Annotated in this window: 53 protein-coding genes (1 of these 53 cut by a window edge); 51 read left to right on the top strand and 2 right to left on the bottom strand. The window is 73.8% G+C overall.

The window, feature by feature from the left end:
* Positions 1–88 precede the first annotated feature (88 nt).
* From QWY29_RS09565 to QWY29_RS09440, 26 genes are all read left to right on the top strand, one after another.
* Positions 89–817: an MBL fold metallo-hydrolase gene (locus QWY29_RS09565; RefSeq protein ID WP_300960501.1), complete on the top strand. Its 729-nt coding sequence runs from the start codon at positions 89–91 to the stop codon at positions 815–817.
* Between the two features lie 2 nt (positions 818–819).
* Positions 820–2175 (top strand): histidine--tRNA ligase, encoded by a 1356-nt coding sequence (gene hisS, locus QWY29_RS09560; RefSeq protein WP_300960500.1) that lies wholly within the window; start codon positions 820–822, stop codon positions 2173–2175.
* Positions 2172–3968 (top strand): aspartate--tRNA ligase, encoded by a 1797-nt coding sequence (gene aspS, locus QWY29_RS09555; RefSeq protein ID WP_300960499.1) that lies wholly within the window; start codon positions 2172–2174, stop codon positions 3966–3968. Before hisS ends, aspS begins: the two co-directional genes overlap by 4 nt.
* A 206-nt stretch (positions 3969–4174) precedes the next feature.
* Complete coding sequence (locus tag QWY29_RS09550; RefSeq protein ID WP_300960498.1) at positions 4175–5188, top strand: ABC transporter permease; 1014 nt, start codon at positions 4175–4177, stop codon at positions 5186–5188.
* Positions 5189–5311: 123 nt separating this feature from the next.
* The gene (locus QWY29_RS09545; RefSeq protein ID WP_300960497.1) at positions 5312–7048 is read left to right on the top strand and encodes an ABC transporter substrate-binding protein; all 1737 of its coding nucleotides are present in this window, start codon (positions 5312–5314) and stop codon (positions 7046–7048) included.
* A gap of 183 nt (positions 7049–7231) precedes the next feature.
* Positions 7232–8248, top strand: a complete 1017-nt coding sequence (locus QWY29_RS09540; protein WP_300960496.1) for an ABC transporter permease — start codon at positions 7232–7234, stop codon at positions 8246–8248.
* A gap of 33 nt (positions 8249–8281) precedes the next feature.
* Positions 8282–9283, top strand: a complete 1002-nt coding sequence (locus QWY29_RS09535; protein ID WP_336621837.1) for an ABC transporter ATP-binding protein — start codon at positions 8282–8284, stop codon at positions 9281–9283.
* A gap of 2 nt (positions 9284–9285) precedes the next feature.
* Complete coding sequence (locus QWY29_RS09530) at positions 9286–10479, top strand: ABC transporter ATP-binding protein (RefSeq protein WP_439117417.1); 1194 nt, start codon at positions 9286–9288, stop codon at positions 10477–10479.
* Positions 10480–10489: 10 nt separating this feature from the next.
* A complete protein-coding gene (locus tag QWY29_RS09525) occupies positions 10490–11878 on the top strand; it encodes a replication-associated recombination protein A (RefSeq protein ID WP_300960493.1) in 1389 nt (462 codons plus the stop codon).
* Positions 11879–11889: 11 nt separating this feature from the next.
* The gene (locus QWY29_RS09520) at positions 11890–12441 is read left to right on the top strand and encodes a hypothetical protein (protein WP_300960492.1); all 552 of its coding nucleotides are present in this window, start codon (positions 11890–11892) and stop codon (positions 12439–12441) included.
* Positions 12438–12812: a DUF6167 family protein gene (locus QWY29_RS09515; RefSeq protein WP_300960491.1), complete on the top strand. Its 375-nt coding sequence runs from the start codon at positions 12438–12440 to the stop codon at positions 12810–12812. The genes QWY29_RS09520 and QWY29_RS09515 overlap by 4 nt, the downstream gene beginning before the upstream one ends.
* The gene (gene alaS, locus QWY29_RS09510; RefSeq protein ID WP_300960490.1) at positions 12812–15490 is read left to right on the top strand and encodes an alanine--tRNA ligase; all 2679 of its coding nucleotides are present in this window, start codon (positions 12812–12814) and stop codon (positions 15488–15490) included. Before QWY29_RS09515 ends, alaS begins: the two co-directional genes overlap by 1 nt.
* Positions 15487–15978 (top strand): Holliday junction resolvase RuvX, encoded by a 492-nt coding sequence (gene ruvX / locus QWY29_RS09505; RefSeq protein WP_300960489.1) that lies wholly within the window; start codon positions 15487–15489, stop codon positions 15976–15978. The genes alaS and ruvX overlap by 4 nt, the downstream gene beginning before the upstream one ends.
* Positions 15975–17141, top strand: a complete 1167-nt coding sequence (gene mltG, locus QWY29_RS09500) for an endolytic transglycosylase MltG (RefSeq protein ID WP_300960488.1) — start codon at positions 15975–15977, stop codon at positions 17139–17141. Before ruvX ends, mltG begins: the two co-directional genes overlap by 4 nt.
* Positions 17141–18004, top strand: coding sequence for a shikimate dehydrogenase (locus QWY29_RS09495; protein ID WP_300960487.1), 864 nt, complete (start codon positions 17141–17143; stop codon positions 18002–18004). The genes mltG and QWY29_RS09495 overlap by 1 nt, the downstream gene beginning before the upstream one ends.
* Positions 18001–18807: a prepilin peptidase gene (locus QWY29_RS09490; RefSeq protein ID WP_300960486.1), complete on the top strand. Its 807-nt coding sequence runs from the start codon at positions 18001–18003 to the stop codon at positions 18805–18807. The genes QWY29_RS09495 and QWY29_RS09490 overlap by 4 nt, the downstream gene beginning before the upstream one ends.
* A 40-nt stretch (positions 18808–18847) precedes the next feature.
* Positions 18848–20026, top strand: coding sequence for a chorismate synthase (aroC, locus tag QWY29_RS09485; protein WP_300960485.1), 1179 nt, complete (start codon positions 18848–18850; stop codon positions 20024–20026).
* A gap of 41 nt (positions 20027–20067) precedes the next feature.
* Entirely contained in the window at positions 20068–20541 is a 474-nt protein-coding gene (locus tag QWY29_RS09480; RefSeq protein WP_300960777.1) for a shikimate kinase, read from the top strand.
* 14 nt (positions 20542–20555) lie between these two features.
* Positions 20556–21674, top strand: coding sequence for a 3-dehydroquinate synthase (aroB, locus tag QWY29_RS09475; RefSeq protein ID WP_300960484.1), 1119 nt, complete (start codon positions 20556–20558; stop codon positions 21672–21674).
* Complete coding sequence (locus QWY29_RS09470; RefSeq protein WP_300960483.1) at positions 21671–22099, top strand: type II 3-dehydroquinate dehydratase; 429 nt, start codon at positions 21671–21673, stop codon at positions 22097–22099. The genes aroB and QWY29_RS09470 overlap by 4 nt, the downstream gene beginning before the upstream one ends.
* A 178-nt stretch (positions 22100–22277) precedes the next feature.
* Positions 22278–22841 carry an elongation factor P gene (gene efp / locus QWY29_RS09465; protein WP_166188930.1) on the top strand — a complete coding sequence of 188 codons (564 nt, stop codon included), beginning with the start codon at positions 22278–22280 and terminating at the stop codon, positions 22839–22841.
* Positions 22841–23260, top strand: coding sequence for a transcription antitermination factor NusB (gene nusB, locus QWY29_RS09460; protein WP_300960482.1), 420 nt, complete (start codon positions 22841–22843; stop codon positions 23258–23260). The genes efp and nusB overlap by 1 nt, the downstream gene beginning before the upstream one ends.
* 69 nt (positions 23261–23329) lie before the next feature.
* Entirely contained in the window at positions 23330–24718 is a 1389-nt protein-coding gene (locus tag QWY29_RS09455) for a dihydrolipoyl dehydrogenase family protein (RefSeq protein ID WP_300960481.1), read from the top strand.
* Between the two features lie 5 nt (positions 24719–24723).
* Complete coding sequence (locus tag QWY29_RS09450) at positions 24724–25578, top strand: DUF1206 domain-containing protein (RefSeq protein ID WP_300960480.1); 855 nt, start codon at positions 24724–24726, stop codon at positions 25576–25578.
* Positions 25575–26948 (top strand): dihydrolipoyl dehydrogenase family protein, encoded by a 1374-nt coding sequence (locus QWY29_RS09445; RefSeq protein ID WP_300960479.1) that lies wholly within the window; start codon positions 25575–25577, stop codon positions 26946–26948. The genes QWY29_RS09450 and QWY29_RS09445 overlap by 4 nt, the downstream gene beginning before the upstream one ends.
* A gap of 186 nt (positions 26949–27134) precedes the next feature.
* Complete coding sequence (locus QWY29_RS09440) at positions 27135–28556, top strand: MinD/ParA family ATP-binding protein (protein ID WP_300960478.1); 1422 nt, start codon at positions 27135–27137, stop codon at positions 28554–28556.
* A 138-nt stretch (positions 28557–28694) separates the two neighbouring features.
* On the opposite strand, the gene QWY29_RS09435 is transcribed toward QWY29_RS09440, so the two are convergent.
* Positions 28695–29102: a PPOX class F420-dependent oxidoreductase gene (locus QWY29_RS09435; RefSeq protein ID WP_300960477.1), complete on the bottom strand. Its 408-nt coding sequence runs from the start codon at positions 29100–29102 to the stop codon at positions 28695–28697.
* Between the two features lie 75 nt (positions 29103–29177).
* Here QWY29_RS09435 and QWY29_RS09430 point away from each other — a divergent pair, with 75 nt between their 5' ends.
* The 24 genes from QWY29_RS09430 (at position 29178) to QWY29_RS09315 (ending at position 56786) form a co-directional block, all read left to right on the top strand.
* Positions 29178–30191 carry an NADPH:quinone reductase gene (locus tag QWY29_RS09430; RefSeq protein ID WP_300960476.1) on the top strand — a complete coding sequence of 338 codons (1014 nt, stop codon included), beginning with the start codon at positions 29178–29180 and terminating at the stop codon, positions 30189–30191.
* A 96-nt stretch (positions 30192–30287) separates the two neighbouring features.
* Entirely contained in the window at positions 30288–30875 is a 588-nt protein-coding gene (gene pyrR / locus QWY29_RS09425) for a bifunctional pyr operon transcriptional regulator/uracil phosphoribosyltransferase PyrR (RefSeq protein WP_300960475.1), read from the top strand.
* A complete protein-coding gene (locus tag QWY29_RS09420; RefSeq protein ID WP_300960474.1) occupies positions 30872–31822 on the top strand; it encodes an aspartate carbamoyltransferase catalytic subunit in 951 nt (316 codons plus the stop codon). Before pyrR ends, QWY29_RS09420 begins: the two co-directional genes overlap by 4 nt.
* Positions 31819–33114 carry a dihydroorotase gene (locus QWY29_RS09415; RefSeq protein ID WP_300960473.1) on the top strand — a complete coding sequence of 432 codons (1296 nt, stop codon included), beginning with the start codon at positions 31819–31821 and terminating at the stop codon, positions 33112–33114. Before QWY29_RS09420 ends, QWY29_RS09415 begins: the two co-directional genes overlap by 4 nt.
* Complete coding sequence (hrpB, locus tag QWY29_RS09410) at positions 33101–35641, top strand: ATP-dependent helicase HrpB (RefSeq protein ID WP_300960472.1); 2541 nt, start codon at positions 33101–33103, stop codon at positions 35639–35641. Before QWY29_RS09415 ends, hrpB begins: the two co-directional genes overlap by 14 nt.
* Positions 35642–35655: 14 nt before the next feature.
* Positions 35656–36645, top strand: coding sequence for an LLM class flavin-dependent oxidoreductase (locus tag QWY29_RS09405; RefSeq protein WP_300960471.1), 990 nt, complete (start codon positions 35656–35658; stop codon positions 36643–36645).
* A gap of 177 nt (positions 36646–36822) precedes the next feature.
* On the top strand, positions 36823–37968 hold the full coding sequence (gene carA / locus QWY29_RS09400; protein WP_300960470.1) for a glutamine-hydrolyzing carbamoyl-phosphate synthase small subunit: 1146 nt from the start codon (positions 36823–36825) through the stop codon (positions 37966–37968).
* Position 37969: 1 nt separating this feature from the next.
* A complete protein-coding gene (gene carB / locus QWY29_RS09395) occupies positions 37970–41293 on the top strand; it encodes a carbamoyl-phosphate synthase large subunit (protein ID WP_300960469.1) in 3324 nt (1107 codons plus the stop codon).
* The gene (locus tag QWY29_RS09390) at positions 41278–42351 is read left to right on the top strand and encodes a quinone-dependent dihydroorotate dehydrogenase (RefSeq protein ID WP_300960468.1); all 1074 of its coding nucleotides are present in this window, start codon (positions 41278–41280) and stop codon (positions 42349–42351) included. Before carB ends, QWY29_RS09390 begins: the two co-directional genes overlap by 16 nt.
* Positions 42348–43184: an iron-sulfur cluster-binding protein gene (locus QWY29_RS09385; protein ID WP_300960467.1), complete on the top strand. Its 837-nt coding sequence runs from the start codon at positions 42348–42350 to the stop codon at positions 43182–43184. Before QWY29_RS09390 ends, QWY29_RS09385 begins: the two co-directional genes overlap by 4 nt.
* Entirely contained in the window at positions 43181–43996 is an 816-nt protein-coding gene (locus QWY29_RS09380) for a tRNA-dihydrouridine synthase (protein ID WP_300960466.1), read from the top strand. Before QWY29_RS09385 ends, QWY29_RS09380 begins: the two co-directional genes overlap by 4 nt.
* Positions 43993–44835, top strand: coding sequence for an orotidine-5'-phosphate decarboxylase (gene pyrF, locus QWY29_RS09375; RefSeq protein ID WP_300960465.1), 843 nt, complete (start codon positions 43993–43995; stop codon positions 44833–44835). Before QWY29_RS09380 ends, pyrF begins: the two co-directional genes overlap by 4 nt.
* Positions 44832–45278: a hypothetical protein gene (locus QWY29_RS09370; protein WP_300960464.1), complete on the top strand. Its 447-nt coding sequence runs from the start codon at positions 44832–44834 to the stop codon at positions 45276–45278. The genes pyrF and QWY29_RS09370 overlap by 4 nt, the downstream gene beginning before the upstream one ends.
* A gap of 110 nt (positions 45279–45388) precedes the next feature.
* A complete protein-coding gene (gene mihF, locus QWY29_RS09365; RefSeq protein ID WP_300960463.1) occupies positions 45389–45715 on the top strand; it encodes an integration host factor, actinobacterial type in 327 nt (108 codons plus the stop codon).
* On the top strand, positions 45712–46281 hold the full coding sequence (gene gmk, locus QWY29_RS09360) for a guanylate kinase (protein ID WP_300960462.1): 570 nt from the start codon (positions 45712–45714) through the stop codon (positions 46279–46281). The genes mihF and gmk overlap by 4 nt, the downstream gene beginning before the upstream one ends.
* 66 nt (positions 46282–46347) lie before the next feature.
* Positions 46348–46680: a DNA-directed RNA polymerase subunit omega gene (gene rpoZ, locus QWY29_RS09355; RefSeq protein ID WP_300960461.1), complete on the top strand. Its 333-nt coding sequence runs from the start codon at positions 46348–46350 to the stop codon at positions 46678–46680.
* Positions 46681–46750: 70 nt separating this feature from the next.
* Positions 46751–47944: a bifunctional phosphopantothenoylcysteine decarboxylase/phosphopantothenate--cysteine ligase CoaBC gene (gene coaBC / locus QWY29_RS09350; protein ID WP_300960460.1), complete on the top strand. Its 1194-nt coding sequence runs from the start codon at positions 46751–46753 to the stop codon at positions 47942–47944.
* 103 nt (positions 47945–48047) lie between these two features.
* Positions 48048–49250, top strand: coding sequence for a methionine adenosyltransferase (gene metK, locus QWY29_RS09345; protein ID WP_300960459.1), 1203 nt, complete (start codon positions 48048–48050; stop codon positions 49248–49250).
* Positions 49251–49796: 546 nt separating this feature from the next.
* Positions 49797–51851: a primosomal protein N' gene (locus QWY29_RS09340; RefSeq protein ID WP_300960458.1), complete on the top strand. Its 2055-nt coding sequence runs from the start codon at positions 49797–49799 to the stop codon at positions 51849–51851.
* A 176-nt stretch (positions 51852–52027) separates the two neighbouring features.
* Positions 52028–52573 (top strand): peptide deformylase, encoded by a 546-nt coding sequence (gene def / locus QWY29_RS09335; protein ID WP_300960457.1) that lies wholly within the window; start codon positions 52028–52030, stop codon positions 52571–52573.
* Positions 52574–52576: 3 nt separating this feature from the next.
* Entirely contained in the window at positions 52577–53503 is a 927-nt protein-coding gene (gene fmt / locus QWY29_RS09330) for a methionyl-tRNA formyltransferase (protein WP_300960456.1), read from the top strand.
* Between the two features lie 4 nt (positions 53504–53507).
* Positions 53508–53918 (top strand): MmcQ/YjbR family DNA-binding protein, encoded by a 411-nt coding sequence (locus QWY29_RS09325; protein WP_300960455.1) that lies wholly within the window; start codon positions 53508–53510, stop codon positions 53916–53918.
* Between the two features lie 13 nt (positions 53919–53931).
* Entirely contained in the window at positions 53932–55320 is a 1389-nt protein-coding gene (locus QWY29_RS09320; protein ID WP_300960454.1) for an RsmB/NOP family class I SAM-dependent RNA methyltransferase, read from the top strand.
* A gap of 80 nt (positions 55321–55400) precedes the next feature.
* Entirely contained in the window at positions 55401–56786 is a 1386-nt protein-coding gene (locus QWY29_RS09315; RefSeq protein WP_300960453.1) for a DUF2254 domain-containing protein, read from the top strand.
* Positions 56787–56801: 15 nt separating this feature from the next.
* Here QWY29_RS09315 and QWY29_RS09310 read toward each other — a convergent pair whose 3' ends face one another.
* Positions 56802–57524: an AAA family ATPase gene (locus QWY29_RS09310; RefSeq protein WP_300960452.1), complete on the bottom strand. Its 723-nt coding sequence runs from the start codon at positions 57522–57524 to the stop codon at positions 56802–56804.
* Positions 57525–57557: 33 nt separating this feature from the next.
* On the opposite strand from QWY29_RS09310, the gene ligD reads away from it, so the two are divergent.
* A protein-coding gene (gene ligD / locus QWY29_RS09305; protein ID WP_300960451.1) for a non-homologous end-joining DNA ligase crosses the window boundary here: on the top strand, positions 57558–57671 show its beginning. The gene runs 864 nt beyond the window's last position; 114 of the gene's 978 nt are visible here — the first part of the coding sequence; its start codon is at positions 57558–57560; its stop codon lies beyond the right edge, outside the window.

Here is a 57671-nt window from a genome sequence, read left to right as displayed (position 1 = left end):
CAGGTACGACGCGTCCCGGGGGCCGCGCGCGGCCGGCGGGCCGAATCCCGGTGGGGCCGCCCGGGCGACCCACGGGTAGCCTGACCCGGTGCTGATCGCCGGATTCCCCGCTGGGCCCTGGGGGACGAACTGCTACGTCGCCGCCACCGGGCCCGGCGCCGAGTGCGTCGTCATCGACCCCGGCAAGGACGCCGCCGACGGCGTGGCGCAGGTCGTCCGCGAGCACCACCTCAAGCCGGTCGCGGTGCTGGTGACCCACGGGCACGTCGACCACATGTGGTGCGTCGCCCCGGTCGCCGGGACCTACGACGCCACCGCGTGGATCCACCCCGACGACCGCCACCTGCTGACCGACCCGATGGCCGGCATGTCGCGAGAGACCACCCAGATGATGCTGGGCGGCTCCTACGAGTGGGCCGAGCCCGACGACGTCCGCGAGCTGTCGGACCGCCAGGAGCTCGAGCTCGCCGGCCTGCGGTTCGTCGTCGACCACACCCCGGGCCACACCGAGGGGTCGGTGACCTTCCGGACGCCGTACGAGCAGCAGGACGTCAGCGAGGTCATGTTCTCCGGCGACCTGCTCTTCGCCGGCTCGATCGGCCGCACCGACCTGCCGGGTGGCGACCACCCGACGATCCTGCGCAGCCTGAGGGAGAAGGTGCTGACCCTGCGCGATGACGTCGTGGTGCTGCCCGGCCACGGGGAGCAGACCTCCATCGGCCGCGAGCGGGCCACCAACCCGTTCCTGCTGGACCTCCAGGACGGCCCCGGCGGCGCAGCCGGCGGCGGCACCGCTCCCGTGACGCGGGGGCTGTGAGCATGGCCAAGCCGACCCCGCTGAGCGGGTTCCCCGAGCTGCTCCCCGAGCAGCGCTTCGTCGAGCAGCAGGTCGTCGACACCCTGCGCGAGGTCTTCGAGCTGCACGGCTTCGCCGGCATCGAGACGCGTGCGGTCGAGCCGATGGACCAGCTGCTGCGCAAGGGCGACACCTCCAAGGAGGTCTACGTCCTGCGCCGGCTCCAGGAGACCGACGCCGGCACCGACGCCGGGCTGGGCCTGCACTTCGACCTGACGGTGCCGTTCGCCCGCTTCGTGCTGGAGAACGCCGGCAAGCTGGAGTTCCCCTTCCGCCGCTACCAGGTGCAGAAGGCCTGGCGCGGCGAGCGCCCGCAGGACGGCCGCTACCGCGAGTTCACCCAGGCCGACATCGACATCGTCGGCAAGGACGAGCTGCCCTTCCACCACGACGTCGAGGTCACCCGCGTCATGGTCGACGCGCTGTCGCGGCTCGAGTTCCTGCCGCCGTTCCGGCTCCAGGTCAACAACCGCAAGCTCATCCAGGGCTTCTACACCGGCATCGGCGCCCCCGACCCGGCCGAGGTCATGCGGCTGGTCGACAAGCTCGACAAGCTCCCCGCCGACACGGTCCGGGGCATGCTCGTCGAGGAGGCCGGCCTCAGCGCCGAGCAGGCCGACCGCTGCCTGGAGCTGGCCACGATCCGCAGCGCCGACGACTCGTTCGTCGACCGGGTGCGCGCCCTCGGCGTCGAGGACCCGCTGCTGGAGGAGGGCCTGGCCGAGCTCGCCGCCCTCGTCCGCGGCTGCGCCGGCCTGACCGGCGAGAAGGTCTCGATCGAGGCCGACCTGTCGATCGCGCGCGGCCTGGACTACTACACCGGCACCGTCTTCGAGACCCGCCTGCAGGGCAGCGAGTCGCTCGGCTCGATCTGCTCCGGCGGCCGCTACGACGCGCTCGCCAGCGACGGCCGGACCACCTACCCCGGCGTCGGCATCTCCCTCGGCGTCAGCCGGGTGCTCGTGCCGCTGCTGAACCGCGGCGCGCTCGTCGCCGACCGCAAGGTCCCCTCCGTCGTCCTCGTCGCGCTGACCAGCGAGGAAACCCGCGGGGAGTCGGACGCGATCGCGACCGCCCTGCGCACCAACGGCGTGCCCTGCGAGGTCGCCGCGACCGCGCAGAAGTTCGGCAAGCAGATCCGGTACGCCGAGCGCCGGGGCATCCCCTACGTCTGGTTCACCGGCGACGCGCCGGGCGAGCACCAGGTCAAGGACATCCGCACCGGGGAGCAGGTGGCCGCGGACCCGGCCACCTGGACACCCCCCACCGACGACCTCCGACCGAAGGTCGTGTCGAGCACAGATCAGGAGCAGCAGTGATCCGCACCCATGGCGCCGGCGCCCTCCGCGCCGAGCACGTCGGCCAGACCGTCACCCTCGCCGGGTGGGTGGCCAACCGTCGCGATCACGGTGGCGTGGCCTTCATCGACCTGCGCGAGGCCAGCGGCGTCGTCCAGGTCGTCATCCGCGACGAGGACGTCGCCCACCAGCTCCGCGCGGAGTTCTGCCTGAAGGTCACCGGCGAGGTGACCGCCCGCAAGGAGGGCAACGAGAACCCCAACCTGGCCACCGGCCAGGTCGAGGTCGTCGCCACCCAGGTCGAGGTGCTCAGCACCGCCGCGCCCCTGCCGTTCCCGATCTCCGACCACGTCGACGTGGGGGAGGAGGTGCGCCTCAAGCACCGCTACCTCGACCTGCGCCGCTCGGGCCCGGCCGCGGCCATCCGCCTGCGCAGCAAGGTCAACAAGGCCGCGCGCGACGTGCTGGACCGCCACGACTTCGTCGAGGTCGAGACCCCGACGCTGACCCGCAGCACGCCCGAGGGCGCCCGCGACTTCCTCGTGCCCGCACGCCTGCACCCGGGCAGCTGGTACGCGCTGCCCCAGAGCCCGCAGCTGTTCAAGCAGCTGCTCATGGTCGGCGGCATGGAGCGCTACTACCAGATCGCGCGCTGCTACCGCGACGAGGACTTCCGCGCCGACCGCCAGCCGGAGTTCACCCAGCTCGACATCGAGATGTCCTTCGTCGAGCAGGAGGACGTCATCGCGCTGATGGAGGACGTCCTCGCGGAGATGTGGAAGCTCATCGACGTCGAGATCCCGCGCCCGATCCCGCGGATGACCTACGCCGAGGCGATGGCCAAGTACGGCTCGGACAAGCCGGACCTGCGGATGGGCAACGAGCTGGTCGAGTGCACCGACTACTTCAAGGACACCCCGTTCCGCGTCTTCCAGGCGGAGTACGTCGGCGCCGTGGTCATGCCGGGCGGCGCGAGCCAGCCGCGCAAGCAGCTCGACGCGTGGCAGGAGTGGGCCAAGCAGCGCGGCGCGCGGGGCCTGGCCTACGTCCTGGTCCAGGAGGACGGCACCCTTGGCGGCCCGGTCGCCAAGAACATCACCGACGAGGAGAAGGCCGGCCTGGCCGCCCACGTCGGCGCCCAGCCGGGCGACTGCATCTTCTTCGCCGCCGGCGCCACCAAGTCCAGCCGCGCCCTGCTGGGCGCCGCCCGCCTCGAGATCGGTCGCCGCTGCGGCCTGATCGACACCTCGGCGTTCGCCTTCACCTGGGTCGTCGACGCGCCGCTCTTCGAGCCGGCCAGCGAGGCGGTCGCCAGCGGCGACGTCGCGGTCGGCGGGGGAGCGTGGACTGCCGTCCACCACGCCTTCACCAGCCCCAAGCCGGAGTTCCTCGACACCCTCGAGGAGAGCCCGGGCGAGGCGCTCGCCTACGCCTACGACATCGTCTGCAACGGCAGCGAGCTCGGTGGCGGGTCGATCCGTATCCACCGCGAGGACGTCCAGAAGCGGGTCTTCTCGGTCATGGGCATCGGGGAGGACGAGGCGCAGGAGAAGTTCGGCTTCCTGCTCGACGCCTTCAAGTACGGCGCCCCGCCCCACGGCGGCATCGCCGTGGGCATGGACCGGATCTGCGCGATCCTCTCCGGCGCGGACTCCATCCGCGACGTCATCGCCTTCCCGAAGTCCGGTGGCGGGTTCGACCCGCTGACGGCGGCCCCTGCGCCGATCACGCCTGCCCAGCGCAAGGAGGCCGGCGTCGACGCGCCCCCGGCGAAGGCCGGCGACGCCGACCCCGATGGGCAGCAGCCCGCCTGAACCACCGGGGGACGTGCCGTCCCCCGACGCTGTGACGCACCGAGCGACCTGGTTGTCCAGATCGTTATACGCCGGTGACCGATTCCTCCTGGACGGTCGCTTAGAGTCGCTGCGGCGCCGGGGCGATCCCCCGGCCGACGTGGGCCCTGTACCCCCGTCCGGCACGACCAGCCGATCGACCACCCAACGAACGCACAAGGCGGGACATGACTGCACCGCTCACCCCGGAGAGCGCTCTCGAGAGCCACTTCGTGGACGAGGACCAGCCCGAGCCGGACGGCTCCGGGCCGATCGTCAGCAAGTCCCCGGGACAACTGGCCCGGGCCCGGTTCCTCAAGGACAAGCTCTCGATGGTCGCGCTGGTCATCGTGGTCCTCTACGTCCTGGCCGCGATCTCCGCGCCGCTGCTGGTGAAGGTCGGCTTCCTCGACCCGTACGCCACCAACCAGGACCTGCTCAACGAGTTCCAGCTGCCCATCGGCGCCTGGGGCGGCATCTCCGGCGACCACTGGCTCGGTGTCGAGCCCGGTGTGGGCCGCGACGTGCTCTCGCGAGTCTGGTACGGCATCAGCTTCTCGTTGGCCATCTCGCTGACCGCCACGGTCATCGCGGTGCTCATCGGCGTGAGCCTGGGCATCGTCTCCGGCGCCTCCGGCGGCTGGGTCGACGCGATCATCGGTCGCGCGATCGACCTGACCCTGGCCTTCCCGCAGACCCTGATGCTGCTGGCGCTCTCCACCGTCGCGGTCGCGTTCATCACCGAGACGCTGGGGGTCCCGGAGGGCAACCCCGCCCAGGCGCTGTACGTCGTCACGGTGCTCGGGCTGTTCGGCTGGACCGGTGTCGCCCGCATCGTGCGCGGCCAGGTGCTCTCGCTGCGCGAGCGCGAGTTCGTCGCGGCCTCGCAGATGATGGGTGCCTCGAAGTTCCGGCTCTACTTCCGCGAGATCCTGCCGAACCTGTGGGCGCCGATCCTGGTGACCTTCACCCTGATCATGCCGGCGTTCGTCTCCGCCGAGGCCGCCCTCGCGTTCCTGCAGGTCAGCATCAAGCAGCCGACGCCCACACTCGGCAACGTCCTCTCGGACTCCCTGCGGTTCGCCGAGAACGACCCGGTCTACTTCTTCGTGCCGGCCATCCTCATCGCCCTGATCGTCGTGAGCTTCAACCTGCTCGGCGACGGTCTGCGCGACGCGCTGGACCCGAAGGGACACCAGTGACACCCGTCGGGTGATCACGCACGCAACCCCCAGTCTCGACGGCACGGCGTCGTCGAAGCTCCCGCCGCCCCTGCGCGGCGCACCGAAGGAGGAAGTTGAATGGGTATGAAGTTGAGGAGGACGGTGGCGTCGACCGCCGCCTCGCTCCTGGGGCTGTCGCTCCTGGCCGCCTGTGGTGGTGACAGCGACGACAGCAGCTCCGGGAACAACTCCGGGAGCAACGCTGCCGTCGCCGGCGAGAAGGGCGGCACCCTCAAGGTGCTGCAGCACTTCCCGTACGAGTCCGCCGACCCGCAGCGCATCTACTACGGCGTGCAGCTCGCCTGGTACCGCCGCCTGATCTACCGCGGCCTGCTCGCGTTCCCGATGTCCGAGGACCCCGAGGTCGCCACGACCCCGGTGCCCGACCTCGCGACCGACACCGGCACCTCGTCCGAGGGCGGCAAGGTCTGGGAGTTCACCCTCAAGGACGGCGTCAAGTGGGAGGACGGCAGCGACATCACGTGTGAGGACGTCCAGTACGGCACCTCGCGCGTCTTCGCCAACGACCTGATCACCGGTGGCCCGAACTACACGCTCAGCTACATCGACGTGGAGGACTACCCCGGTCCGTACAAGGCGACGCCGGAGCAGCAGGCCGCCTTCGACGAGGCCGTGAGCTGTGACGGCAAGACCATCACCTTCCGCTTCAACAAGCCGTGGGCGGACTTCCCCCAGGCCATCGCGGGCATGATGATGACCGACCCGTACAAGGAGGAGTTCGACGAGGGCGCCAAGTCCCAGTGGAAGGTCCTCTCCAACGGCCCGTACAAGGTCGAGGGCGGTGAGTGGAGCAAGAACAAGGGCGCCACGCTGGTCCGCAACGAGAACTACGACCCGGCCACCGACGACCCGGAGGCCCTGCGCCTCGCGCTGCCGGACCAGATCGACTACCAGATCGACCCGTCCGACACCGCCGGTGAGCTCTTCAACGACCGCCTCATCCAGGACGCCGCGGACGTGAAGAACGCGATCACGACCGCGCGCGTCGCGCCGACCCAGTTCCCGCAGATCACCGGGCCGGTCGAGGAGCGCTACGTCAACGTGCTCTCGCCGTACAACCAGTACCTCTCGCCGAACTTCAACAGCGAGGTCATGAAGGACGTCAACGTCCGTCGTGCGCTGGCTGCGTCGCTGGACCTCAACGGCTACGTCAAGGCCCTCGGTGGGGAGGTCGCGTCGGCCCCGGCCGAGACGATCATCAACCCGGGCGTCTCGGGCTCGACCGAGAACCCGGCCTTCGCCGAGGACAACAGCAACGACGGCGACCCCGACGCCGCCCGGGCCATGCTCGAGGAGGCCGGCGTGAAGATGCCGGTCGAGATCAGCCTCGCGTACCCGACCTCGCCCACCGCCGACAAGGCGATGGCCGTCGTCCAGGAGGGCTGGAACGCTGCCGGCTTCGACGTCACGCTCGAGCCGCAGGGTGACACCTACTACGACGTCATCTCGCGTCCCGACGACGAGTTCGACATCACCTGGGGTGGTTGGGGTGCTGACTGGCCGTCGGCCATGACCGTCATCCCGCCGCTGTTCGACAGCCGCCCGAACTTCTCGCCCACCACGTGTGGCCAGAACTACGGCTGCTACCAGGACGAGGACTTCGAGGCCCTGGTCGACGAGGCCGCCAACGCCTCGGACATCGACTCGCAGGTCGAGACCCTCGTCGAGGCCGACGCCAAGCTCGGCGAGGACGTCGCCTACATCCCGCTGGACGTCAGCAAGTTCAACTGGCTGTACGGCTCGCAGGTCACCGGCTTCACGACGACCGCCGCGTCGTCGTCCTACCCGGAGATCGGCCTCATCGGCGTCACGCAGTGACCACTGCCTGACCCGGCACAGCTGAACCCCGAGGTGCCGGGTGCGCGAACACCGCGCACCCGGCACCTCACCGGGTCCTGGCACAGGACCCCCGGCCCGACCCACCCCGCGTCGGGCCACGACACGCACGCACCCCCACCCGGGGTGCTCCCCGACGACCTCGATTGAGGTGAGACCCGACCGATGTGGGCATACATCGTCCGCCGGTTGTTCATCGGCGTCGCGCTGCTGCTGGCGCTGACCCTGGTGACCTTCGTCCTCTTCTTCGCCTCGCCCGTCGACCCGGCGCGCTACGCCTGCGGCAAGAACTGCAGCGAGCAGCAGCGCGACCAGGCCCGGGCCGCTCTCGGCTACGACAAGCCGGTCTACGAGCAGTGGGGCCTGTTCATGAAGGGCGTCGTCGCCGGCCGTGACTTCCCCGCCGACGAGGAGCTGCGCGCAGCGGCACCCGAGGTGGTCACGCACTGCGCTGCCCCCTGCCTGGGCTACTCCCACCTCAACTCCTCGACGGTCAACGACCTCGTCAAGGAGGCCGCTCCCGTCTCGATCTCCCTGGCGCTCGTCGCCCTGGTGATGTGGCTGGTCGGCGGCGTGCTCTTCGGCATCCTCGCGGCGGTCTTCAAGGGCTCCTTCATCGACCGCGGCATCGTCGGCCTGACCCTGGTGGCCTACGCGTTCCCCACCTTCTTCATCGCGGTCTTCTTCCTGAAGTACTTCGCGGTCAAGTGGGAGCTGTGGCCCTACCCGACCTACGTGTCGCTGGCGGACGGCGGACTGGCCTCCTGGCTGGGCAACCTGATCGTCCCGGCGTTCACCCTGGCCCTGGTCTTCATGGCCGGCTACGTGCGCATGACGCGCGCGTTCATGCTGGAGTCGATGACCGAGGACTACATCCGCACGGCGAAGGCCAAGGGCCTCAAGCAGCGCAAGGTGCTCTTCAAGCACGGCCTGCGCGCGGCGCTGACCCCGCTGGTGACGATGACCGGCCTGGACTTCGCGACCCTGCTGGGCGGCGCGATCATCACCGAGTCCGTCTTCGCCTACCCGGGCCTCGGCCTGCTGACGGTGCAGGCGAGCGACGCGTGGGACCTGCCCACCGTCATCGGCGTCGTGGTGCTGGCCGGCTCGTTCGTGATCCTCATGAACATCATCGTGGACATCTCCTACGCCTTCATCGATCCCCGAGTCCGGCTCGGGTAGGAAGAGACTCAGACGGTGGACAACTTCCTCAGCGTGCGAGACCTTCGCGTGCACTTCCCGACGCCCGACGGCGTCGTCAAGGCGACCGACGGCCTCTCGTACGACCTGGCCCGAGGCAAGACCCTCGGCATCGTGGGTGAGTCCGGCTCGGGCAAGTCCGTGTCCAGCTCGGCCATCCTCGGCCTGCACCGCGGGACGAACGCGCAGGTCAGCGGCGAGATCCTGCTCGACGGCACCAACCTGCTCACCATCACCGACGAGGAGATGCGGCAGCGCCGGGGCAAGGAGGTCGCGATGATCTTCCAGGACCCGCTCTCCGCGATGCACCCCTACTACACGGTCGGCAACCAGATCGCCGAGGCCTACCGGGTGCACCACGACGTGAACAAGAAGGCGGCCCGCACCCGGGTCGTCGAGATGCTCGAGCTCGTGGGCATCCCGCAGCCCGACCGCCGGGTGGACGACTACCCGCACCAGTTCTCGGGCGGCATGCGCCAGCGCGCGATGATCGCGATGGCGCTCATCAACGACCCGAGCCTGGTGATCGCCGACGAGCCGACGACCGCGCTCGACGTGACGGTGCAGGCGCAGATCCTCGACCTCCTGCAGAAGCTCCAGCGGGAGTTCAACACCGGCATCATCATCATCACCCACGACCTCGGCGTCGTGGCCGAGATGGCGGACGACGTGCTGGTGATGTACGCCGGCAAGGCCGTCGAGTACGGCCCGACCAAGGAGCTGCTCACCCACCCGGAGATGCCCTACACCTGGGGCCTGCTCTCCAGCGTCCCGGACCTCACCGCGGACGTGGACGAGAAGCTCGTGCCGATCCCGGGCACGCCGCCCAGCCTGCTCAGCCCGCCCAAGGGCTGTGCCTTCCACCCGCGCTGCCGCTACAAGGACCAGGTCGCCGGCGACCTGTGCGTCACGCAGCAGCCGGATCTCACCCCCGGCTCGCGCGGTCCGGGGCACCTCAAGCGGTGCCACCTGACCGACCCGACCGTCCCGAACGAGGAGGAGGTGGCCCGGTCATGACCATGACCGACGCGGCCCCCACAGGCCCTTCGACCGCCACGGACGGGAGCGCACCCCTGCTCGACGTCCGTGACCTGCAGATGTACTTCCCGGTGAAGTCTTCCGGGCTCATCCGACGCACCGTCGGGCACGTCCAGGCCGTCGACGGCATCAGCTTCCAGATCGAGTCCGGCGGTTCGCTGGGCCTGGTCGGGGAGTCCGGCTGTGGCAAGTCCACGACCGGCCGGCTCGTCACGCGGCTCTACAAGCCGACCGACGGCAGCATCCACTTCGAGGGCCGCGACATCGCCGGCCTGGGTCCGCGCCAGCTCAAGCCCCTGCGCCGCGACATCCAGATGATCTTCCAGGACCCGTACGGCTCGCTGAACCCCCGCCACACCGTGGGCCGGATCATCGGGACGCCGCTGGAGATCCACGACGTCGTGCCCAAGAAGCAGGTGCTGCCCCGGGTCCAGGAGCTGCTGGAGATCGTCGGCCTCAACCCCGAGCACTACAACCGCTACCCGCACGAGTTCTCCGGCGGCCAGCGCCAGCGCATCGGCATCGCCCGGGCGCTCACGTTGCAGCCCAAGCTGCTCGTCGCCGACGAGCCGGTCTCTGCGCTCGACGTGTCGATCCAGGCGCAGGTGATCAACCTGCTCCAGGACATCCAGCGCGAGTTCAACATCGGCTTCCTGTTCGTGGCCCACGACCTCGCGGTGGTCCGGCACTTCTGCCCGGAGATCGCGGTCATGTACCTCGGCAAGATCGTCGAGATCGGCGAGCGGGACGCGATCTACCAGCACGCCAACCACCCCTACACCCAGGCGCTGCTCTCCGCGGCTCCCGACGTGAAGCAGGCGGCGATCGGCGGCCGGCGCGAGCGCATCCAGCTGCAGGGCGACGTGCCCAGCCCGATCAACCCGCCCTCGGGCTGCCGGTTCCGGACCCGGTGCTCCTACGCCCAGGACATCTGCGCCGCGGTGGAGCCGCCGCTGCTGCAGATCGGTCGCCGGCACAAGGTGGCCTGCCACTTCGCCGGCGAGATCGGCCACCACCCGGCTGAGCCCGTCACCGCGCCCCTGCTCGGGGTGGACCGGCACGGCGACCGCGTCCCGGGCACCGACCCGACGCCGGGCCTCGGCACGGACTCGGGCTACAGCGACACCTGGTACGACTTCCCGGGCCGGCGGATGGTCCGGGACGAGAGCGCCTGAGCCCCACCTCGTGGAAGGGCTGTTCGACGCGGAGGAGCCGCGGCCGGTCACCGGCCGCGGCTCCTTGTCGTCGGCGGCCCACGCGTCCAGCCCCCTCGCGGTGCGGATGCGTCCGCGGACCCTCGACGAGCTCGTCGGCCAGGAGCAGCTGCGCGCCCCCGGTGCGCCGCTGCGCCAGCTGATCGAGAACGAGCAGTCGATGTCGTTGCTGCTGTGGGGCCCGCCCGGCACCGGAAAGACCACGATCGCCTCGATCGTGAGCCAGCAGACCGACCGGCGCTTCGTCGAGGTCTCCGCGGTCTCGGCCGGGGTGAAAGAGGTGCGCGCGGCCATCGACACCGCCCGCGCGGAGCTGGTGGCGACCGGGCGGGAGACCGTGCTCTTCGTCGACGAGGTGCACCGGTTCAGCAAGGCCCAGCAGGACGCGCTGCTCCCAGGCGTGGAGAACCGCTGGGTGACGCTGGTGGCGGCCACCACCGAGAACCCGTTCTTCAGCGTCATATCCCCGCTGCTCTCCCGCAGCCTGCTTCTGCGGCTGGAGTCGCTGACCGACGACCACATCCGCGGGGTGCTCGACCAGGCGCTGGTCGACGAGCGCGGGCTCGACGGACGCTTCACCGTCGAGGAGGAGGCGCTCGAGCACCTGGTCCGTCTCGCGGGCGGCGACGCCCGGCGGTCGCTGACCTACCTCGAGGCCGCGGCCGGGGCCGCCTCGGCCCGCGGGTCCGACGTGGTGACCCTCGAGATGGCCGAGACCGCCGTCGACCAGGCCGCGGTCCGCTACGACCGCCAGGGCGACCAGCACTACGACGTGACCAGCGCCTTCATCAAGTCCGTGCGCGGCTCCGACGCCGACGCCGCGCTGCACTACCTCGCCCGGATGATGGAGGCGGGGGAGGACCCCCGCTTCATCGCGCGCCGGCTGATGATCCTCGCCAGCGAGGACATCGGCCTCGCGGACCCGACCGCCCTGCCGACCGCGGTGGCCGCGGCCCAGACGGTGCAGCTGATCGGCATGCCCGAGGCACAGCTGACCCTCGCGCACGCGACGATCGCCCTGGCGGTCGCGCCGAAGTCGAACGCCGTCACGACCGCCATCGGCGCCGCCGTCGCCGACGTGCGTGCGGGCAAGATCGGTCCGGTCCCCGCGCACCTGCGCGACGCGCACTACTCCGGGGCCAAGAAGCTCGGCCACGGGTCGACGTACAAGTACAGCCACGACGAGCCCTTCGGCGTCGCCGAGCAGCAGTACGCACCCGACGTCGTGCTCGACCGCGAGTACTACCAGCCGACCTCGCTGGGCGCCGAGGCCGCGGTCAAGGAGCGGTGGCAGCGGGTACGCCGCCTGGTGCGCGGCGCGGGCGGTCCGGCCGCGAAGGGCAAGCGGTCCGGACGGTAGGGTCGGGCACCATGGTCGAGGAGTGGAGCCTGCCGGTCTGGGCGGTGGTCGCGGCAGCCGTGGCGCTGCTGGTCCTGCTCGCGGTCACGCTCGTCCTCGGGGTGACCGCCGCACGCGGCCGGCGCCGCGCCGAGCAGGCCGCCGCCCGCGCGCGGGTCGAGGCCGAGGAGCTCCGGGCCCGCGTCGAGGCCGTCGAGCAGCGCCTGCTCGCGAGCGACGCGCCCCCGGCCACCCGCCCCGCGGAGGAGTACGTGATCACCCGCGTCGGGGACCTCGACGCCCCCGACGGCGCCGGGCCCGCGGCGGCCGACCGGGCACCCGTCGTACCCGCACCGCTCTTCGCGGACGTCGTGCTGCGCGAGTCCGTCGTGCAGGTCGGCTCGCTGGCTGCCGGGCTGCGCCGGGCCCTGGCGCCGGAGACCCGCAACCGCGTCCGCTTCGAGGTCAGGCGCGAGGTCCGCCGCTCGCGCAAGCAGCGGCGCGCGGACCAGCGCGCCGCACGCCGCGACTGGGAGGCCCGGCGGCGCGCCGCCGAGCCCAGCCCCGAGGCTGGCGCGGCATGAGCCGCGGCCTCTGGTTCGTCGCCGGGGCCGGAACGGGGGTCTACGCCATGGTGCGTGGCCGCCGCGCCGCCGAGGCGCTCACCGCCGACGGGCTCCGCGACCGGTGGAACGGCCTCACGCACGGCGCCCGGCTGCTCCGCGACGAGGTCGCCCAGGGCAAGGCCGACGCCGAGGTCGACCTGCGCGCCCGGCTCGGGCTCACCCCCGCCGGGACGCCCGAGCTGGCGGCTCCGGCGGCCCCGGCCACCCCCACCAGCACCACCACCGCGACCACCACGACCACCCCGGCGGGTCTCGGGACGGGCGCTGCCCGCCCTCCTCGACCAGCCGGTCACACCACCCACGAAGCACACGAGGAAGGCACCACCTGATGGAGACCGCGGAGATCCGCCGGCGGTTCGTGGCCCACTTCGAGGCCAACGCGCACACGGTCGTCCCGTCCGCGTCGCTGCTGCTCGACGACCCCAACCTGCTGTTCGTCAACGCCGGCATGGTGCCGTTCAAGCCGTACTTCCTCGGCCAGGAGAGCGCGCCCTACGACCGCGCCGTGAGCGTGCAGAAGTGCGTGCGCACCCTCGACATCGAGGAGGTCGGCAAGACCACGCGGCACGGCACGTTCTTCCAGATGTGCGGCAACTTCTCCTTCGGCGACTACTTCAAGGAGGGGGCGATCCGCTTCGCCTGGAGCCTGATCACCGGCTCCGTCGAGGAGGGCGGCCTCGGCTTCGACCCCGAGAAGATCTGGGTCACGGTGCTGCCGAGCGACGACGAGGCGCGCGAGCTGTGGCGCTCGATCGCCGGCCTGCCCGAGGAGCGCATCCAGGAGCGCGGGCTCAAGGACAACTATTGGTCGATGGGCGTGCCCGGGCCGGGCGGTCCGTGCTCGGAGATCTACGTCGACCGCGGGCCGGAATTCGGCCCCGACGGGGGCCCGAACGCCGACGAGGACCGGTTCCTGGAGATCTGGAACCTCGTCTTCATGCAGGAGTCGCTCAGCGCCGTGCGGGCCAAGGACGACTTCGACGTCGAGGGCCCGCTGCCGGCGAAGAACATCGACACCGGCATGGGCCTGGAGCGGGTCGCCTACCTGCTCCAGGGCAAGCAGAACATGTACGAGATCGACGAGGTCTTCCCCGTCATCGAGCGGGCCAGCGAGCTGACCGGCCGGGCCTACGGCGCCAGCGCCGAGGACGACGTCCGGTTCCGCGTCGTCGCCGACCACGTGCGCAGCGCGCTGATGCTCATCGGTGACGGCGTCACGCCGGGCAACGAGGCGCGCGGCTACGTGCTGCGCCGGCTGCTGCGCCGCGCGGTGCGCTCGATGCGGCTGCTGGGCTACGAGGACCGCTCCCTGCCCGAGCTGCTCCCGGTCAGCATGAGCCGGATGAAGGCGTCCTACCCCGAGCTCGAGGCCGACTTCGAGCGCATCAGCCGGGTGGCGTACGCCGAGGAGGACGCCTTCCGCAAGACCCTCCAGGCCGGCACGCAGATCTTCGACCAGGCCGCCCAGCAGGTGAAGGCGTCGGGGGAGACCCGGCTGACCGGCGACAAGGCGTTCGCCCTGCACGACACGTATGGCTTCCCGATCGACCTCACCCTCGAGATGGCCTCCGAGGCCGGGCTGAGCGTCGACGAGGACGGCTTCCGCGCGCTCATGACCGAGCAGCGCGAGCGGGCGAAGGCCGACGCCCGCTCCAAGAAGGGCCAGCACGCCGACACCGGCGTCTACCGCGGCATCCTCGACGCGCACGGCCCCACCGAGTGGCTGGCCTACGAGACGCTCGAGACCGAGTCGCGCCCGCTGGCGCTGCTCTCCGGTGGCGCGCCGGCGCGCTCGCTGGCCGCCGGCGAGGTCGGCGAGCTGGTGCTCGACCGCACCCCGTTCTACGCCGAGTCCGGCGGCCAGGCGGCCGACGCGGGCATCATCGAGTTCGACGGCGGCCGGCTCGAGGTGCTGGACGTCCAGCGGCCGGTCCGCGGCCTGGTGGTGCACCAGGTCCGCGTGGTCGACGGCGAGCTCGACGCCGGCGCCGCGGCGCTGCACGCCCGCGTCGACCCCGAGTGGCGGACCGGCGCGCGGCAGGCGCACTCGGGCACCCACGTGGTCCACGCGGCGCTGCGCGAGGTGCTCGGCCCCACCGCGCTGCAGTCCGGCTCCTACAACCGCCCGGGATACCTCCGCCTCGACTTCGGCTGGACGACCGGGCTGAGCGCGGAGCAGGTCCGCGACATCGAGCAGGTCTCCAACCACGCGCTGCGCGCCGACCTGCCGGTCTCCTGGCAGTACATGACGCTCCCCGAGGCCAAGGACTGGGGCGCGATCGCGCTCTTCGGCGAGACGTATGACGACTCCCAGGTGCGCGTGGTCGAGATCGGCGGCCCGTGGTCGCGCGAGCTCTGCGGCGGCACGCACGTCGACCACTCCTCGCAGATCGGGACGGTCGTCGTCACCGGCGAGTCGTCGGTCGGCTCCGGCAACCGCCGCATCGAGGCCTTCACCGGCGTCGAGGGCTTCGCCTACCTCGCCCGCGAGCGCGACGTCGTCAGCCAGCTCACCGGCCTGCTCAAGACGCAGCCCGACGACCTCGTCGGCCGGGTCTCCGAGCTCGTCGACCGCCTGCGGGCGGTCGAGAAGGAGGCCGAGAAGGCCCGGGTGGCCCAGCTGCTCGCCGCGGGCGGCCAGCTCGCGGCCGCGGCCGAGGTCGTCGGCGGCGTCCACGTGGTGGCGCACCGCGCCGACGGTGCCGCCGGCGGCGACGTGCGCACGCTCGCGATGGACGTCCGCGGCCGGCTGCCCCAGGGCGAGCCCGGCGTCGTGGTCGTCGTCGGCGTGGCCGACGGCAAGGTCTCGGTCGTCGCGGCGGTCAACGACGCCGGCCGCGAGCGGGGCCTCTCGGCCAACGCCCTGGTCCGCGCGGTCGGCCCGCTGGTCGGCGGCAAGGGCGGCGGCAAGGACGACGTGGCCCAGGGCGGCGGCACCGACGCGACGCGGGTCGACGAGGCGCTCGCGCTGGTGACCACCGAGGTCGCGCGGACGGCACGCGCTTGAGGCACGGCGTACGGCTCGGCATCGACCCGGGCGACGCCCGGATCGGCGTGGCGCGCAGCGACCCGACCGGGTTCCTCGCCACGCCCGTCGAGACCGTGCGCCGCGGCAAGGGCGACCTCGCGCGGATCGCGCGGATCCTGCGCGACATCGCTGCGGAGTCCGAGGTCGCCGAGGTCGTCGTCGGGCTGCCGCGCAGCCTGTCCGGCGGCGAGGGGCCGGCGGCGGTCAAGACGCGTGAGTTCGCCGACCGGCTGGCGCAGCGGGTCGCACCGACCCCGGTGCGGCTCGTCGACGAGCGGCTGACCACCGTGTCGGCGGAGGCTATGCTCCGCGACCGTGGTCGGTCCGGCAGCAAGCGCCGGGCCGTCGTCGACCAGGCCGCAGCAGTCCTGATCCTGCAGCACGCGCTCGACACCGAGCGTGCGACGGGGACCGCCCCCGGCGAGATCGTCCGGGCAGCGCCCGAGGAGCCCGAGGAGACCCAGTGAGCGACCCGAGCCAGCCGAGCGAGCCCCTGCTGCCCGGCGAGCGACCCGTCGAGGGCGGGCGCCGGCGCCGCAAGCGCCGCAACCTGCCCGGCTGCCTGGCGGTCCTGGTCGCGCTGGCGATCGTCGCCGGCGGCCTGTGGTTCGCGGTGACCAAGGGGATCGGCTGGGTCGAGGACCAGTTCGCCGACCCCGACGACTTCGCCGGCCCCGGAACCGGCAAGGTGGCCTTCGAGGTCGTCGAGGGCGACTCCAGCGCCGCGATCTGCCGCGGGCTCAAGGCCGACGAGGTCGTTGCGTCGGTCCAGGCCTGCATCGACGCCGCGAGCGCCAACCCCGACTCCTCGGGGATCCAGGTCGGGTTCTACCCGCTCAGGCGGGAGATGGCGGCCGAGGACGCGATCGACGTGCTCGTCGACCCCGCCAACATCGTCACCAACGCCGTGACGGTCCCCGAGGGGCTCAACGTCGACCAGGTCGTCGCGATCCTCGCCGAGCGGACCGAGTTCGGCGCCGCGGCGTTCGAGAAGGTGCTCGCCCAGCCCGACCGCATCGGCCTGCCCGACTACGCCGACGGCAACCCCGAGGGCTACCTGTTCCCCTCGACCTACTCCTTCGGCCCCAACGCCAAGCCGGTCGACATGGTCTCCGCCATGGTGGAGCGGTGGCGCCAGGCCGCCGACGAGGCCGGTCTCGAGGAGGCCGCCGACCGGCTCGGCTACACCCCCCACGAGCTGATGACGGTCGCCAGCCTGGTCGAGGCCGAGGGCCGCGGCGACGACATGCCCAAGGTCGCGCGGGTCATCTACAACCGCCTCGAGAACCCCGACAACGGCGTCACCAACGGGCTGCTGCAGATCGACGCGGCGGTCAACTACGCCCTCGACAAGAGCCCGATCGCCCGGCTGACGACCGCCGAGATCGACTCGGTCGCGGACTCGCCGTACAACACCTACAAGCAGCCGGGCCTGCCGCCGGGGCCGATCGAGGCGCCGGGCGACGCGGCGATCAAGGCCGCCACGACGCCGGCCGACGGGCCGTGGCTGTTCTACGTGACGGTGAACCTCGAGACCGGCGAGACCAAGTTCACCGAGTCCTACGACGAGTTCCTGTCCTTCCGCGGGGAGCTCGACGACTACTGCGCCAACGAGTCCGACCGCTGCTGATGCGCTGCGCCGTCCTCGGCGACCCGATCGCCCACTCGCTCTCGCCGGTGCTGCACCGGGCGGCGTACGCCGAGCTCGGCCTGGACTGGACCTACGACGCCGTCCGGGTGCCCGCCGGTGGGCTCGCCGACTTCCTCACCGGGCTCGACGACACCTGGCGCGGCCTGTCGCTGACCATGCCGCTCAAGCGCGAGCTGATGGGGCTGGCCGACGAGGTGACCGACCGCGCGACCCTGGTCGGCGCGGCCAACACCCTCGTGCTGGGCGGTGCGGGCGGGACCGGCGGCAGGCTCGCCGACAACACCGACCTGCCCGGCGCGGTCGCCGCGGTCCGCGAGCGGCACGCCGGCCCGGTCACCACCGGTGCCGTGCTGGGCGGGGGAGCCACCGCCGCCTCGACCGGCCTCGCCCTGTGCGACCTGGGCGCGGAGCGGCTGACGCTGCACGTCAGGTCGGCCGCCCGGGGCGCCGAGGCCGCCGAGGCCGTACGCCGCCACCCCGCCGCGCCCGAGGTCGTGCTCGCGTCGCTGGACGACGCGCCCGTGGCCGACGTCGTCGTGTCCACGATCCCGGCCGCGGCGCAGACCGACGTGCTGGTCGACGGCTGCCGCGGCGTCCCGGTGGTCTTCGAGGTCGTCTACGACCCCTGGCCGACCCCGCTGGCCGCCTCGGTCCTCGACGACCGGACCGGTGCGGGTCGGGTGCTGGTCGCCGGGCTCGACCTGCTGGTACACCAGGCGGCGCTCCAGGTGGAGCTGTTCACCGGCCGGCTGCCGTCGGTGGCGGCGATGCGTGCCGCCGGTGAGGCCGCCCTGCGCCGGGCGACCGGATCGGCGACCGGATCGGGGACGGGCGCGGGGTGAGCGACCAGGTCGTCGCCACCGTCGCGCTGGCGCTCCTCTGCGGCGGCCTCGGGCTGCTCGTGCCGGCGCTCATCGCCCGGGTGCCCGAGCCGGAGCCGGTCACCACCGACGACGCGGTCGCCGAGCAGGACGTGCCGCTGCCGACCGTGCTGCCGGCCGCGCCGTCCGGGTCGTCGCCCTCGACCCCGGCTGCACCGACGGTCGACGACGAGGGACCCAAGGAGCCCTACGTCGACATCGCCCGGCTGCCCGGGCTGGTGTGGCGGGCGGCGCTCGCCTCCGCGGCGGCCGGCGCGCTCGTCGGGTGGTCGGTCGGGGCCACGTGGGACCTGCTCCCGCTGGTGCCGCTCGTGCCGGTCTCGGTCGCGCTCGCGGTCGTCGACTGGCGGACGCGGCTGCTGCCGACGAAGGTCATCGCGCCGACGTACCTCGTCACGATCGCGCTGACGCTGGTGACCTGGCTGGTGACCGGCGGGACCGACGACCTGGTGCGCGCCTTCTGGGGCTGGTTGGTCGCGGGCGGCATCTTCTTCGTGCTGTGGTTCGTCCACCCCCGCGGCCTGGGCTACGGCGACGTCCGCCTGGCCGGCCTGCTCGGCATCGCGCTGGGCCACCTCGGGTGGGGCGAGCTGCTCGTCGGGGTCTACGGCGGGTTCCTGCTCGGCGGGGTCGGCGGCGGCCTGCTGTCGCTGCTGCGGGTGGTGGAGCGCAAGGCGTTCCCCTTCGGCCCGTTCATGCTGGTGGCGGCGCTGATGGGCGTGTGGATCGGGGAGCCGGTGCTCGACGGTCTCGTGACCGGGTGAGCGTCCGGTCGCGCCGGAGCCTCGTGGGAGACTGACGCCCATGCTGCGTTGGCTCACCGCGGGCGAGTCCCACGGCCCCTCCCTGGTCGCGATCCTCGAGGGCCTCCCCGCCCACGTCGAGGTCACCTCCTCCGACATCCAGGACTCCCTGGCCCGCCGCCGGCTCGGCTACGGCCGCGGCGCGCGGATGAAGTTCGAGCAGGACCAGGTCACGCTCGTCGGCGGCGTCCGCCACGGCCGGACCCAGGGCGGCCCGGTCGCGATCGAGGTCGGCAACACCGAGTGGCCCAAGTGGGACAAGGTGATGGCCGCCGACCCGGTCGACCCCGAGGAGCTGGCGACGATGGCGCGCAACGCGCCGCTGACCCGGCCCCGCCCGGGCCACGCCGACCTCGCCGGCATGCAGAAGTACGACTTCGAGGACGCCCGGCCGATCCTCGAGCGCGCGTCGGCCCGTGAGACCGCCGCCCGTGTCGCGCTGGGCCGGGTGGCCAGCAACTTCCTCGAGCAGGCCGTCGGCGCCCGCATCGTCTCCCACGTCATCGAGCTGGGCGGGGTCCGCGCCCCCGACGGGCTGTGGCCGCAGGCCGACGACGTCGCGCGGCTCGACGAGGACCCGGTGCGCTGCCTGGACGGCGACACGTCCCAGCGGATGGTCGAGCGCATCGACGCCGCCCACAAGGACGGCGACACCCTCGGCGGCGTCGTGGAGGTCGTCGTGCACGGCCTGCCGCCGGGCCTGGGCTCCCACGTCCACTGGGACCGCCGCCTCGACTCGCGGCTCGCCGGCGCTCTCATGGGCATCCAGGCGATCAAGGGCGTCGAGGTCGGCGACGGCTTCGAGCTCGCCGCCACCCCCGGCTCGCTCGCCCACGACGAGATCGTCCCGACCGACGAGGGCATCCGCCGCGTCTCCGGCCGCTCCGGCGGCACCGAGGGCGGCATGACCACCGGCGAGGTGCTGCGCGTGCGGGCCGCGATGAAGCCCATCGCGACCGTGCCCCGCGCGCTGCGCACCGTCGACGTCGCGACCGGCGAGGAGGCCGTCGCCCACCACCAGCGCTCCGACGTGTGCGCGGTCCCCGCGGCCGGCATCGTCGCCGAGGCGATGGTCGCGCTGGTGCTCGCGGACGCGGTGACCGAGAAGTTCGGCGGCGACTCGGTGGGGGAGACCCGGCGCAACGCCGAGTCCTACCTCGCCACCCTGCGCTACCGGTGAGCGCCGCGACGCACGGCCCGCGGGCGGTGCTCGTCGGCCCGATGGGGGCCGGCAAGACCACCGTGGCCGGGCTGCTCGCCGACGCCTGGGGCACGACCGCGCGGGACACCGACCAGGACGTCGAGGCGGCCGAGGGCCGCTCGGTCTCCGACATCTTCGTCGACTCCGGCGAGGCGCACTTCCGGCGGCTCGAGGCCGACGCCGTCGCCACCGCGCTCGCCGAGCACGACGGCGTCCTGGCGCTCGGCGGGGGAGCGGTCCTCGACCCGGCGACCCGCGAGCGGCTCGCCGGCCACCGCGTGGTCTTCCTGCGCGTGGGCCTGGCCGACGCCGTCAAGCGGGTCGGCCTCGGCACGACGCGGCCGCTGCTGCTCGGTGGCGTACGGTCGCGGGTCAAGGCGCTGCTCGACGAGCGGACGCCGGTGTACGAGTCGGTGGCCACCCTGGTCGTCGACACCGACGGGCGCACCCCCCAGCAGGTCGCCGACGAGATCCTGGAGGCCCTCTCCCGATGACTGACCCCACCCCCGTGAGCACCACCGCGACCACCCTGCACGTCGGCGGCGCGTCGCCGTACGACGTCGTGGTCGGCACCGACCTGGCCGGCCACCTGCCGGCGCTGGTCGGCGACGCCGCCGAGCGGGTCGCGCTCGTGGTGGACACCCGCCTCCAGCCCTACGCCGACGCCCTCGTCGAGACCCTGGGCGAGCGCGAGGTGCTGGTCTTCGCGGTGCCCGAGGGCGAGGAGTGCAAGTCCGTCGAGGTCGCGGCCGAGATCTGGAACGCGCTCGGCGAGGAGGGCTTCACCCGCTCCGACGCCGTCGTCACCCTCGGTGGCGGCGCGACGACCGACCTCGGCGGCTTCGTCGCCGCGACCTGGCTGCGCGGCGTCCGCGTCGTGCACGTGCCCACCACGCTGCTGGCGATGGTCGACGCCGCGGTCGGCGGCAAGACGGCCGTCAACACCGACGCGGGCAAGAACCTCGTCGGCGCCTTCCACGAGCCGGCCGGCGTGCTGTGCGACCTGTCCTACCTGCGCACCCTCGCCGGCGAGGAGCTCGTCTCCGGGCTCGCCGAGGTCATCAAGTGCGGCTTCATCGCCGATCCCGAGATCCTCCGTCTCGCCGAGTCGGTCGAGCCCGGCACCCTCGACGTCGACGACCCGGTGCTGCGCGAGCTGGTCGAGCGGGCCATCCGCGTCAAGATCGACGTCGTCGTCGACGACCTGCGCGAGACCGGCGGCCGCGACGGCCACCCGGGCCGCGAGGTGCTCAACTACGGCCACACCCTGGGCCACGCGATCGAGGCGGTCAGCGGCTACTCCATCCGCCACGGCGAGGCCGTCTCCCTCGGCTGCGTGTACGTCGCCGAGCTGGCGCGGCTCGAGGGCCGGATCGGTCCCGAGCTCGTGCAGCGCCACCGCGACGTGCTGGGCCGCTTCGGGCTGCCGACCGGCATGACCGGGCCGTCCTTCGAGGACGTGCTCGCGGTCATGCGCGTGGACAAGAAGACCCGCGGCTCGCAGCTGCGGTTCGTGGTGCTCGACGACGTCGCACGGCCGGCCGTGCTGGCCGGGCCGTCGGAGGACAACCTGCGCGCGGCGTACGCCGCCCTCGAGCTCGGGGACGAGGCACCGGACCAGCCGTGAGGGTCCTCGTCCTCAACGGGCCGAACCTCGGCCGGCTCGGCCGTCGCCAGCCCGAGATCTACGGCACCACGACCCACGCGGAGCTCGTCGAGCTCTGCGTGGCGTGGGGCGCCGACCTCGGCCTCGAGGTCGAGGTGCGCCAGACCAACCACGAGGGCGTGATGGTCGACTGGCTCAACGAGGCGGCCGACGACCGCACGCCGGTGGTGCTCAACGCCGCGGCCTGGACGCACTACTCCTACGCCGTGCTCGACGCGTGCGCCCAGCTCGAGGCGCCGCTGGTCGAGGTGCACCTCTCGGACCCGAAGCAGCGGCCCGAGGAGTTCCGGCACCACTCGGTCGTGACGGCGTACGCCGTGGAGGTCGTCGCGGGCCACGGCGTCGACGGCTACCGCATGGCCCTCGAGGTGCTCGCACGCGGCTGACCCCCTGCGGCCTCGTGCTGCCCACCGTGCGCCCTGGCGCTCGCCGGGCAGCACGAGGCCCGTATTCGGGGGAAGGAGCGCCGCGCCGGTAGACTCGTGCGCCGTGCCCGGAGGCGCCCAGCGGGCGGCCACGAGCACCTCCGCCCACCGGACGACGACGAAGGCTGACAACGCGCGCATGGCAACGACGAACGACCTCAAGAACGGCATGGTCCTCAACATCGACGGGCAGCTCTGGTCCGTGGTGGAGTTCCAGCACGTCAAGCCGGGCAAGGGCCCCGCCTTCGTGCGGACCAAGCTCCGCAACGTCGAGTCGGGCAAGAACGTCGACAAGACCTTCAACGCCGGCACCAAGGTCGAGACCGCCACGGTCGACCGTCGCACCATGCAGTACCTCTACAACGACGGCACCTCGTTCGTCTTCATGGACGTCCAGTCCTACGACCAGCTCGAGGTCGCCCCCGAGATCGTCGGCGACGCTCAGAACTTCCTCCTGGAGAACCAGGAGGTCATCGTGGCCACCAACGAGGGCCGCGTCCTGTTCATCGAGATGCCGGCCTCGGTCGAGCTCGTCATCACCTTCACCGAGCCCGGCCTCGCCGGCGACTCCGCGACCGGCCGCACCAAGCCGGCGACGCTGGAGACCGGTCACGAGATCCAGGTGCCGCTCTTCATCAACCAGGGCGAGAAGGTCAAGGTCGACACCCGCGACTCCTCCTACCTGGGACGCGTCAAGTCCTGATGGCGGCTCGTTCGACGGCCCGCTCCAAGGCCCGCAAGCGCGCGCTCGACGTGCTCTACGCCTCCGACATGCGGGGCGAGTCGCCGGTCGAGGCGCTCGACCGGGCGATCGCGGAGGGCGAGGGCCCGACCAACGACTACACCGCGACGCTGGTGCGCGGCGTGGTCGAGCACCAGGACCGCATCGACGGCCTGCTGCGCGACTACTCCGAGGGCTGGACCCTGGAGCGGATGCCGGCGGTCGACCGCAACGTCCTGCGCCTGGGCCTGTGGGAGCTGCTCTACGCCGAGGACGTCCCTGACTCGGTCGCGATCAGCGAGGCGATGGCCCTCGTGCGCGACCTGTCGACCGACGAGTCGCCGCAGTTCGTCAACGGCGTGCTGGGCAACCTCTCGCGCAACAAGGCGAGCCTGGACTGACGCCCCCGGCGGGCGGCCCCTGCATCGTCAGCGGGGGCCGGGCTTGACCCGTCGCGCCATGCTGGCGCGATGAGCAACGAGCAGCACGAGCACGAGGTGGACCTCGTCGTCGTCGGCCTGGGGCCCGGCGGCGAGGCCCTCGCCACCGGAGCGGCGCAGGCCGGGCTCTCGGTGGTCGCGGTCGACAAGCACCTGGTGGGCGGTGAGTGCCCCTACTACGGGTGCATCCCGTCCAAGATGATGCTCCGCGCCGCCGGCACCCTCGCCGAGGCCCGCCGCGCGGGGACGCTCGCCGGCGACGTCGACGTCACGCCGTCCTGGGCGCCGGTGGCCCGCCGGATCCGCGAGGAGGCGACCGACGACTGGGACGACACCGTCGCGGTCCGCCGGCTCGAGGACGCCGGCGCGACCGTCCACCACGGCACCGCCCGCCTCGACGGGGTACGCCGCGTGCTCGTCGAGCTGCGCGACGGCTCGACCCGCGCCTACACGGCCCGCCGCGGCGTCGTGGTCAACCCCGGCACCCGTCCCGCGGCGCCGCCGGTGCCCGGCCTGGAGGGCACGCCCTACTGGACCAACCGCGAGGCGCTGCAGGCCACCGAGGTGCCGGCGTCGCTGGTGGTGCTCGGCGGCGGCCCGATCGGCTGCGAGCTGGCCCAGGTCTTCGCGCGGTTCGGCTCCCGGGTCACCGTGCTCCAGCACAACGAGCGGCTGCTGCCGCACGACGAGCCCGAGGCGTCGGCCGCCCTCGAGCGGGTGCTCGCCGAGGAGGGCGTGCGGGTGGTCACCGGCGCGGAGACCAGCGAGGTCCGGTGGGCCGACGGCGGCTTCACGGTGATGGTGGGGGAGGAGCGGGTCACCGGCGACCGGCTGCTCGTCGCCACCGGCCGCACCCCGAACCTCGACGGGCTCGGCCTCGACACCGTCGGGCTCGACCCGTCCGCGCGGAGCGTCGAGGTCGACGAGCGGCTGCGGGCGGCCGAGGGCCTCTGGGTCGTCGGCGACGTGACCGGGCACGGCGCCTACACGCACGTGTCGATGTACCAGTCCGCCATCGCGCTGCGCGACGTGCTCGAGCAGGACGGTCCGTCGGCGGCGTACTCCGCGGTGCCGCACGTGACCTTCACCGACCCCGAGGTCGCCGGCGTCGGGATGACCGAGCAGCAGGCGCGCGACGCCGGGCTGCGGGTGCGGACCGGGTCGACGCCGATGGAGTCCTCCTCGCGCGGCTTCGTGCACGGCCCCGGGGCGGCGGGCCTGGTCAAGCTCGTCGAGGACGCCGACCGCGGCGTGCTCGTCGGGGCGACCGTCGTCGGCCCGGCGGGCGGCGAGGTGCTGCACGCGCTCGCGGTCGCCGTCCACGCGGAGGTCCCCGTCGACCGGCTGCGCACGATGATCTGGGCCTACCCGACGTTCTCCCGGGCGATCGAGTCCGCGCTGGCAGACCTGGGTAACTGACGCGTGTGACCGCCCTCCAGCAGCAAGCCCGCCGCGCCGACGCCAGCCCCTGGTTCGACCGGGCGGTGCGGGTGGGGCTCGTCGCCTACGGCACGGTCTACGTCGTCATCGCCTGGCTCGCCGTCCAGCTCGCGCTCGGTGACCGCGAGGGCGAGGCCTCGACCAGCGGGGCGGTGCGGGAGCTCGCGCAGCAGCCGTTCGGCGAGGTGCTCGTCTGGCTGGTCGCGATCGGCATGTTCCTGCTCGTGCTGTGGCGGCTCTTCGAGGCCGCCGTCGGTCACCGCGACGAGGACGGTGCGAAGCGCGTGCGCAAGCGGCTGACCTCGGCCGGCAAGGCGGTCATCTACGCCGCCATCGGCACCAGCGCGGTCCGCGTCGCCAGCGGCTCGGGCGGCGGTTCCGGTGGCTCCGGCGGGGGCGGCGGCGGTGGAGGTGGCGGCGGGAAGTCGTCGGAGGAGACCCTCACCGCGACGCTGATGGACCTGCCGCTCGGCCAGGCGATCGTCTTCCTCGTCGGCCTGGCGATCATCGGCTACGGCGTCGCGCTGGTCGTGCGTGCCTGCACCCACAAGCTCGAGGAGGACCTCAGCGCCGAGGGCCGCAGCGGCGACACCGGGACGGCGTACGTCTGGCTCGGTCGGATCGGCCACGTCGCCAAGGGCATCGCGCTCGGCATCGTCGGCGGGCTCTTCTGCTACGCCGCGGCGACCCACGAGGCCAAGAAGTCCGGCGGCCTCGACGAGGCGCTGCGCGAGGTGCTCGACCAGCCGTTCGGCCCGGTGCTGCTCGTGCTCGTCGGGCTCGGGATCGGCTGCTACGGGCTGTTCACCTTCGCCCAGGCCCGGCACCTGTCGCGATGAGCGCACCCGTCGAGGTCGACGTCGTCGTCCTGGGTCTCGGCGCCGGCGGCGAGCACGCCGGCATCAAGCTGGCCCGCGCCGGGCTCGAGGTCGTCGGCGTCGAGAAGGACCTGGTGGGCGGGGAGTGCCCGTTCTGGGGCTGCACCCCGTCGAAGCTGATGATCCGCGGCGCCCACGTGCTCGCCGAGGCGCGGCACGTCGACGAGCTCGCCGGCCGCGCCGTGGTCGAGCCCGACCTCGGGCCCACCGCGCGCCGCATCCGCGAGGCCAACCACGACTGGAGCGACGACGGGCACAGCCTGCCGCTGCAGGAGGCCGGCGTCCGGCTGGTCCGCGGCCGCGGCCGGCTCGACGGGCCCGGACGCGTCGTCGTCGAGACCACCTCCGGCACGCAGACGTACGTCGCCCGGCGCGGTGTCGTGCTCGCGACCGGGACCGAGGCGTCCGCCCCGCCGGTCCCCGGCCTGGTCGGCACGCCGTACTGGACCAACAAGGAGGTCGTGCACGCCACCGCCGCCCCCGCCCGGCTCGGCGTCCTCGGCGGCGGGCCGATCGGCGCGGAGCTGGCGCAGGCCTTCGGCCGGTTCGGCTCCGCGGTCACCCTGCTGGAGGCCGGCCCCCGGCTGCTCGGCGCGGAGGAGCCGGAGGCGAGCGCGGCGGTGGCCGCGGCGTTCACCCGCGAGGGCGTCGACGTCCGCACCGGCGCCGAGGTCGAGCAGGTCGAGCACCGCGACGGGGAGTTCCACCTGCAGCTAGCCGACGGCGAGGTCGTCGTCGACGAGCTGCTCGTCGCCACCGGCCGCCGGCCCACCCTGCACGGCATCGGCCTCGAGACCGTCGGGCTCGACCCGGACGCCGACCGGGTCGCGGTCGATGACCGGCTCCGCGCCGGCGAGCGGCTGTGGGCCGTCGGCGACATCACGGGGGAGGGTCCCTACACCCACGTCGCGAAGTACCAGGCCGTCGGCGTCGTCGCCGACGTGCTCGGCCGCGACGTGCGACCGGCCGACTACCGCGGGCTGACCCGCGTCACGTTCACCGACCCCGAGGTCGGCGCGGTGGGGCTCACCCAGCAGCAGGCGCGCGACACCGGGGTCGACGTCCGCACCGGGCACGCCGACGTCCCGCGCTCCAGCCGCGGCTGGATGCACGGACCGGGCAACGAGGGCGTGGTCAAGGTGGTCGCCGACGCCGCGCGTGGGGTGCTGGTCGGCGGCACCGTCGTCGCGCCGTACGGCGGCGAGGTCATGGGGCTGCTCTCGACCGCCGTCCACGCGGAGGTGCCGGTCGAGGTGCTGCTCGGCATGCACTTCCCGTTCCCGACGTTTCAGCGCGCGATCGAGACGGCGCTGCGCGACCTCGACCTGTGACGCGACCTGTGACGGGGCCGGACACCCGCGCCTGTGACCTGGGCCTGGTCCGGACCGGCCGGGGGGACGTGTGGCCTGCGGGTATCGGGGGAAGGACCACCCCGAGCACCCACCAGCTCGAGCACCGACGAGCGCCGACGCCCACGAGGCGGCGCACCCCGATCGCCCCGACGGAGGAGCACCCGCATGAGCCAGCCGCAGGACCCGTACCAGCGGAGTGACCAGCACGACCTCTCCGACACCAGCGACCGGCTCTACACGCCCGAGGAGCTGGGGGCGTACGCCGCCGGCCAGCGCGCCACGCCGGACCCGCTCGGCGACCCGTTGACCGACCCGCTCGGCGACCCCCTGGCCGACCCGCTCGCCGACCAGCGGCACAACACCCGCGAGGTCCCGCAGATCCACCCGCAGCAGGCCGCCCCGCCCACGGCGCCGCCGCCGAGCGCCCCGCCCGCCGGCCCGCCCCAGGCGAACCCGTGGCCGAGCACCCCGCCTGCCGCTGCCCCGCCTGCCGCAGCCCCGCCTGCTGCTGCCCCGCCTGCTGCTGCCCCGCCCGCGGCGGCCCCGTCCGCCGCGCCGCCGGCTGCTCCGCCGGCCGCGCCGCCCGCTCCGGCCGTCGAGCACACCCCGGCCGAGCAGCCCGGCGGGGACCACCAGGCCGAGCCGCGGCGGTTCATGACCGCGACCGACTTCCTCGACCGACGCGCCGACGAGGTCGACCACGGCCCGGCGACCTGGGGTTGGCGCGGCAAGGTGCGCCGCTGGAGCGGTGGCCTGATCTCGCCGCGGATGGGTCCGGCCGAGACCGACCACGAGAACGACCGGCGCACCATCCAGCGCGACTTCGAGGGCCCGCGCACGATCGCCTTCATCAACCCCAAGGGCGGCGCGGCCAAGACGACCGGCGTCCTCGCGGCCGGCTACACCTTCGGCACGGTCCGTGGCGGCGGCGTGGTTGCGTGGGACAACAACGAGACCCGCGGGACGCTCGGCATCCGGGGCACCCGCAGCACACACCGCAACACCACGCGCGAGCTGCTGGAGGACCTCAACCGGTTCAGCGACGTCTACCAGTCGCGGATCGGCGACCTGGGCGCGTTCGTCCGCTCCCAGGGCGACGCCCACTTCGACGTGCTGGCCTCCGACGAGCGGCCCGACGTCACCGGCATGATCCGCGCGCAGGACTTCCAGGCGGTGCACGCGCTGCTGGAGCGGTTCTACCGGGTGATCCTCGTCGACACCGGCAACAACATGCGCGCCGAGAACTGGCTGGCCGCCGCCGACGCCGCCGACCTGCTCGTCGTCACCAGCACCGTCCGCGAGGACACCGGCTACTCCGGCCTGTGGATGCTCGACGCCCTCCAGGACGCCGGCTACCAGAACCTCAAGCACAAGACGGTCACCGTGCTCTCCGACCCCTCCGCCCAGGTGGACAGCAAGCTCGCCCACGACCTGGTGCAGGTCTACGAGCAGCGGACCCGTGGGGTCTACCGGGTGCCGTACGACCCGGCCCTGGTCTCCGGCTCGGTCGTGCCGTACGCCTCGCTCTCCGAGGCCACCCGCCGCCAGTGGCTCAAGGCCTGCGCCGGGATGGCCGCCGCCCTCTGAGGTGGGCGGACGAGCGAAAGTTTCAGCGGCCAGCCGATGTATCTCCCGGTTGGCCGCTGAAACTTCATCGGCCAACCGGGAGTTCCAGCGGCCAGCCGATGAATCTGCCCCCCGGCTGGAGCGCCACCCCGGTGCGGATCAGTCCTTCGCCGCACCCCATCCGTGCCAGCGGTCGATGCTCATCCAGGCGCTGACGCGGGGCGACTCGCGGTCGGGGTAGGGCTGCCCGCCGTAGTGAGTGCTGCACCGGTCGATGTCGACCAGCCCCTCGTCGTCGCGCATCTCGGTGACGCGGCCGATGAGGGAGACGTGGGTGTACCAGCTCGCCTCGTCGAGCACGGTCAGCGAGACGCGTGGGTCGCGGCGCAGGTGCTTCAGCCGCACCCGCGTGGCGTCCATGTTGAGCAGGACGCGGTCGTCGTTCTCGAGGACGTACCACGTCGCCACCGACACCGGCGTCCCGTCGGAGCGCAGGGTGGTGACGACGGCGGGGTTGGGCTTGCGCAGCAGCGCGCGGACGTCGTCGGGGAAGGGGAGCTCGGGCATGGATCCTCCTGGTCGCGGGTTACCGGTCGTGAGCAGTCCCGTACCCACCGACCACCATCGAGGAAGTGCCACCCCATGCGCGCAGTCGTCTACCGCCGGACCGGCCCGTCGAGCGTCCTGGAGGTGGTCGACCGCGACGTGCCGGAGCCGGGGCCCGGCGAGGTGCGCGTCCGGCTGGTCCGGGCGGGGGTCAACCCGACGGACTGGAAGTTCCGCGCGGGGATGATGAGCGGGTACGACGAGGTGACGCCCGGCATGGACGGCGCCGGCGTGGTCGACGCGGTCGGCCCGCACGTCGTCGGGTACGCCGAGGAGGACCGGGTCTGGGTGTTCCTGGCCCAGCACGGCCGGCCCCACGGCACGGCCGCCGAGCACGTCGTCCTGCCCGCGACGCAGGTCGTGCACCTGCCGGTGGGGGTGTCGTACGACGTCGGCGCGGCCCTCGGCGTACCGGCCATCACCGCGCACCGGGCGCTCACCAGCGGCGAGGACGTCGACCGGCTGCGGCCGGGGGCACTCGCCGGGCGGACCGTGCTGGTCGCCGGGGGAGCGGGCGCCGTCGGGAACGCGGCGATCCAGCTGGCGCGCTGGGCCGGGGCCACCGTGGTCGCGACGGTCAGCAGCGACGAGAAGGGCGCGCTGGCGATCGCCGCGGGCGCCTCCCAGACGGTCAACTACACGGTCGGCGACCCGGTCGCCGAGATCCGGGAGCTCGCCCCCGACGGGGTCGATCTCGTGGTCGAGGTGGCGCCCGCGCAGAACAACGACCTGGACCGCGCGGTCACCCGGGTCCGCGGCACGATCGCGATCTACGCCAACAACGGTGGCGACGAGTTCTCGATCCCGGTGCGGGAGACGTTCTCGAGGAACCTGCGCTACCAGTTCGTGCTGCTCTACACCCTCGGCGAGGACCTGCTGCGGGCCGCGGCCGAGGACGTGACCGCGGCCCTGGAGGACGGCGCGTTCGCGGTCGGGGAGGACGCCGGCCTGCCGCTGCACCGCTACGGCCTGGAGCAGACCGCCGCCGCCCACGACGCCGTCGAGGGCGGCGCCGTCGGCAAGGTGCTGCTCGACATCGGCGAGGAGTGACGCGAGGAGGGACCCGCGCCCGCTGGTAGGGTCAGCGCCGTTCGACATCCTTTAACGAGCCGTCCCGTGAGGCGGAGAAGGAGGTCCAGCGCACTGATGTGTGCCCAGCCTGCCCCCGAGGACACCACCGGCCGTGTGGTGCTCGACGCCCGCGACATCGCCCGGGCCCTGACCCGCATCTCCCACGAGATCCTCGAGCGCAACAAGGGTGCCGGCGACCTCGTCCTCCTCGGCATCCCGAGCCGGGGTGTCCCGCTGGCCGAGCGGATCGCCGAGCGGATCGCCGCGGTCGAGGGGTACGACGTGCCGACGGGCTCGCTCGACGTCACGATGTACCGCGACGACCTGCGCCTGAAGCCGGCCCGTGCCCTGCTGCACACCGAGATCCCCGAGGAGGGGATCGACGGACGCACCGTCGTGCTCGTCGACGACGTGCTCTTCTCCGGCCGCACGATCCGGGCGGCGCTCGACGCCCTCAACGACCTCGGCCGGCCCCGCGCCGTGCGTCTCGCGGTGCTGGTCGACCGCGGGCACCGCGAGCTGCCGATCCGCGCGGACTTCGTCGGCAAGAACCTCCCCACCTCGCTGGTCGAGCGGGTCAAGGTGACGCTCGCGGGCATCGACGACGTCGACGCGGTCACCATCCACGGCGAGGCCGGCGCGCCGGTGGGGGAGGCCCGGTGAAGCGGCACCTGCTCAGCGCGGCGGACCTGACCCGCGACGACGCCGAGCTGGTGCTGAGCACCGCGGCCGAGCTGCGGTCGCTCGCCGACCGGCCGATCAAGAAGCTGCCCGCCCTGCGCGGCCGCACGGTGGTGAACCTTTTCTTCGAGGACTCCACCCGCACCCGGATCTCCTTCGAGGCCGCGGCCAAGCGGCTCAGCGCCGACGTCATCAACTTCTCCGCCAAGGGCTCGAGCCTGTCCAAGGGCGAGAGCCTCAAGGACACCGCGCTCACCCTCGAGGCGATGGGCGCCGACGCGGTCGTCGTGCGCCACGGCGCCAGCGGCGCGCCGCACCGGCTCGCGCACTCCGGGTGGGTCCGCTCCAGCGTGGTCAACGCCGGCGACGGCACCCACGAGCACCCCACCCAGGCGCTGCTCGACGCGTTCACGATGAGCCGCCACCTCGGCCAGGGGAAGACCGGCAGCCTGGACGGCCGCCGGGTCGCGATCGTCGGCGACGTGCTGCACAGCCGGGTCGCCCGCTCCAACGCGCTGCTGCTCGCGACCCTCGGCGCCGAGGTCACGCTCGTCGCCCCGCCCACGCTCCTCCCGGTCGGCGTCGACAGCTGGCCGGTGGAGACGTCGTACGACCTCGACGCGGTGCTGCCGAAGGCGGACGCCGTGATGATGCTGCGGGTCCAGCGCGAGCGGATGCACGGCGGGTTCTTCCCGACCGCGCGGGAGTACTCCCGCCGCTACGGTCTCGACGGGCGCCGGATGGCGACCCTGCAGGACCACACGATCGTGATGCATCCCGGCCCGATGGTCCGCGGCATGGAGATCAGCGCCGAGGTCGCCGACTCCGACCGCTCCGTGATCGTCGAGCAGGTCACCAACGGCGTCGCCGTGCGGATGGCCGTCCTGTACCTCCTCCTCGGGGGAGCCCAGCCCGGAGGAGAAGAGTGAGCACGAGCTACCTGATCAGGAACGTCTCGGTCCTCGGCGGCGAGCCGACCGACCTGCACCTGCGCGACGGGGTGGTCGTGGCGGTCGGCGCCGTGTCCGACCCGGGCGACGGGGGCGTCGAGACGATCGACGCCACCGGTCTGGTCGCGCTCCCCGGCCTGGTCGACCTGCACACCCACCTGCGCGAGCCCGGCCGCGAGGACGCCGAGACCGTCGAGTCCGGCACCCGCGCCGCGGCCCGGGGCGGCTTCACGGCCGTCCACGCCATGGCCAACACCGAGCCCGTCGCCGACACCGCGGGCGTCGTCGAGCAGGTCTGGCGGCTCGGCCGCGAGGCCGGCCACTGCGACGTCTACCCGGTCGGTGCCGTGACCGTCGGCCTGCAGGGCGAGCGGCTCGCCGAGCTCGGCGCGATGGCCGACTCCGCCGCCCGCGTGCGGGTCTTCTCCGACGACGGCAAGTGCGTGAGCGACGCGGTGCTGATGCGCCGGGCGCTGGAGTACGTCAAGGCGTTCGACGGCGTCGTCGCCCAGCACGCGCAGGAGCCGCGGCTGACCGAGGGCGCGCAGATGAACGAGGGCGAGCTGTCCGGCAAGCTCGGGCTCGCCGGCTGGCCGGCCGTCGCCGAGGAGGCGGTCATCGCCCGCGACTGCCTGCTCGCCGAGCACGTCGGCTCGCGGCTGCACGTGTGCCACGTGTCGACCGCGGGCTCGGTGCAGATCGTCCGCGAGGCCAAGGCGCGCGGCGTCGACGTCACCGCCGAGGCCTGCCCGCACCACCTGATCCTCACCGACGAGCTCGCGGCGACCTACGACCCGATCTACAAGGTCAACCCGCCGCTGCGCACCCGCGCCGACGTCGAGGCGCTCCGGGCGGGCCTGGCCGACGGCACCATCGACATCGTCGCCACCGACCACGCGCCGCACCCGCACGAGGACAAGGACTGCGAGTGGTCCGCGGCCGCCTTCGGCATGCTCGGCCTCGAGACCGCGCTGTCGATCGTGCAGGAGACGATGGTCGACCCCGGCCTGCTCGACTGGGCCGGCGTCGCGGAGCGGATGTCCTACGCCCCGGCCCGCATCGGCCGCGTCGCCGACCACGGCCGGCCGATCGAGGTCGGTGCGCCGGCCAACGTCGTGCTCTACGACCCGTCGGTGCGCCGCACGGTCGACCCGACGGAGTCGGCCAGCCTGAGCCGCAACACGCCGTACCGCGGGATGGAGCTGCCCGGCCGTGTCGTCGCCACCTTCCTGCGCGGGCGGCCGACGGTGCTGGCCGGTGCGCTGGTCTGAGCTCGACCTCCCCGACCTCCCGGTCGGCGCCGGCCTCCCGGCGCTGACCGAGGCGCTGCGCGAGCGCTCGGCGGCCGTCCTGTGGGCGCCGCCGGGCAGCGGCAAGACCACCCTGGTGCCGCCGGCCGTCGCCGGGCTCGGCCCCGGACGCGTCGTGGTCACCCAGCCGCGCCGGATCGCGGCCCGGGCCGCGGCCCGCCGGCTGGCGAGCCTGATCGGGGAGGAGGTCGGCGGGACGGTGGGGTACGCCGTGCGCGGCGACCGCCGCTCGTCGCCGAGCACCCGGGTCGAGATGGTCACGACCGGCGTGCTGCTGCGCCGGCTGCAGCGCGACCCCGACCTGCCGGGTGTGGCCGCGGTCGTCGTCGACGAGGTGCACGAGCGCGCCCTGGACGCCGACCTGCTGCTCGCGCTGCTCGTCGACGTGCGGGCCCACCTGCGCGAGGACCTCCGGCTCGTCGCGATGTCGGCGACCATCGAGGCCGAGCGCACCGCCGCGCTGCTCGGCTCGCCGCCCGTGCCGGTGGTGGAGGTGCCCGGTGCGCTGCACCCCGTCACCACGACGTACGCCGCTGTCCCGCCCGGCCTGCGTCGCAGCGACGACCGCGGCGTGACGCCGGCGTTCCTCGACCACGTGGCCGCGACCGTCCGACGGGCGCTCGCCGAGCAGACCGGCGACGTGCTGGCCTTCCTGCCCGGGGTCGCCGAGGTCGACGGCGTGGTGCGCAGGCTGGCCGGCGACCCCGCGCTGGCCGCCGACGTCCGCCCGCTGCACGGCCGGCTCCCCGCCGCCGAGCAGGACCTCGCCCTGGCCGCCGGCCCGCGCCGGCGGGTCGTGGTGGCGACGTCGGTGGCGGAGTCGTCGCTGACCGTCCCGGGCGTCCGCACCGTCGTCGACGCCGGGCTGGTGCGCCAGCCCCGCACCGACCACCGGCGCGGCCTCGCGGGGCTGGTCACCGTGCGGGTCAGCCGCGCTGCCGCCGACCAGCGGGCCGGCCGGGCCGGGCGCGAGGGACCGGGAGCGGCCTACCGCTGCTGGGCCGAGGCCGAGCACCCCCACCTGCCGGCCCACCCCGAGCCGGAGATCGCCGTCGCCGACCTGACCGGCCTCGCGCTCGAGCTGGCGGTGTGGGGGAGCCCCGACGGGGCCGGGCTGGCGCTGCTGGACCCGCCGCCGGCCGCCGCGCTCGCGACCGCGCGGAGCACCCTGGTCGACCTCGGCGCTGTCGACGCCGACGGCGGGGTCACCGAGCGGGGCCGGGGGATCGCCCGGGTGCCGGCGGACCCGCGGCTGGCCCGGGCGCTGCTCGACGGCGCCCCGCTCGTCGGCGCACGCCGGGCCGCCGAGGTCGTCGCCCTGCTCGCGGAGGACACCCGCGCGCCCGGCGGCGACCTGGTGGCCGCGCTGCGACAGGCGCGCCGCGAGCGGCCGGGCGCCTGGCGTCGCGTCGTCGACGACCTCCACCGGCACGTGTCGGGCACGGCTGCCGAGGCGGGTCGGGGGATGACCGACGACCTGGCCGTCGGCGCCGTGGTCGCGCTCGCCCACCCCGACCGGGTCGCGCGGCGGCGGCCCGGCGCGGCCGGCACCGCGGCGTACCTCATGGTCGGCGGCACGGGCGCGGTGCTGCCGCGTGGCTCGGGGCTGGCCGGGACGCCGTGGCTGGCGGTCGGCGACGTCGACCGCAGGCCGGGGGACCGGGACGCGACGGTCCGCGCCGCCGCCCCGATCGACGAGGACCTCGCGCTCGAGGCCGCCGGTGCCCGGTGGCGCGAGGACGACGAGGTCGGCTGGGCAGGCGGCCGCGTCACGGCCCGCCGGGTGACCCGGCTCGGAGCGATCGAGCTGACATCGGCGCCGCTGGCGGAGCCGCCGGTCGAGGGCGTGGCCGCGGCCGTCCGGGAGGGCCTGCGCCAGGAGGGGCTCGCCGTGCTGCCCTGGACCGACGCCGCCCGGTCGCTGCGCGAGCGGGTGGCGTTCCTCCACCGCACCCTCGGCGAGCCGTGGCCCGACCTCTCCGACGAGGCGCTGACCGCCGGGGTCGAGACGTGGCTGGGTCCGGAGCTGGCGCGGGTCCGAGGCACCCGCGACCTGGCCCGCGTCGACGTCCTCGTCGGCCTGCGCCGACTGCTGCCCTGGCCCGAGGCCGGCCGCCTCGACGAGCTCGCGCCCGAGCGGCTGGCGGTGCCGAGCGGGTCGAGCGTGCGGGTCGACTACTCCGGCGAGCACGGCGAGCAGCCGGTGCTCGCGGTGCGGCTGCAGGAGACGTTCGGCTGGGCCGCCACGCCGCGGGTCGCCGACGGCCGGGTGCCGGTGCTGCTGCACCTGCTCTCGCCCGCCCGACGGCCGGTCGCCGTCACCGCCGACCTCGCGTCGTTCTGGGAGAACGCCTACCCGCAGGTGCGCGCCGAGCTGCGCGGCCGCTACCCCAAGCACGCCTGGCCGGAGGACCCGTGGACCGCGCCGCCGACCCGGGGCACGGGCCGGGGGACGGGCCTGGGGACGGGAAGGAACCGCGGCTCCTGAGCGTTGCGCCGGACATGACCGTCCCGCTCTCGATCCTCGACCTCGCCCCCATCGCCGACGGAGAGACCGTCACCAGCAGCATCGCCGCCAGCGTCGCGCTCGCGCAGCGCGCGGAGGAGCACGGCTACGAGCGGGTCTGGTACGCCGAGCACCACAACATGCCGCGCATCGCCTCCTCGGCGACCAGCGTGCTGATCTCCCACGTCGGCGCGCACACCTCGACGATCCGCCTCGGGGCCGGCGGCGTCATGCTGCCCAACCACGCGCCGCTGACGATCGCCGAGCAGTTCGGCACGCTCGAGGCGATGTACCCCGGACGCATCGACCTGGGGCTCGGCCGCGCGCCGGGCTCGGACCAGAACACCATGTACGCCCTGCGCCGCGACCCGCGCTCCTCCGAGCGGTTCCCCGAGGACGTGCTCGAGCTGCAGGCCTTCCTCGCCGGCGACTCGCGGGTGCCCGGCGTGCAGGCCGTGCCGGGCCGCGGCTCGCACGTCCCGCTCTTCATCCTCGGCTCCTCCATGTTCGGCGCCCACCTCGCCGCTCGGCTCGGGCTGCCGTACGCCTTCGCGAGCCACTTCGCGCCGCAGGCGCTCGAGGGGGCGGTCGAGGCCTACCGCCGCGAGTTCCGTCCCTCGGCGCAGCAGGAGCAGCCCTACGTCATCGCGGGCGTCAACGTCATCGCCGCCGACACCACCGAGCAGGCCCACGAGCACCACGCCGCCGTGCGTCGCACCCTCGCGATCGGTCTCTTCGGCAACGGCCAGGAGCTCTCCGACGTCGAGGCCGACGTGCTGCTGCGCCGCGGCGCTGCCACCCACGTCGACTCCATGCTCACCTACTCCGCCGTCGGTGCCCCCGCGGAGGTCGGCGACTACCTGCGGGCCTTCGCCGCCCGGGTCGGTGCCGACGAGCTGATCACCGCCCACCAGGCGCCCACCACCGAGGCCCGGCTGCGCTCGGTCACCCTCGCCGCCGAGGCCATGGAGCGCCTGGCCGCCTGATCCCCGAGTCCCGGGACAGCCCCGGGACAGCCCCGCGACGGCCCGGCGTGACGGGCGCCTCGCGGGGCCGGTCCACCGCGAGGCGTGCGCCGCCGCGGGCCCGTCCGCGCTGCTAGGGTCGGGCCCGTTCGACATCCTTTAACGATCCGTCCCGTGAGGCGGAGAAGGAGGTGCGGCGTGCCGACGCATGCCCCCGCGATCCTGGTCCTCGAGGACGGTCGCAGCTTCACCGGCGAGGCTTTCGGAGCCCCCGGCGAGACGTTCGGAGAAGCGGTCTTCAACACCGGCATGACCGGCTACCAGGAGACGCTCACCGACCCGTCCTACCACCGCCAGGTGGTCGTCATGACCGCCCCGCACGTCGGCAACACCGGCATCAACGACGAGGACCCCGAGTCCCGCCGGATCTGGGTGGCCGGGTACGTCGTCCGCGACCCCGCCCGGGTCCCCTCGAGCTGGCGCAGCCGCCGCACCCTCGACGAGGAGCTGCGCGAGCAGGGCGTCGTCGGCATCAGCGGTGTCGACACCCGCGCCCTGACCCGCCACCTGCGCGAGCGGGGCGCGATGCGCGTCGGGATCTCCACCACCGAGAGCGACCCCACCGCCCTCCTGGAGCGCGTGCGCGCCTCGGCCGAGATGACCGGGCTCGAGCTGGCCGACGAGGTGACCACCCAGGAGGCCTACGTCGTCCCGGCGCAGGGTGGGAAGCGCTTCACCGTCGCTGCCCTCGACCTCGGCATCAAGACGATGACGCCGCTGCGGATGGCCGAGCGCGGGATCGAGGTCCACGTCCTGCCGGCCACCTCCACCCTCGACGACGTGCTGGCCGTGGAGCCGGACGGGCTCTTCTACTCCAACGGCCCCGGCGACCCGGCGGCCACGACCCAGCAGGTCGAGGTGCTCCAGGGGGCCCTCGAGCGGGACCTGCCCTACTTCGGCATCTGCTTCGGCAACCAGCTCTTCGGGCGCGCCCTCGGCTTCGACACCTACAAGCTGACCTACGGCCACCGCGGCATCAACCAGCCGGTCATGGACCGCACGACCGGCAAGGTCGAGGTCACCGCGCACAACCACGGGTTCGCCGTGGACGCGCCGCTCGAGGGGAGCACCACGACGGCGTACGGCGACGCCACCGTCAGCCACGTCTGCCTCAACGACGACGTGGTCGAGGGCCTCGAGCTGCGCGACACGGACGGGTCGCTGAAGAGCTTCTCGGTGCAGTACCACCCGGAGGCCGCGGCCGGGCCGCACGACGCGGCGTACCTCTTCGACCGGTTCGTGGACCTCATGGCCGACCGCTCGACCGACACGAAGGGTGCCTGACATGCCCAAGCGCACCGACATCTCGTCCGTCCTGGTCATCGGCTCCGGGCCGATCGTCATCGGCCAGGCGGCCGAGTTCGACTACTCCGGCACCCAGGCGTGCCGCGTGCTGCGCGAGGAGGGCCTGCGGGTCGTCCTGGTCAACTCCAACCCGGCGACGATCATGACCGACCCGGAGTTCGCCGACGCCACCTACGTCGAGCCGATCACCCCGGAGTTCGTCGAGAAGGTCATCGCCAAGGAGCGCCCCGACGCGCTGCTGGCGACCCTCGGCGGGCAGACCGCGCTCAACACCGCCATGGCGCTGGACCGCGACGGCGTGCTGGAGAAGTACGGCGTGGAGCTGATCGGCGCCAACATCGAGGCGATCGACCGCGGCGAGAACCGCCAGGTGTTCAAGAAGATCGTCGAGGACCTCGGCGGCGAGTCCGCCCGCTCGGTCATCTGCCACTCGATGGAGGACTGCCTCGCGGCCGTCGACCAGCTCGGCTACCCGGTCGTGGTCCGCCCGTCGTTCACCATGGGCGGCACCGGCTCGGGCATGGCCTACGACGAGACCGACCTGCACCGCATCGCCGGCGCCGGCCTCGACGCGAGCCCGACCACCGAGGTGCTGCTGGAGGAGTCGATCCTCGGGTGGAAGGAGTACGAGCTCGAGGTCATGCGTGACACCGCGGACAACGTGGTGATCATCTGCTCGATCGAGAACCTCGACCCGATGGGCGTCCACACCGGCGACTCGATCACCGTCGCGCCGGCGATGACGCTGACCGACCGCGAGTACCAGAAGATGCGCGACCTCGCGATCGGCATCATCCGCTCGGTCGGCGTCGACACCGGCGGCTGCAACATCCAGTACGCCGTCAACCCGGCCGACGGCCGCCTCGTCGTGATCGAGATGAACCCGCGGGTCAGCCGCTCGAGCGCCCTGGCCTCCAAGGCGACCGGCTTCCCGATCGCCAAGATCGCGGCCAAGGTCGCGATCGGCTACACCCTCGACGAGATCCCCAACGACATCACCACCCGCCCCGACGGGCACTCCACGCCGGCCAGCTTCGAGCCGACGCTGGACTACGTCGTGGTGAAGGTGCCGCGCTTCGCCTTCGAGAAGTTCCCCGGCGCCGACCCGGTGCTGACCACCCACATGAAGTCGGTGGGCGAGGCGATGGCGATCGGTCGCAGCTTCACCGAGGCGCTGCAGAAGGCGCTGCGCTCGCTGGAGAGCCCGAACGCGGTCTTCGACTGGCACCAGGAGTGGGTCGAGCTCGACAAGGCCGCGATCCTCGAGTCGATCCGCACCCCGCACGACGGGCGGCTGCGCGAGGTCATGGACGCGATCCGCGCCGGCGCGACGCCCGAGGAGATCTTCGACGCCACCGGCATCGACCCGTGGTTCCTCGACCAGCTGGCGCTCATCAACGAGGTCGCCACCGAGGTGACCGAGGCCGACGAGCTGACGCCGGGCCTGCTGCGGCGCGCCAAGCGGCACGGGTTCTCCGACGCCCAGATCGGCAAGATCCGCGGCATGTCGGCCGACGTGGTCCGCGGCGTGCGGCACGCGCTGGGCATCCGCCCGGTCTACAAGACCGTCGACACGTGCGCGGCGGAGTTCGCGGCGGCGACGCCGTACCACTACTCCTCCTACGACGAGGAGACCGAGGTCGCGCCGCGCGAGACCCCGGCGGTCATCATCCTCGGCTCGGGTCCCAACCGGATCGGCCAGGGCATCGAGTTCGACTACTCCTGCGTGCACGCCTCGCTGGCGCTCGGGAAGGGCGAGGGCGGCGCGGGCTACGAGACCGTGATGGTCAACTGCAACCCCGAGACCGTCTCGACCGACTACGACACCTCCGACCGGCTCTACTTCGAGCCGCTGACGCTCGAGGACGTCCTCGAGGTCGTCCACGCCGAGCAGGCGGCCGGGCCGGTGGCCGGGGTCATCTGCCAGCTCGGCGGGCAGACCCCGCTGAGCCTGGCCCAGGGGCTGGCCCGGGCCGGCGTGCCGGTCGTGGGCACCTCCCCGGATGCCATCGACCTCGCCGAGGAGCGCGGCGCGTTCGGTCGGGTGCTCGCCGAGGCCGGGCTCACCGCCCCCAAGCACGGCACCGCGACGTCGTACCCCGAGGCGCAGCGGATCGCCGGCGAGATCGGCTACCCGGTGCTCGTGCGGCCCTCCTACGTCCTCGGCGGCCGGGGCATGGAGATCGTCTACGGCGACGAGGCGCTCGAGACCTACCTGGAGAAGTACGTCGCCGCGGGGCTGATCTCGCGGGAGGCGCCGGTGCTGGTCGACCGGTTCCTCGACGACGCGGTCGAGATCGACGTCGACGCGCTCTTCGACGGCGAGGAGCTCTTCCTCGGCGGCGTGATGGAGCACATCGAGGAGGCCGGCATCCACTCCGGCGACTCCTCGTGCGCGCTGCCGCCGATCACGCTCGGCGCCCACGAGATCGCGCGGATCCGCGAGGCGACCGAGGCGATCGCCCGCGGCGTCGGCGTGCTCGGCCTGCTCAACATCCAGTTCGCGCTCGGCTCGGACATCCTCTACGTGCTCGAGGCCAACCCGCGGGCGTCGCGGACGGTGCCGTTCGTGTCCAAGGCGACCGCCACGCCGCTGGCCAAGGCCGCGGCGCGGATCATGCTGGGGGAGAGCATCGCCGAGCTGCGCGGGGCCGGCCTGCTGCCCGCGACCGGCGACGGCGGCACGCTGCCCGCCGACCAGCCGATCGCGGTCAAGGAGGCGGTGATGCCGTTCAACCGGTTCCGCACCCCCGACGGCGCGCAGGTCGACACCGTCCTCGGCCCGGAGATGAAGTCCACCGGCGAGGTCATGGGCTTCGACCGCGACTTCGGCACGGCGTTCGCCAAGTCGCAGGCCGCGGCGTTCGGCCCGCTGCCGACCGAGGGCCGGATCTTCGTGTCGATGGCCAACCGCGACAAGCGGTCGATGATCTTCCCGGTCAAGGTCCTCGCCGACCTCGGCTTCGAGATCCTCGCGACCGCCGGCACCGCCGAGGTCCTGCGCCGCAACGGCGTCGCCGCGACGGTCGTGCGCAAGCACTTCGAGGGCACCGGCCCGGACGGGGAGAAGACCACCGTTCAGCTCATCCTCGACGGCGAGGTGCAGATGGTGGTCAACACGCCGTACGGCGCCGGCGAGGGCCACGCGCGCCTCGACGGCTACGAGATCCGCACCGCGGCGATCCGGGCCAACGTCCCGTGCATCACCACGGTGCAGGGGCTCGGCGCGGCCGTCCAGGGCATCGAGGCGGCGCGGCGCGGCGACATCGGCGTGCGGTCGCTGCAGGAGTGGGCGAGCCGGTGACGGCGTACTCGCTGCTCTTCGACCACGTCGCCACCCGGATCGACGCCGAGCGGGCCCACGACCTCGGCTTCCGCGCCGTCCGGGCGGGCGCCCCGCTCACCGGTCGGCTGCCGCGGCCGGGGCGGCCCGTGGAGGCGATGGGGCTGAGCTTCCCCAACGTGCTGGGCGTCGCCGCCGGCTTCGACAAGAACGCCGTCGGCATCGACGCGCTGGCCGCGCTCGGCTTCGGCCACGTCGAGGTCGGCACGGTCACCGGCGAGGGCCAGCCCGGCAACCCCAAGCCGCGGCTGTTCCGGCTCCCCGCGGACCGCGCGGTCGTCAACCGGATGGGCTTCAACAACGACGGTGCCGAGGTGGTCGCCCGCCGGCTGGCGGCCCGCGCCGCGGGCCTGCCCGACGGTGGGCCGGAGCCGCGGCCGGTCCTCGGCGTCAACATCGGCAAGACCAAGGTCGTGCCCGACGACGACCAGGCCGCGGTGGAGGCGGACTACGCCAAGAGCACGCGGCTGCTCGCGCCGCACGCCGACTACCTCGTGGTCAACGTCAGCTCGCCGAACACGCCCGGGCTGCGCAACCTCCAGGCCGTCGAGAAGCTCCAGCCGCTGCTCGAGCACGTGCGCCGCACCGCCGACACCGTGACCAGCCGGCGGGTGCCGCTGGTGGTCAAGATCGCCCCCGACCTCGCCGATGACGACGTGCTGGCGGTCGCCGACATGGCGCTGACGATCGGGCTGGACGGCATCATCGCGACCAACACGACGACCTCCCGCGCGGGGCTGGCCAGCCCCGACGCCGAGGTCGAGGCGATCGGCGACGGCGGGCTCTCGGGCCGCCCCGTCCGCGAGCGGGCGCTCGAGGTGACGCGCCTGCTGCGCGGCCGCCTCGGCTCCGGCACGACGATCATCGGGGTCGGTGGCATCACGACGCCCGAGGACGCCCGCGAGCGGCTCGCGGCCGGCGCCGACCTGCTCCAGGGCTACTCCGCGTTCGTCTACGAGGGCCCGCTGTGGCCGCGCCGCGTGCTCGCCGGGACCGGGTCGCCGGTGACGCCGGGGTGAAGTCGCCCTTCCACACCACCGGTGAGGTGCTGGCCAGCAAGCGGGTCGGTGCCTTCCAGCACCTGACCGTCGTCGCGCCCGGCGTGGCCGAGCGGTTCCGTCCCGGGACGTTCGTCGCGGTCTCGGTCGACGGCACCCGCCTGGCCCGGCGGGCGCTGTGGATCCACGGGGTCCGCCCCGTCGGCGGCCACGGCCCGGCCCTGCAGCTGGTCGTCGAGCCGGTCGGCCCCGGCACCCGCTGGCTCGCCGAGCGCCCCGTCGGCACCCGGCTCGAGGTGACCGGTCCGCTCGGTCGCGCGTTCGCCCTGCCCAAGGAGCCGGTCGCCACCCTCCTGGTGGGCGAGGGGTACGCCGCCGCGCCGCTCTTCCCGCTCGCCGAGCGGCTGCGCGAGCGCGGCTGCCAGGTCAACCTGCTGCTCGCCGCCCCCGACGAGCGGCGCCTGCTCTCCGCGCTCGAGGCGCGGCGCTCGGCCCGCGCGGCGACGGTGGTGACCGCGGACGGGTCGGTGGGACGCCGCGGCTCGGTCGCCGACGTGGTCGCGGGCGTGCTCGCCCAGTCCGCGGCCGAGGTCGTGTACGCCGCCGGGCCGGTGCCGACGCTGCACGCGGTCGCGGCGGCGGCCGAGCAGGCGGGCGCCTGGAGCCAGACGGCCGTCGAGCAGCCGCTCGCCTGCGGCACCGGCCTGTGCCACGGCTGCCCGCTGCCCGTCGTCGGCGAGGACGGCGTCGCCCGGGTCGTCCGGGCCTGCACCGAGGGGCCCGTCGTCCGCGGCGACCGGGTCCGCTGGGCCGAGCTGGCCGGTGCCCGGCCGGCGCACGGGGAGCCGGCGTGATCGACCTGGCCAACCCCGTGGTGGTCGCCGCCGGCTGTGGCGGCACCGGTCGCGAGCTCGACGCGCTGGGGGCGCTCGACGGCATCGGCGCGTTCACCACCCGCTCGCTCACGCTCAACGCGCGTACCGGCGGGCCGGTGCCGCGGTTCGCCGAGACGCCGTCCGGGCTGGTGCACAGCACCGGCCTGCCCGGGCCGGGGCTCGAGATCTTCCTCGCCACCGAGCTGCCGTGGCTGGTGGCCCGGGGCATGCGCGTGGTCGTGTCGGTCACCGGCGCCTCGGTCGCCGAGCACGCCGAGGTCGCGCGCCGGCTGGCGCAGGCACCGGGCGTGCGGGGCATCGAGGTCGACCTGGCCGTCCCCGACGCCCGCGCCCACGGGCTGCTCGACGTGCGCGAGCCGTTCCACGCCGCCAACGTCGTCGCCGCCGTGGTCCGCGAGGCGCAGGACCTGCCGGTGCTCGCCAAGGTCCGGTCCGACGTGCTCCGGGTCGCCGAGTCCGCCCGCGTCGTCACCGACGCCGGGGCGGTCGCGGTCGTGGTCGGCGGCCCGCAGGCCGCCGCCCTGCCCGACGGCCGGCCCGCCGGGCTCAGCGGTCCCGCGGTGCTGCCCCTCGCCCTGCGGTGCGTGACCGAGGTGCGGGCCGCGCTGCCCGGCGTACCCGTCGTCGGCTGCGGTGGCATCACCACCACCGCCGACGCCCGGTCCTTCCTCGACGCCGGGGCCGTCGCGGTCCAGGTCGGCGCCGCCCTGCTCCACGACCCCACCACCGCCGCCCGGATCGCGGCCGACCTCGCGGGAGGACCGTCATGACCACCACCCCGCCCACCACGTTCGGGGCGCGGCTGCGCTCGGCCATGGACGAGCGCGGGCCGCTCTGCGTCGGCATCGACCCGCACGCCGGCCTGCTGGCCGAGTGGGGCCTGGCCGACGACGTGGAGGGCCTGCGCCGCTTCGCGCTCACCGCCGTCGAGGCCGTCGCGCCGCACGTGGCCGCGGTCAAGCCGCAGTCGGCGTTCTACGAGCGGTTCGGCAGCCGCGGGGTCGCGGTGCTGGAGGAGGTCGTCGCGGCCGCTCGGGCCGCCGGGACGCTGGTGGTCATCGACGCCAAGCGGGGCGACATCGGCTCGACCTCGCAGGCCTACGCCGAGGCCTACCTCGACCCCGCCTCGCCGCTCGGCTCCGACGCGGTGACGGTCAGCCCGTTCCTCGGCTTCGGATCCCTCGACCCGTTCGTCGAGACCGCGCGCCGCCACGGCGGCGGGCTGTTCGTCCTCGCGCTGACGTCCAACAAGGAGGGGCCCGAGGTGCAGCACGCCCGCCTCGACGACGGCTCCACCGTCGCCGGCCGCGTGCTGGACCACCTGCGCCGGCTCAACGCCGGCGCCGAGCCGCTCGGCTCCTTCGGGGCGGTCGTCGGCGCCACGATCGGGGAGACCGACGAGGACCTCGCGTTCAACGGTCCGGTGCTCGCGCCGGGGTACGGCGCGCAGGGCGGCACCACCGCCGACGTGCGCCGCATCTTCGGGGCCACCGCCGCGAACGTCCTGGCCAGCTCCTCGCGCGACGTGCTCCGCCGCGGCCCCGACGCCGCCGCCATGCGCGACGCGGTCCGGGCCGCGACCGACGAGCTCGCGGCGCTGCGCCGGTGACCGGCGTGCGGCGCCTGCTCGCCTGCGGGCTGCTCCTGCTGCCGCTCGCGGTCGGCTGCTCCGAGGACCCCTTCGACGCCTACTGCGAGGTGGTCGAGGAGGAGCGGCCAGACCTCTCCGACGCGGTCGCCGCCGGCTCGCCCACCGCGCTCATCGAGGCGCTGCCCAGCCTCGAGGCGCTCGAGGACGCCGCGCCCCGCGACCTGCGCGACGAGTGGGACCTCGTCGTCGGCCGGGTGCGCGAGCTGCGCGACGCGCTCGAGGACGCCGACGTCGACCCCGCGGCGTACGACGCGGAGCGCCGGCCCGCCGGCGTCACCGACGCCGAGGACGCCCGCATCGACGCCGCCGCCCGCCAGCTGGTCGCGCCCGCGACCGTCCGCGCGCTGGCCGGCGTGCAGCAGCAGGCCCGCGACGTCTGCGGCACCCCGCTGACGCTCTGACCGCGCGGGTCGCCCGCGGGGCGCGGACCTGACGACCTGCGTTGCCGGGGGCAAAGGGTTCTGACTAGATTGACCCTGCCCTCCGTAGCCCGATCCAAAGGACATGCCCCGTGGCGCTCCCGCCCCTCACGCCGGAACAACGCCAGGCGGCGCTGGACAAGGCCGCCGCGTCCCGCCGGGAGCGGGCCGAGATCAAGAACCGGCTGAAGAACTCCGGCGCCTCGATCGTCGACGTGCTCCGCGAGGGCCAGGAGAACGAGGTCGTCGGCAAGATGCGGGTCGTCGACCTGCTCCAGTCGATGCCGGGCCTGGGGAAGGTGCGGGCGCGCCAGGTGATGGAACGCCTCGGCATCGCCGAGAGCAGGCGTGTCCGCGGGCTCGGGACCAAGCAGGTCGCCGCGCTCGAGAAGGAGTTCGGCTCCCGCGGTCAGGCGTGAGCGAGCCCGAGCGCCGTTCGCGTCTCGTCGTCCTCGCCGGCCCCACGGCCGTCGGCAAGGGCACGGTCGCCGCGCACATCCGCGAGCACCACCCCGAGGTCTGGATCTCGGTCTCCGCGACGACCCGTCCGCCGCGTCCCGGCGAGGTCAACGGCGTGCACTACTGGTTCGTCTCCGACGAGGAGTTCGACCGGATGATCGCGGAGGACGACCTGCTCGAGTGGGCGGTCGTCCACAAGGCCGCGCGCTACGGCACGCCCCGCCAGCCCGTCGACCTCGCGCTGGCCTCCGGCCGGCCCGCCATGCTCGAGATCGACCTGCAGGGCGCGCGCCAGGTGCGGACGACCATGCCCGAGGCGCTCTTCGTCTTCCTCAAGCCCCCGTCGTGGGAGGAGCTGGTGCGCCGGCTCGTCGGCCGCGGCACCGAGACCGAGGAGGAGCGTGAGCGCCGGCTGACCACCGCCCGCGCCGAGCTCGAGGCCGAGGCGGAGTTCGACCGCACCATCGTCAACCACGAAGTTCACGCTGCCGCGGACGAGTTGGTAGCCTTGATGGTGCTCGACTGATCCGCGCTGCGCTCTGCGCCGGCTGCGCCGTCGGGCACCCATCCACCGATCAGTGAGGCTTCACGCGTGTCTGCCCCCAACATCGACGCCCAGGGTGTCACCAACCCCTCGATCGACGACCTGCTCACCAAGACCGACAGCAAGTACAAGCTGGTCCTCTACAGCGCCAAGCGCGCCCGGCAGATCAACGCCTACTACTCCCAGCTCGGCGAGGGCCTGCTGGAGTACGTCGGCCCGCTCGTGGACACCCACGTCCAGGAGAAGCCGCTGTCCATCGCGCTGCGCGAGATCAACGAGGACCTGCTGACCTGCGAGGACGTCGACCCCGCCGAGCTCGCAGCCGAGGAGGCCGCCGCCAAGGCCGCCGCCATCGACGCGTCGTTCAACCCCGGCGAGTGATCCACTGAGCACCAGCTCCGACCACGCGGCCGCGCCCCCTCCGGGGACGCGGCCCGTTGTCGTCCTCGGGGTGACCGGCGGGATCGCGGCGTACAAGGCGTGCGAGCTGCTGCGCCGGTTCACCGAGTCCGGCCACGACGTCACCGTCGTGCCCACCGAGTCCGCGCTGGAGTTCGTCGGCGCCCCCACCTGGGCGGCGCTGTCGGGCAAGCCGGTCGCGACCGACGTGTGGACCGACGTCCACCAGGTGCCGCACGTGCGGCTGGGCCAGTCCGCCGACCTCGTCGTCGTCGCGCCGGCCACCGCCGACACGATCGCCCGCGCCGCCCACGGCCTGGCCGACGACCTGCTGACCAACACCCTGCTCACCGCCCGGTGCCCGGTGGTGCTGGCCCCGGCCATGCACACCGAGATGTGGGAGCACCCGGCCACCCAGGCCAACGTCGCGACGCTGCGCGAGCGCGGCGTGCTCGTCGTCGAGCCCGCGGAGGGCCGGCTGACCGGCAAGGACACCGGCAAGGGCCGGCTGCCCGAGCCGGGCGAGATCTTCGAGCTGTGCACCCAGGTGCTCGCCCGGGGTGCCGGCACCGCCCAGGACCTCGCCGGGCGGCACGTCGTCGTCTCCGCCGGCGGCACCCGGGAGTACCTCGACCCCGTCCGCTTCCTGGGCAACCGCTCCTCGGGCCTGCAGGGCTACGCGCTCGCCCGCGCCGCCGCCGCCCGCGGCGCCGAGGTCACGCTCGTCGCGGCCAACACCTCCCTGCCCGACCCGGCCGGGGTGAAGGTCGTGCGCGTGGAGACGACCGGCCAGCTGCGCGACGTCGTCGTGCCGGCCGCCGCCTCCGCCGACGCCGTCGTCATGGCCGCGGCCCCCGCGGACTTCCGGCCGCTCGCGGTCAGCGACGCCAAGATCAAGAAGGCGTCCGACGGCTCGGCTCCGGCGATCGAGCTCCAGCAGAACCCCGACATCCTCCACGAGATCAGCACCTCCCGCCCCCGGGCCGGGACGGTGGTCGTCGGCTTCGCCGCCGAGACCGGCGACGAGACCGGGTCGGTGCTCGACCTGGCCCGCGCCAAGCTGGCGCGCAAGGGCTGTGACCTGCTCGTCGTCAACGACGTGAGCGGCGGAGCGGTCTTCGGCAGCCCCGACAACGAGGCGGTCATCCTCGGCGCCGACGGGACCGCCACCGACGTGCCGCGCGGGTCCAAGTCGGCCCTGGCCCATGCCATTTGGGACCAGGTCGCGCGTCGCCTGCAGGATTGACCCCGGTCGTTCCCCAGAATGGGGGATCCGACCGTGAGACGGCCGTCCCACGACCTGGGACGCCCCCTACCGTGAGCACCACCCGATCGACAGGAGCTGCACCGTGGCTGGACGACTCTTCACCTCCGAGTCCGTGACCGAGGGACACCCGGACAAGATCGCCGACCGCATCAGCGACACGGTGCTCGACTACCTGATGGCCAACGACGGCGACAAGGAGAACCTCCGGGTCGCCGTGGAGACGCTCCTGACCACCGGCCTGGTCGTCGTGGCCGGCGAGGTCCGGACCAACGCCTACGCCCCGGTCGCCGAGCTGGTCCGCGAGGCCATCCTCGACATCGGCTACGACTCCTCGGAGAAGGGCTTCGACGGCACCACCTGCGGCGTCCAGGTCGCCATCGGCGGCCAGTCGGTCGACATCGCCCAGGGCGTGGACCACGGCCACGAGTCCCGCGTCGGCACCTCCGAGGACGAGCTGGACCGTCGCGGCGCCGGCGACCAGGGCCTGATGTTCGGCTACGCGTGCGACGACACCGAGGTGCTGATGCCGCTGCCGATCGTCATCGCCCAGCGCCTCTCCGAGCGGCTCACCGAGGTCCGCAAGACCGGCGTCATGGATAACCTCCGTCCCGACGGCAAGACCCAGGTCACCATCGAGTACGACGCCGAGGACCGCCCCGTCCGCGTCGACACCGTCGTGCTGTCCACCCAGCACTCGGAGGAGACCGACCTCGCCAAGCTCGAGATCGAGATCAAGCAGAACGTCATCGACCCCGTCCTCGCGACCTTCTCCATCCCGTCGGAGGACTACCGCCTGCTGGTCAACCCGACCGGGCGCTTCGTCGTCGGCGGCCCCATGGGCGACGCCGGGCTGACCGGCCGCAAGATCATCGTCGACACCTACGGCGGCATGGCCCGCCACGGCGGCGGTGCCTTCTCCGGCAAGGACCCGTCGAAGGTCGACCGCTCCGCCGCCTACGCCATGCGCTGGGTCGCCAAGAACGTCGTCGCCGCCGGCCTCGCCCGCCGCTGCGAGGTGCAGGTCGCTTACGCGATCGGCAAGGCCCAGCCGGTCGGCGTCTTCGTCCAGACCTTCGGCACCGGCGTGGTCTCCGACGAGGAGATCCAGAAGGCCGTCCTCGAGGTCTTCGACCTCCGCCCCGCCGCGATCCTGCGCGACCTCGACCTGCTCCGCCCGATCTACGCCAAGACCTCCGCCTACGGCCACTTCGGCCGCGAGCTGCCGGAGTTCACCTGGGAGCGCACCGACCGCGCCGACGCCCTCAAGGCCGCCGCCGGCCTCTGAGGCCGGTTGCCTCCGGCCGGTTGAGGCAGGCGCCCTGGCGCCTGTCTCGAGACCTGGTGAGAGACCCAGGGCCGCCACCACGGTCGCTGGGTTTCGAGACGGTTGCTGCGCAACCTCCTCAACCAACGGGGGATCCGCTGGTTGAGGAAGGCGCGCTGGCGCCTGTCTCGAGACCCGGTGAGAGACCCAGGGCCGCCACCACGGTCGCTGGGTTTCGAGACGGTTGCTGCGCAACCTCCTCAACCAGCGGGGGATCCGCTGGTTGAGGAAGGCGCCCTGGCGCCTGTCTCGAAACCCCGTGAGCGGCGCAGGGCCGCCACCACGGTCGCTGGGTTTCGAGACGGTTGCTGCGCAACCTCCTCGACCAGCGGGGGATCCGCTGGTTGAGGAAGGCGCCCTGGCGCCTGTCTCGAAACCCCGTGAGGGGCTCAAGGCCGCAACCAGGGTGGCCGGGTCTCGAGACGGTTGCTGCGCAACCTCCTCGACCAGCGGGGAGCGGCGGGCCTCCCGAGCGCACCGTCGGTGGTCGCTGGGAGACTTCGGCTCGTGAGCGGACCGGAGGAGCAGCCCGAGCTGCTGACCGGTCTGCTGCGGGCGACGGTCCAGGAGTCGCAGGCCAAGGCCCGGGCGACGCGCGCCCGCAAGGTCGCCGAGGCCGAGCTGGCCGAGGTCGACCCGGTGGCGCGGGTGCTGGTCGACGTCGGCCTGGCCCACCTCGACCGCCCCTTCGACTACGCCGTGCCCGCGTCGATGGCCGAGGCGGCGCGGCCGGGGGTGCGCGTCAAGGTGCGGTTCGCCGGCCAGGACGTCGACGGCTACCTGGTCGAGCGGGTCGCGACCTCCGATCACACCGGCCGGCTGGCCCCGTTGCGCCGGGTGGTGAGCGACGAGCGGGTGCTCAGCCCGGCCGTCGCCGACCTGGTCGCCGCCGTCGCCGAGCGGTACGCCGGCACCCGCTCCGACGTGCTGCGGCTGGCCGTCCCCCCGCGGCACGCGACGACCGAGAAGCAGCCGTCCGCGGCGGAGCCGCCGGTGCCGCCCGCCTGGCCGGACGAGGCCGCGGGCTGGACCACCTACGAGCACGCGGCGGCGTACCTCTCCCGCCTCGCCGGTGGCGGCGCCCCGCGCGCGGTCTGGTCGGTCGCGCCGGGCGAGGACTGGCCCCGCCGGCTGGCCGAGGCGGCCGCGGCGACCCGCCGCTCGGGCCGCGGGACGCTGATCTGCGTGCCCGACGGCAAGGACGTCGACCGGGTCGACCGGGCGCTCACCGACCTGCTCGGCGGCGACCACCACGTGACGCTGACCGCCGACGCCGGGCCGGCGCGGCGCTACCGGGACTTCCTCGCCGTCAGCCGCGGGACCCGGCGGATCGTGGTCGGCACGCGGGCGGCGTCGTTCGCGCCCGTCCACGACCTCGGCCTGGTCGTGGTCTGGGACGACGGCGACGACCTCCACGCCGAGCCGCGGGCGCCGTACCCCCACACCCGCGAGACCCTGCTGCTCCGCGCCGAGCGCGAGGGGGCGGCGGCGCTGGTGGGCGGGTTCGCCCGCAGCGTGGAGGCGGAGTACCTCCTGCGGACCGGTTGGGCCCACGAGCTCGCGGCCCCGCGACCGGTCGTGCGCGAGCGCGTGCGCACGGTCGTCGCCGGCGCGAGCGACCACGACCTGCGCCGCGACCCGCTGGCCCGTGCCGCCCGGCTGCCGCACCAGGCGCTCGAGGCGATCCGTGCGGCCGTCGCCGACGGGCCGGTGCTGGTGCAGAACCCGCGCCTGGGGTACGTCGCCGCGCTGGCCTGCGAGCGCTGCCGCACCCCTGCCCGGTGCGACGTCTGCCGCGGACCGCTCGCGCTGACCGGCCCGACCACGCCTCCGGCCTGCCGCTGGTGCGGCACGGAGGTCCCCGGCTGGAGCTGCGGCGAGTGCGGCCACCGCGGGCTGCGGGCGCCGGTCATCGGCGACGCCCGCACCGCCGAGGAGCTCGGCCGGGCGCTGCCGAGCGTGCGCGTGCTGACCAGCTCGCGCGACCGGGTGCTGGCGACCGTCGACGCCCGCCCGGGGGTGGTGGTGGCGACTCCGGGGGCCGAGCCGGTGGCCGAGGGCGGGTACGCCGCCGTCGTGCTGCTCGACGCGTGGCTGCTGCTCGGGCGCACCGACCTGCGCACCGAGGAGGAGGCGCTGCGGCGCTGGTGCGACGCGGTCGGGCTGGTCCGCCCCGGCGGACGGGCGCTCGTCGTCGGCGACCCGGCCCACCCGGCCGTGCAGGCGCTCGTGCGCTGGGACCCGGGGGGCTTCGCGGCCCGCGAGACCGCGGAGCGGCAGGAGGCGCACCTGCCGCCGGCCAGTCGGCTGGCGACGATCACCGGCGAGCCGGGCGCGGTGGACGATGCGCTGACGCTGCTGACCCTGCCCGACGTGGGGGAGGTGCTCGGCCCGGTGCCCACCTCGCTGGAGGAGCAGGCCGAGCCCGAGGTCCGCGCCGTCGTCCGCGTCCCCCGCGCCCACGGCGCCGCCCTCGGGCGCGCCCTCGGCGAGCTCCAGCGAGTCCGCTCCGCCCGCAAGCTCGACCCCGTCCGCATCCAGGTCGACCCCTACTCGCTGTAGGGGTCCCGCCCGCTACTCCACCCGCCGCTCGGGGTCGTGTGCCCGAGGACGCGAGCACGCACGTGCTGGGGCACACGACCCACGATCCCCGCACGAGGCCGGCCCACTAGAGTGGACCGCTGCGCCGCGACCCGCGGCGTGACCTGCCCAGACCTCCCGAGACCGCCAGGAGAACCGTGGCCATCCAGCCGATCCGACTCTTCGGGGACCCGGTGCTGCGCAAGCCCGCGGTGGAGGTCGTGGACTTCGACAAGGAGCTGCGCCAGCTGGTCTCCGACCTCACCGACACCATGCTCGACGCCCCCGGCGCGGGGCTCGCGGCGCCGCAGATCGGGGTCGGGCTGCGCGTCTTCACGTGGTACGTCGACGGCGAGGTCGGCCACCTGGTCAACCCCCGCCTCGAGCTGTCCGAGGAGGTGCAGGACGGCCTCGAGGGCTGCCTGTCGCTCCCGGAGCTGACCTACGAGTGCCGCCGCGCGATGTCGGTCGTGGCGCAGGGGTTCGACATGCACGGCGAGCCGCTGACGATCCACGGCTCGGAGCTGCTCGCGCGCGCCATCCAGCACGAGACCGACCACCTCGACGGCGTCCTCTTCATCGACCGGCTCGACGCGGCCGCGCGCAAGGCGGCGATGAAGGAGATCCGCGAGTCCGAGTGGTTCGGCCTCGAGAAGCCCCAGGTCAAGATCAGTCCCCATCCCACGAACGGTTTCGGTCTCTAGCCCATGCGCCTCGTCTTCGCCGGCACCCCCGAGGTGGCCGTCCCCTCCCTCGACGCGATCGCCGCGTCCGACCACGAGCTGGTCGGCGTCGTCACGCGTCCCGACGCCCCGGCCGGCCGCGGCCGCAAGCTGGTCGCGAGCCCGGTCGCGCAGCGTGCCGAGGAGCTCGGTGTGCCGGTGCTCAAGCCCGACCACCCGCGCGACCCGGAGTTCCAGGAGCAGCTGCGGGCGCTGCGCCCCGACTGCTGCCCGGTGGTGGCGTACGGCGCCCTCCTGCCGCAGTCGGCCCTCGACATCCCCCCGCACGGCTGGGTCAACCTGCACTTCTCCTGCCTGCCCGCGTGGCGCGGCGCCGCCCCCGTGCAGCACGCGATCTGGGCCGGCGACGAGGTCACCGGCGCGACGACGTTCCGCATCGTCAAGGCGATGGACGCCGGCCCGACGTTCGGCGTGATGACCGAGCGGATCCGCCCCACCGACACCGCCGGGGACCTGCTCGGTCGGCTCGCCGAGGGCGGGGCCGGCCTGCTGGTCGCCACCCTCGACGGCATCGAGGACGGCTCGCTGGTCGCCCGCGAGCAGCCCGAGGACGGCCTCAGCATCGCGCCGAAGATCCTCGTCGAGGACGCCGAGGTCGACTGGACCGAGCCCGCGGTCGCGGTCGACCGCCGCATCCGCGCCTGCACGCCCGGCCCCGGCGCCTGGTCGACCCTCGCCGGCGAGCGGCTCAAGGTCGGCCCGGTGACGATCGAGGAGGGCACCCGGCTCGAGCCCGGCGTCCTCGAGGTCCGCAAGAACGCCGTGCTCGTCGGCACCGGCACCGACGCGGTGCTGCTCGGCGAGGTCAAGGCGTTCGGCAAGAAGCAGATGGGTGCCGCCGACTGGGCCCGCGGCGTACGACTGGAGTCCGGCACCCGCCTGGGTGCCTGAGCGCATGGGCCGCCCCGCGACACCCGACGACGTCGACACGATCTGCCGGTCGCTGCCCGAGGTCGAGCTCGGCGTGACATGGGGCGACCGGCCGACGTACGTCGTGCGCGGCCGCGGCTTCGTGCTCTTCCGCGCGCCTGACCGGCACGCGGTGGACCCGGCGACGGGTGAGCCGTACGACGACCTGCTCGTGGTCACGACCCCGTCGATGGAGGCCAAGGAGGCGCTCGTCGCCGACCCCTCGCTGCCGTTCTTCACCATCGACCACTTCCGGCGCACCAGCGCGGTGCTGGTCTCCCAGTCCCGGCTCGGCGAGCTCGACGTCGAGGAGCTGCGCGAGGTCATCACCGACGCCTGGGCGGCGCGGGCGCCGAAGCGGCTGGTCCGCGAGCACCTGGGGGACACCGATGGCTGACCGGCGTCGACCCGTGTCGCGGCAGAAGGCGAGCCCGACGCAGAAGCAGAAGCCGAGGCTCGACGTCCCGCGCCTGGCGGCGTGGGAGGTGCTCAAGGCGGTCCGCGTCGACGACGCCTACACCAACCTGGTGCTGCCCTCGGTGCTCGCGCAGCACGGACTGACCGGCCGCGACGCGGCGTTCGTCACCGAGCTGGTCTCCGGCACGATCCGCCGGCAGGGGACGTACGACGCCGTGCTGGCCGCGTGCGTCGACCGGTCGCTGGCGAAGGTCGAGGCGAAGGTGCTCGACGCGCTGCGGCTCGGCACCCACCAGCTGCTCGCGATGCGGGTGCCGGCCCACGCGGCGATCAGCACGACCGTCGACCTGGTCCGCAGCAAGGTCGGTCCGGGGGCGGCCGGCTTCGCCAACGCCGTGCTCCGCAAGGTGACCGCGCACGACCTCGACGCGTGGGTCGCCGAGGTCGCGCCCGCCCGCGACGCCGACCCGACCGGCCACGCGTCGGTGGCGGCCAGCCACCCGCGCTGGGTCGTCGAGGAGCTGCGCCGCGCCGTCGGGGCCGACGAGCTGGACGCGCTGCTCGCCGCCGACAACGAGCCGCCGCGGGTGACCCTCGTGGCGCGGCCCGGCCGATCCACCCGCGAGGAGCTGCCGGGCGAGCCGACCCCGTGGTCGCCGTACGGCGTGGTGCTCGAGTCCGGCGACCCCGGCGCCGTGCCGGCGGTCGCCGAGGGACGTGCCGGCGTGCAGGACGAGGGCTCCCAGCTGGTCGGCGACGTGGCCGCGGCCGCACGCGTCGACGGTCGCGACGAGCGGTGGCTCGACCTGTGCGCCGGGCCGGGCGGGAAGTCCGCGCTGCTGGCCGCCGTGGCGGCCGGCCGCGGCGCCCGGCTCGTCGCGGGGGAGCGCCAGCCCCACCGCGCCCGGCTCGTCGCGCGCAACCTCCGCGGTCCCGGTGGTGTCGTCGACGGGGTTGCGGGCGTGCTCGCGGCCGACGGCACGCGTCCGCCGTTCCGGCCCGGCACCTTCGACCGGGTCCTGGTCGACGCGCCCTGCACCGGCCTCGGCGCGCTGCGCCGCAGGCCCGAGGCGCGGTGGCGCCGCCGGCCGCAGGACCTCACCGACCTGGCGGCGCTGCAGCGGGCGCTGGTCGGCTCGGCGCTCGACCTCGTCCGGCCCGGGGGCGTGGTGCTCTACGCGACCTGCTCGCCGGTGCTGGCCGAGACCGCGGAGGTCGTCGAGGCCGTGGTCGGCTCGCGCAGCGACGTACGGCTGGAGGACGCGAGCGGCCTGCTGCCCCACGTCCCGGACGCCGCAGGCCCGCTCGACGGCACACTCCAGCTGTGGCCGCACCGGCACGGCACCGACGCGATGTTCCTCGCGCTCCTGCGCCGCACCTGACACGAGCTCGGAGCCTGCGGGACGGCGCGCGGCGGATAGGCTCGGTCGTTCCGTCGGACCGGAAGGGTGGGTGGAGCCAGGTGTTCTCGAGGGCATCGGACCCCGCGGGCGTGCTGCGGTGGTCCGGGGTGCGGTACCGCTTCCGGGAGAGCCTCTTCCAGCTGCCGGCCCTGCTGGTGGTCGCCGGGATCGTGCTCGCCGAGGTCACCGCCCGGCTCGACGAGGCCTGGCCCGGCGCGGCCGACGGGCCGTGGACGCTGTCGATCGGCAGCACGGCGGCCACCTGGCTGCTGAGCACCGTCGCCGGCGCGATGATCACCACCGCCGGGGTCGTCTTCTCGCTGACCGTGGTGAGCCTCCAGCTGGCCAGCAGCCAGTTCTCCCCTCGGGTGATGCGCTCGTTCATCCGCGACCGGCTCAGCCAGGTCGTCATCGGCCTGCTCGTGGCGACCTTCACCTACTGCGTGCTGACGCTGCGCCACGTCGACGAGGAGTCGGCGAGGGACGCGCCGGCGCTCTCGCTCACGACCGCGGTCGTGCTCACCGTGGTGACGGTGCTGCTGATCATCGCCCACCTGAACCACCTGGCCGGGCGGCTCCAGGTGGGCCAGGTCGTGCGTGCGATCGCGGAAGAGGGCGAGGAGACGCTCGCGGCGATGGCGCGGCAGACCGCGTGGGAGCGGTCCTCGGGTGCGATGGTCGACACCGAGGACGCCGCGGAGCACGACGTCACCTCGCTCGACCCGCAGGCGCTGCACGTGCTGGCCGAGCGGGACGGGTGGGTGACCCAGGCGTCGACCCGGCTGCTGCTCCGCGCCGTGCCGCCCGGGAGCACGGTCCGGCTCGAGACGCGGACGGGCGCCTACGTCCACGAGGGCGAGGTGCTGGCCTCCGTGACGCCCCGGCCCGACGACGTACGCCGCGTGACCCGCGCCGTCGCCGCCACCGTCACCGTCGACGAGGTCCGCACCATGCAGCAGGACGTCGACTTCGCGCTGCGCCAGCTCGTCGACGTCGGGCTGCGGGCGCTCAGCCCGGCGGTGAACGACCCGACCACCGCCGTGGAGGTCGTGCTGCGCGTCGGCGGGCTGGTGCGCCGGCTGCTGGCCGTCGACCCGCCGGCCACGGCGGTGCGCGGTGACGGGGACCGGCTGCTGCTGCGTCCGTGGGTGCTGACCCACGAGGAGTACGTCGGGCACGCCTTCGACCAGCTGCGCCAGAGCGCCGGCTCGCAGACCCAGGTGCTGGCGGCGCTCATGCGGACGCTGCGGATGCTCGTCGCCCATGCCGAGCAGGTCGACCGGACCGACCGGGTGCCCGCGTTGGAGGAGCAGCTGCGCCTGGTCACGGAGTCGGTCGAGCGGGCCGACCTCGCCCCGGCCGACCGGGAGCGGCTGCTGGCGGTGCGCGCCGACCGCACCGACCCGGCGGAGCACGTCACCGCGCGACAGCCGCCCGGTCGGTAGCGCTCGGGACGACCGTCAGTCCAGCACGTGGCGCAGGTAGCGCCCCGGGTCGGCGAGGTAGCGCCGCCAGTGCTCGACCAGCTCCAGGTCCTCCCACGTCGTGCGGCGCAGGCCCCACGGGCCGACCTCGAGCACCGTCGCCCCGGGCATCGCGGCGAGCACGGGGGAGTGGGTCGCGCAGAGCACTTGCCCGCCCTTCGCCACCACCTCGGCGAGCGCCGAGACCAGCGCGAGGGTGGACGAGAACGACAGCGCCGCCTCCGGCTCGTCGAGGCAGTAGAACCCGGGGGAGTCGAAGCGGGTCCGCAGCACCTCGAGGAACGACTCCCCGTGGCTCATCTCGTGCAGCGGCGGGCCGCCGTGCTGCTCCTGGTGCGTGTACCAGCCGTGCATCGTCTCGGCGCGCAGGAAGAACCCCCACCGGCCCGAGCCGATGCCCCGCTGGAGGGTGAGCGCGGCACCCAGCGGCGACTCGGTCACCCGGGTGGAGTGGCGGGAGTTGCGGGTGCCGCCCTCGGGGGACAGTCCGTAGGCCTCGGCCACCGCCTCGACGATCGTCGACTTGCCCGAGCCGTTCTCGCCGACGAGGAAGGTGACGCCGGGGGCCAGGTCGAGCCCGCGGCGCACGACGTGCTCGACGGCCGGCACGGTCATCGGCCACTGCCGCAGCGGCAGCTTCTCCGCGCGGCCCTCCCGCGGCACCGAGACCCGGACGACGGGCGGCTGGTCGAGTCCCACCAGGGAGACGGTACGGCTCGCTACGGTGGGCGCGTGGCCGCCTCGAAGTCCCCGTCCGTCGAGATCGAGGTCGACGACCGCGTCGTGCGCGTCAGCAACCCCGACCGCGTCTACTTCCCGGAGTCCGGGGCCACCAAGCTCGACCTG

This window comes from Nocardioides abyssi, from assembly GCF_030412915.1.
Classification (GTDB): Bacteria; Actinomycetota; Actinomycetes; order Propionibacteriales; family Nocardioidaceae; genus Nocardioides; species Nocardioides abyssi.
Note: the sequence above shows the minus strand (reverse complement) of the source record. Positions and strands in the feature narration are given on the sequence as shown.

Coding starts and splice junctions, on each gene's coding strand:
- hisS (WP_300960500.1), top strand. CDS start 820: ATGGCCAAGCCGACCCCGCTGAGCGGGTTCCCCGAGCTGCTCCCCGAG.
- QWY29_RS09550 (WP_300960498.1), top strand. CDS start 4,175: ATGACTGCACCGCTCACCCCGGAGAGCGCTCTCGAGAGCCACTTCGTG.
- QWY29_RS09540 (WP_300960496.1), top strand. CDS start 7,232: ATGTGGGCATACATCGTCCGCCGGTTGTTCATCGGCGTCGCGCTGCTG.
- QWY29_RS09530 (WP_439117417.1), top strand. CDS start 9,286: ATGACCGACGCGGCCCCCACAGGCCCTTCGACCGCCACGGACGGGAGC.
- QWY29_RS09520 (WP_300960492.1), top strand. CDS start 11,890: ATGGTCGAGGAGTGGAGCCTGCCGGTCTGGGCGGTGGTCGCGGCAGCC.
- QWY29_RS09515 (WP_300960491.1), top strand. CDS start 12,438: ATGAGCCGCGGCCTCTGGTTCGTCGCCGGGGCCGGAACGGGGGTCTAC.
- alaS (WP_300960490.1), top strand. CDS start 12,812: ATGGAGACCGCGGAGATCCGCCGGCGGTTCGTGGCCCACTTCGAGGCC.
- QWY29_RS09495 (WP_300960487.1), top strand. CDS start 17,141: ATGCGCTGCGCCGTCCTCGGCGACCCGATCGCCCACTCGCTCTCGCCG.
- aroC (WP_300960485.1), top strand. CDS start 18,848: ATGCTGCGTTGGCTCACCGCGGGCGAGTCCCACGGCCCCTCCCTGGTC.
- QWY29_RS09480 (WP_300960777.1), top strand. CDS start 20,068: ATGGGGGCCGGCAAGACCACCGTGGCCGGGCTGCTCGCCGACGCCTGG.
- efp (WP_166188930.1), top strand. CDS start 22,278: ATGGCAACGACGAACGACCTCAAGAACGGCATGGTCCTCAACATCGAC.
- nusB (WP_300960482.1), top strand. CDS start 22,841: ATGGCGGCTCGTTCGACGGCCCGCTCCAAGGCCCGCAAGCGCGCGCTC.
- QWY29_RS09455 (WP_300960481.1), top strand. CDS start 23,330: ATGAGCAACGAGCAGCACGAGCACGAGGTGGACCTCGTCGTCGTCGGC.
- QWY29_RS09445 (WP_300960479.1), top strand. CDS start 25,575: ATGAGCGCACCCGTCGAGGTCGACGTCGTCGTCCTGGGTCTCGGCGCC.
- QWY29_RS09440 (WP_300960478.1), top strand. CDS start 27,135: ATGAGCCAGCCGCAGGACCCGTACCAGCGGAGTGACCAGCACGACCTC.
- QWY29_RS09435 (WP_300960477.1), bottom strand. CDS start 29,102: ATGCCCGAGCTCCCCTTCCCCGACGACGTCCGCGCGCTGCTGCGCAAG.
- QWY29_RS09430 (WP_300960476.1), top strand. CDS start 29,178: ATGCGCGCAGTCGTCTACCGCCGGACCGGCCCGTCGAGCGTCCTGGAG.
- pyrR (WP_300960475.1), top strand. CDS start 30,288: ATGTGTGCCCAGCCTGCCCCCGAGGACACCACCGGCCGTGTGGTGCTC.
- QWY29_RS09405 (WP_300960471.1), top strand. CDS start 35,656: ATGACCGTCCCGCTCTCGATCCTCGACCTCGCCCCCATCGCCGACGGA.
- carB (WP_300960469.1), top strand. CDS start 37,970: ATGCCCAAGCGCACCGACATCTCGTCCGTCCTGGTCATCGGCTCCGGG.
- pyrF (WP_300960465.1), top strand. CDS start 43,993: ATGACCACCACCCCGCCCACCACGTTCGGGGCGCGGCTGCGCTCGGCC.
- fmt (WP_300960456.1), top strand. CDS start 52,577: ATGCGCCTCGTCTTCGCCGGCACCCCCGAGGTGGCCGTCCCCTCCCTC.
- QWY29_RS09325 (WP_300960455.1), top strand. CDS start 53,508: ATGGGCCGCCCCGCGACACCCGACGACGTCGACACGATCTGCCGGTCG.